Annotated in this window: 42 protein-coding genes (2 of these 42 cut by a window edge); 28 read left to right on the top strand and 14 right to left on the bottom strand. The window is 47.2% G+C overall.

Annotated features, from left to right (window positions below; translation table 11 throughout):
• The 3 genes in view from miaA to mutL are tightly spaced (at most 2 nt apart) and all read right to left on the bottom strand, a layout consistent with a single transcriptional unit that may run on beyond the window.
• On the bottom strand, positions 1-6 hold the 5' portion of the coding sequence (miaA, locus tag GM173_RS04905) for a tRNA (adenosine(37)-N6)-dimethylallyltransferase MiaA (protein WP_203570188.1). Its footprint begins 936 nt before the window's first position; the window shows 6 of its 942 coding nt (coding positions 1-6); it begins with the start codon at positions 4-6; the stop codon falls past the left edge of the window.
• 2 nt (positions 7-8) lie between these two features.
• Positions 9-791 (bottom strand): DUF3147 family protein, encoded by a 783-nt coding sequence (locus tag GM173_RS04900; RefSeq protein WP_203570187.1) that lies wholly within the window; start codon positions 789-791, stop codon positions 9-11.
• Positions 791-2,806: a DNA mismatch repair endonuclease MutL gene (gene mutL, locus GM173_RS04895; protein WP_203570186.1), complete on the bottom strand. Its 2,016-nt coding sequence runs from the start codon at positions 2,804-2,806 to the stop codon at positions 791-793. Before mutL ends, GM173_RS04900 begins: the two co-directional genes overlap by 1 nt.
• A 69-nt stretch (positions 2,807-2,875) precedes the next feature.
• Between mutL and GM173_RS04890 the strand changes: the two genes are divergently transcribed.
• Positions 2,876-3,253: a response regulator gene (locus GM173_RS04890; protein WP_203570185.1), complete on the top strand. Its 378-nt coding sequence runs from the start codon at positions 2,876-2,878 to the stop codon at positions 3,251-3,253.
• A 4-nt stretch (positions 3,254-3,257) separates the two neighbouring features.
• Here the strand turns inward: GM173_RS04890 and GM173_RS04885 are convergent, their stop codons facing one another.
• Both GM173_RS04885 and tsaE read right to left on the bottom strand, forming a co-directional pair.
• On the bottom strand, positions 3,258-4,613 hold the full coding sequence (locus tag GM173_RS04885; RefSeq protein ID WP_203570184.1) for an N-acetylmuramoyl-L-alanine amidase: 1,356 nt from the start codon (positions 4,611-4,613) through the stop codon (positions 3,258-3,260).
• Positions 4,580-5,095, bottom strand: coding sequence for a tRNA (adenosine(37)-N6)-threonylcarbamoyltransferase complex ATPase subunit type 1 TsaE (gene tsaE / locus GM173_RS04880; protein ID WP_203570183.1), 516 nt, complete (start codon positions 5,093-5,095; stop codon positions 4,580-4,582). The genes GM173_RS04885 and tsaE overlap by 34 nt, the downstream gene beginning before the upstream one ends.
• Here tsaE and queG point away from each other — a divergent pair.
• Entirely contained in the window at positions 5,078-6,163 is a 1,086-nt protein-coding gene (gene queG / locus GM173_RS04875; RefSeq protein WP_203570182.1) for a tRNA epoxyqueuosine(34) reductase QueG, read from the top strand. The two genes, tsaE and queG, sit on opposite strands and share 18 nt — an antisense overlap.
• Here queG and GM173_RS04870 read toward each other — a convergent pair.
• Both GM173_RS04870 and GM173_RS04865 read right to left on the bottom strand, forming a co-directional pair.
• Complete coding sequence (locus tag GM173_RS04870) at positions 6,160-8,067, bottom strand: PAS domain-containing hybrid sensor histidine kinase/response regulator (protein WP_203570181.1); 1,908 nt, start codon at positions 8,065-8,067, stop codon at positions 6,160-6,162. The genes queG and GM173_RS04870 overlap by 4 nt on opposite strands.
• Entirely contained in the window at positions 8,067-9,368 is a 1,302-nt protein-coding gene (locus GM173_RS04865; protein WP_203570180.1) for a cyclic di-GMP phosphodiesterase, read from the bottom strand. Before GM173_RS04865 ends, GM173_RS04870 begins: the two co-directional genes overlap by 1 nt.
• On the opposite strand from GM173_RS04865, the gene pxpB reads away from it, so the two are divergent.
• The 4 genes from pxpB to GM173_RS04845 all read left to right on the top strand — a co-directional run bounded on the left by pxpB (position 9,367) and on the right by GM173_RS04845 (position 13,141).
• Complete coding sequence (pxpB, locus tag GM173_RS04860) at positions 9,367-10,086, top strand: 5-oxoprolinase subunit PxpB (RefSeq protein ID WP_239078248.1); 720 nt, start codon at positions 9,367-9,369, stop codon at positions 10,084-10,086. The two genes, GM173_RS04865 and pxpB, sit on opposite strands and share 2 nt — an antisense overlap.
• On the top strand, positions 10,083-11,024 hold the full coding sequence (locus GM173_RS04855; RefSeq protein ID WP_203570179.1) for a 5-oxoprolinase subunit C family protein: 942 nt from the start codon (positions 10,083-10,085) through the stop codon (positions 11,022-11,024). Before pxpB ends, GM173_RS04855 begins: the two co-directional genes overlap by 4 nt.
• Positions 11,009-11,701 (top strand): 5-oxoprolinase subunit PxpA, encoded by a 693-nt coding sequence (gene pxpA, locus GM173_RS04850; RefSeq protein WP_203570178.1) that lies wholly within the window; start codon positions 11,009-11,011, stop codon positions 11,699-11,701. The genes GM173_RS04855 and pxpA overlap by 16 nt, the downstream gene beginning before the upstream one ends.
• 63 nt (positions 11,702-11,764) lie before the next feature.
• Positions 11,765-13,141: a peptide MFS transporter gene (locus GM173_RS04845; RefSeq protein ID WP_203570177.1), complete on the top strand. Its 1,377-nt coding sequence runs from the start codon at positions 11,765-11,767 to the stop codon at positions 13,139-13,141.
• Between the two features lie 71 nt (positions 13,142-13,212).
• Here GM173_RS04845 and GM173_RS04840 read toward each other — a convergent pair whose 3' ends face one another.
• Positions 13,213-14,049, bottom strand: a complete 837-nt coding sequence (locus GM173_RS04840) for a fused MFS/spermidine synthase (protein ID WP_203570176.1) — start codon at positions 14,047-14,049, stop codon at positions 13,213-13,215.
• Between the two features lie 219 nt (positions 14,050-14,268).
• On the opposite strand from GM173_RS04840, the gene GM173_RS04835 reads away from it, so the two are divergent.
• Both GM173_RS04835 and murI read left to right on the top strand, forming a co-directional pair.
• Positions 14,269-15,918 (top strand): SulP family inorganic anion transporter, encoded by a 1,650-nt coding sequence (locus tag GM173_RS04835; RefSeq protein WP_203570175.1) that lies wholly within the window; start codon positions 14,269-14,271, stop codon positions 15,916-15,918.
• Positions 15,919-16,010: 92 nt separating this feature from the next.
• Positions 16,011-16,817, top strand: coding sequence for a glutamate racemase (gene murI / locus GM173_RS04830; protein ID WP_203570174.1), 807 nt, complete (start codon positions 16,011-16,013; stop codon positions 16,815-16,817).
• Between the two features lie 72 nt (positions 16,818-16,889).
• Here the strand turns inward: murI and GM173_RS04825 are convergent, their stop codons facing one another.
• Both GM173_RS04825 and GM173_RS04820 read right to left on the bottom strand, forming a co-directional pair.
• A complete protein-coding gene (locus tag GM173_RS04825) occupies positions 16,890-19,160 on the bottom strand; it encodes an alkaline phosphatase D family protein (protein WP_203570173.1) in 2,271 nt (756 codons plus the stop codon).
• A 221-nt stretch (positions 19,161-19,381) separates the two neighbouring features.
• Entirely contained in the window at positions 19,382-20,113 is a 732-nt protein-coding gene (locus GM173_RS04820; RefSeq protein WP_203570172.1) for a DedA family protein, read from the bottom strand.
• A 331-nt stretch (positions 20,114-20,444) separates the two neighbouring features.
• On the opposite strand from GM173_RS04820, the gene GM173_RS04815 reads away from it, so the two are divergent.
• The gene (locus GM173_RS04815) at positions 20,445-25,781 is read left to right on the top strand and encodes a M10 family metallopeptidase (protein ID WP_203570171.1); all 5,337 of its coding nucleotides are present in this window, start codon (positions 20,445-20,447) and stop codon (positions 25,779-25,781) included.
• Between the two features lie 113 nt (positions 25,782-25,894).
• Here the strand turns inward: GM173_RS04815 and GM173_RS04810 are convergent, their stop codons facing one another.
• Both GM173_RS04810 and GM173_RS04805 read right to left on the bottom strand, forming a co-directional pair.
• On the bottom strand, positions 25,895-27,151 hold the full coding sequence (locus GM173_RS04810; RefSeq protein ID WP_203570170.1) for a hypothetical protein: 1,257 nt from the start codon (positions 27,149-27,151) through the stop codon (positions 25,895-25,897).
• 117 nt (positions 27,152-27,268) lie between these two features.
• Positions 27,269-28,060: a ParA family protein gene (locus tag GM173_RS04805; RefSeq protein ID WP_203570169.1), complete on the bottom strand. Its 792-nt coding sequence runs from the start codon at positions 28,058-28,060 to the stop codon at positions 27,269-27,271.
• Between the two features lie 216 nt (positions 28,061-28,276).
• On the opposite strand from GM173_RS04805, the gene GM173_RS04800 reads away from it, so the two are divergent.
• Positions 28,277-30,607: a Tex family protein gene (locus GM173_RS04800; protein ID WP_203570168.1), complete on the top strand. Its 2,331-nt coding sequence runs from the start codon at positions 28,277-28,279 to the stop codon at positions 30,605-30,607.
• Between the two features lie 155 nt (positions 30,608-30,762).
• On the opposite strand, the gene GM173_RS04795 is transcribed toward GM173_RS04800, so the two are convergent.
• Both GM173_RS04795 and GM173_RS04790 read right to left on the bottom strand, forming a co-directional pair.
• A complete protein-coding gene (locus tag GM173_RS04795; RefSeq protein ID WP_203570167.1) occupies positions 30,763-31,002 on the bottom strand; it encodes a hypothetical protein in 240 nt (79 codons plus the stop codon).
• Positions 31,003-31,181: 179 nt separating this feature from the next.
• Positions 31,182-31,847, bottom strand: a complete 666-nt coding sequence (locus GM173_RS04790; RefSeq protein ID WP_203570166.1) for a glycerophosphodiester phosphodiesterase — start codon at positions 31,845-31,847, stop codon at positions 31,182-31,184.
• A gap of 48 nt (positions 31,848-31,895) precedes the next feature.
• On the opposite strand from GM173_RS04790, the gene GM173_RS04785 reads away from it, so the two are divergent.
• The 18 genes from GM173_RS04785 to GM173_RS16175 form a co-directional block, all read left to right on the top strand.
• Positions 31,896-34,085, top strand: coding sequence for a patatin-like phospholipase family protein (locus GM173_RS04785; protein ID WP_203570165.1), 2,190 nt, complete (start codon positions 31,896-31,898; stop codon positions 34,083-34,085).
• 4 nt (positions 34,086-34,089) lie between these two features.
• Entirely contained in the window at positions 34,090-35,796 is a 1,707-nt protein-coding gene (locus tag GM173_RS04780; protein ID WP_203570164.1) for a SulP family inorganic anion transporter, read from the top strand.
• A 71-nt stretch (positions 35,797-35,867) separates the two neighbouring features.
• Positions 35,868-37,025 (top strand): iron-sulfur cluster carrier protein ApbC, encoded by a 1,158-nt coding sequence (apbC, locus tag GM173_RS04775; RefSeq protein WP_203570163.1) that lies wholly within the window; start codon positions 35,868-35,870, stop codon positions 37,023-37,025.
• A 190-nt stretch (positions 37,026-37,215) separates the two neighbouring features.
• The gene (gene aas, locus GM173_RS04770; protein WP_203570162.1) at positions 37,216-39,387 is read left to right on the top strand and encodes a bifunctional acyl-ACP--phospholipid O-acyltransferase/long-chain-fatty-acid--ACP ligase; all 2,172 of its coding nucleotides are present in this window, start codon (positions 37,216-37,218) and stop codon (positions 39,385-39,387) included.
• A gap of 81 nt (positions 39,388-39,468) precedes the next feature.
• Positions 39,469-42,957, top strand: coding sequence for a chromosome segregation protein SMC (gene smc / locus GM173_RS04765; RefSeq protein ID WP_203570161.1), 3,489 nt, complete (start codon positions 39,469-39,471; stop codon positions 42,955-42,957).
• Positions 42,958-43,108: 151 nt separating this feature from the next.
• Positions 43,109-44,407: a cell division protein ZipA C-terminal FtsZ-binding domain-containing protein gene (locus GM173_RS04760; RefSeq protein ID WP_203570160.1), complete on the top strand. Its 1,299-nt coding sequence runs from the start codon at positions 43,109-43,111 to the stop codon at positions 44,405-44,407.
• Between the two features lie 69 nt (positions 44,408-44,476).
• A complete protein-coding gene (gene ligA, locus GM173_RS04755; protein ID WP_203570159.1) occupies positions 44,477-46,885 on the top strand; it encodes an NAD-dependent DNA ligase LigA in 2,409 nt (802 codons plus the stop codon).
• A 396-nt stretch (positions 46,886-47,281) separates the two neighbouring features.
• Positions 47,282-48,157, top strand: a complete 876-nt coding sequence (gene galU, locus GM173_RS04750; protein WP_203570379.1) for a UTP--glucose-1-phosphate uridylyltransferase GalU — start codon at positions 47,282-47,284, stop codon at positions 48,155-48,157.
• Between the two features lie 241 nt (positions 48,158-48,398).
• Entirely contained in the window at positions 48,399-49,394 is a 996-nt protein-coding gene (gene pseB, locus GM173_RS04745) for a UDP-N-acetylglucosamine 4,6-dehydratase (inverting) (RefSeq protein ID WP_203570158.1), read from the top strand.
• Positions 49,391-50,542, top strand: coding sequence for a UDP-4-amino-4,6-dideoxy-N-acetyl-beta-L-altrosamine transaminase (gene pseC, locus GM173_RS04740; RefSeq protein ID WP_203570157.1), 1,152 nt, complete (start codon positions 49,391-49,393; stop codon positions 50,540-50,542). Before pseB ends, pseC begins: the two co-directional genes overlap by 4 nt.
• Before the next feature lie 8 nt (positions 50,543-50,550).
• Complete coding sequence (locus GM173_RS04735) at positions 50,551-51,168, top strand: pseudaminic acid biosynthesis-associated methylase (RefSeq protein WP_203570156.1); 618 nt, start codon at positions 50,551-50,553, stop codon at positions 51,166-51,168.
• Positions 51,165-51,857 carry a pseudaminic acid cytidylyltransferase gene (pseF, locus tag GM173_RS04730; RefSeq protein ID WP_203570155.1) on the top strand — a complete coding sequence of 231 codons (693 nt, stop codon included), beginning with the start codon at positions 51,165-51,167 and terminating at the stop codon, positions 51,855-51,857. Before GM173_RS04735 ends, pseF begins: the two co-directional genes overlap by 4 nt.
• Entirely contained in the window at positions 51,854-52,843 is a 990-nt protein-coding gene (locus GM173_RS04725) for a hypothetical protein (protein WP_203570154.1), read from the top strand. The genes pseF and GM173_RS04725 overlap by 4 nt, the downstream gene beginning before the upstream one ends.
• Positions 52,834-53,610, top strand: coding sequence for a methyltransferase domain-containing protein (locus tag GM173_RS04720; protein WP_203570153.1), 777 nt, complete (start codon positions 52,834-52,836; stop codon positions 53,608-53,610). Before GM173_RS04725 ends, GM173_RS04720 begins: the two co-directional genes overlap by 10 nt.
• A gap of 2 nt (positions 53,611-53,612) precedes the next feature.
• Entirely contained in the window at positions 53,613-54,299 is a 687-nt protein-coding gene (locus GM173_RS04715; protein ID WP_203570152.1) for a WbqC family protein, read from the top strand.
• 9 nt (positions 54,300-54,308) lie between these two features.
• A complete protein-coding gene (pseI, locus tag GM173_RS04710; protein ID WP_203570151.1) occupies positions 54,309-55,349 on the top strand; it encodes a pseudaminic acid synthase in 1,041 nt (346 codons plus the stop codon).
• Positions 55,350-55,363: 14 nt separating this feature from the next.
• On the top strand, positions 55,364-57,283 hold the full coding sequence (locus GM173_RS04705; RefSeq protein ID WP_203570150.1) for a tetratricopeptide repeat protein: 1,920 nt from the start codon (positions 55,364-55,366) through the stop codon (positions 57,281-57,283).
• 92 nt (positions 57,284-57,375) lie between these two features.
• Positions 57,376-57,671 carry the start of a flagellin N-terminal helical domain-containing protein gene (locus GM173_RS16175; RefSeq protein WP_203570149.1) on the top strand. It continues 1,183 nt past the right edge of the window, so only the first 296 of its 1,479 coding nucleotides appear in the window; its start codon is at positions 57,376-57,378; the stop codon falls past the right edge of the window.

The raw sequence follows: 57,671 nt of genomic DNA, 5'->3' as shown, positions 1-57,671 counted from the left end.
ATTCATGTTTAGGCCGCACTTGTTAGTAAGTTGCAATTCAATAAGTAATTAAGACTAGCGGTACAAATGACTGCGAGCATTAGTGCAGGAATTATTGCAGCAAAGCCATAAGCTGAAATCCAAATCGGCCAAATTAAAAAGCAAATGGCAAAGCCGAATAAACCCAACATAAATCCTTTCAGTTGTTTGAGTAATGCATCCCGTCCCAAGAGCGCTAATGTAAAGGCTGGAAGAACAGCTCCTGCAATCGGAAAACCAGTTAATATGCCGATGCAATCACCCCCAAATAAAGGTGCGATTAGGCTTATGCTAAGAATCAATAACGCAGAGATACCCATTCGGATGAATAATTCACTATTGGGTAATTTCTTAGAGATACTTGTAGTTGTGTGCTTGGGTATTGCTAGATAAGTAATGAAAAGAATAGCTAAAGTGTATATACCCATGTAATTTATTTTTGTTAACTCCAATACGCTAATCAAATTAGCAACTAAAAAATAGCAGATGGTCGCAATCAGCATTGTGATTGGCCAACGGAAATGCTGACTAGTAAAAGCTAAAGCAAGCATATACAGTGAGTTGGCAATCAGACCGATTGGTGCGGCGTGAATCATTACTCGTGCAAATTGTTCTCCTTGTTCTAACCAAATAACTGCGACAAGAGCGAGTGCGACACTGGGTAAGCCTGCCAGTATTCCAGCGATTCTTTGTCCCCAACGCTGCCCAGCTAAACTAGTTGCGGCAATTAAGCTTGGACCAATGAGTAATTTAATGAGTAAGATGCTACCCATTACTGTCCCCGCATAAACATTTTATCCAAATCATTGAGTGTCAGCCGGAACCACGTTGGGCGGCCGTGGTTGCATTGACCGCTGCGTTCGGTGACTTCCATTTCGCGCAGTAGGGCGTTCATCTCAGGAATGGTGAGCGCGCGGTTGGCGCGCACTGAGCCATGGCAGGCCATCGTCGCCAGTAACTCATTGCGGCGGCCGGATAACACTTGCGAAACACCAACTTGGCGGATGTCGCGTAGCATCGCTTGCGCGAGTTCAACGGGATTGCTGCCTTGCAATAACATCGGTACGGCGCGTACCGAGAGCTGGGTCGGTGAGGTGACTGAAATTTCTAGGCCGAGTTCAGCCAACTGTTCACCAAAATCTTCGACCGTCGCCACATCAAATTTATCGGCACTGAATACGTGTGGGATGAGTAGCGGTTGCATCGGCATTTCGGCCAAATCAAGTGCAGTTTTGAGCTTTTCGTACACGACGCGTTCATGCGCGGCGTGCATATCAACGACGATCAGGCCTTCAACGGTTTGGCTGAGAATGTAAATCCCGTGCAATTGCCCCAGCGCAAAACCGAGCGGTGGAATACCATTTTCGTCGGCTGCAGGTAGCTCTGGCGTGCTGGCGCGTTGAATATGGCTGCTTGCCATCGTCCATGGCACGGTTTCACGGCTTGCTTGTGCGGTGGGACTCGCGTTGGTGAAAGCACCTGCGCCGCCAATGCTGGCCGCAGTTTGCCGCTGGGCGGGTGCAGCGCTAAAAGAGTAAGTCGTCTCTGTCGAGTTGGCTTCTGGCTCAGATTCGCTATTTTTGCTCGCCCGTAAATCACCAAACATCGTTTCGTAGACTTTGAGCCCTTCGCCCACTGCCGGGGCGAGTGGAATATGCTGTTGGCGGTAGGCCATTTGCGCATAGTCTTTGGGTTGATAGTTGTTACTCTCGGTGCTTTTGTTGGGTATAGCCGCAGGGGTAATGATTTCTCCTGTTTCGGTATCAATACCCTCGGGTGCTATCCCGGCTTTGGTTTTGGCTAACGCTTTGGAGAGGCTGGTAATTAAAAAACGATAAATCGCTTGGCTTTCACGGAAACGGACTTCGATTTTAGTTGGATGAACGTTTACGTCGACCCCTTCAGGATCCATTTCTAAAAATAGGCAAAATGAGGCATGTAGATTGTGATGCAGTACGTCGCGGTACGCTTCACGCAGCGCGTGCATGACCACTTTATCTCGCACAAAACGCCCATTAACAAAGAAATACTGTGCTTCACGGCTGGTTTTTCCCAAAGTCGGCGAGCCAGTGATGCCGTGTAAGCGCAAACTACCAAAGCCTTCGTCAACGGCAATGCCAGAGTTGACGAAATCATCGCCAATAATCGCAGCCGCACGCTTGGCCATGTCACCTGCCTGCCAGCGCTGTTGGGCTTTGCCATTATGGATGACGGTAAATGATACGTGCGGATTAGCCAATGCCAAGCGTTCAATCATCGCCGCGCAGTGTGCATATTCGGTGCTATCGGATTTCAGGAATTTCTTGCGCGCCGGTACTTGATGGTAAAGATCATGTACTTCAACCGTGGTGCCAACGGCTAAAGCGGCGGGTTCTGGTTCAAGCAGTCGGCCATGATCAGCGTCGACCCGCCAAGCGTGTGCTGCGGCTTGGCCATTTTCGGTGTAGCGACTGGTTAGGCTTAGGCGCGAGATCGAGGCGATCGATGCCAAGCCTTCACCGCGAAAACCGAGCGTGGCGACTTGGGCTAAATCGTCCATGCTAGCGATTTTGCTGGTGGCGTGACGATGCAATGCCAGCTCTAAATCGTCTTTGGCGATGCCGCAGCCATCATCAATCACTTTGATGAGTTTGGTGCCGCCGGCCTGCAATTCAATTTGCAGATTGCGGCTACCGGCATCAATACTGTTTTCTAATAGTTCTTTGAGTGCTGAAGCAGGGCGCTCGACCACTTCGCCTGCAGCGATTTGATTCACTAAATGATCGGAAAGTCGTTGAATACGCGGCATGAATATAGACTATGCTTAGAAAACAGTGAGGCGGAAGTATACCAGCCACTTCTATTAAGGATTGAAGTAATGAGTAAAAAACTAAGTTGCGTGGTGATTGACGACGATGGCATTTTGCGCAATTTAATGGCAAGTTTAATGCGTCGATTAGAGTTTAATGTGTTGGGTGAAACCGGTCATGCGCATGATGGATTGAAGTTTTGCATGGATCTACATCCATCTTTAGTTTTATTGGATATTAATTTACCGGAAGCGAATGGCATTGATCTGTTGCCACAGATTTTAAAGCTGGATCCAGCACCAAAAGTGATTATGGTTACTGGGGAGCCCACTTTGGATCGAGTCAAAGAAGCTTTGACTTTGGGTGCCTCTGGCTTAATTGTGAAGCCATTTACCCCCGCCAAATTAATCGCAGCAGTTAATGCGGCATTAGGAACACAACTGTAAGCGATTAATTTTGTGCGATGCGGGTGCGCGCCAATGGTGGGTTTTTGGCAAAGTAGCGTTTGATGCCCTTATGCAAGGCAAGGGCCATTTTTTGTTGGTAATCCTCGGAAATTAATTTCTGCTCTTCCGCCGGATTAGAAATAAATGCGGTTTCTACCAAAATTGATGGGATATCAGGCGCTTTGAGTACGGCAAAGCTTGCTTGCTCGACATTCGGTTTGTGCAATCGATTAATACCACTAATCTCGCCTAGCATGGCTTTACCCAGTTTCAGGCTGTCGTTAATTGTCGCGGTGGTCGTTAGATCCATCAGGGTTTTGGCGAGGTAAGGGTCGCTTGATTTGAGTTTGATGCCACCAATTAAATCGGCGTTATTTTGTGTTTGTGCCAACCAGCGTGCATGGGCGCTGGTGGCGCCACCTTCAGATAAAGCAAATACCGAAGAGCCATTAGCATCGGCACGAACAAAGGCATCGGCATGGATGGAGACAAATAAATCAGCATTCACTGCACGGGCTTTTTTAACGCGCACCCCAAGCGGCACAAAATAATCGCCATCCCGCGTTAATACTACCCGTACATTCGGGTCGTCGCTGAGTAGGTCTTTGAGTCTTTTGGCAATTTGCAGTACCACCGTTTTTTCGTGTGTACCGGATGGGCCGACTGCGCCGGGGTCTTCGCCACCGTGGCCCGGATCGAGTACGACTGTAATCAGTCGATCGACCTTGAGTTTGCTGCGATCAACTGACGCTGTCTCTGCGGGCTTGGGTTCAATGGGTTTGGCTTGGTCGATTTTTGACTCAGAAGCTTTTGATTCTGTGGGTTTATTCGCGACTTGATTGCTGACGCTGGGCTTGGCCGTTTCATTCAGTAGTGCCAATAAGGGGTCGTTTTGTACTGTGGGGTACAAATCAATCACTAGGCGATGTTTGTATTCGCCAAACGGCTCAAGAGTAAATACTTGCGGGCTGACTTGAGTTTTTAAGTCGAGCACCAAACGTACGGTGCCGGGTTTGTTACGACCTGCACGCAATAGTTTGATATACGGATCATCGCTGCCAACTTTGCTGGCTAAACTTTGCAATTCGTTGTTTAAATCAATCCCATTTAAATCAACCACAAGTCGTTCTGGGTCTTTGATTAAAAATTGATTAAAGGTCAGCGGCTCTGAGGATTCGATGGTTACGCGGGTGTAGGCTTCAGCAGGCCAAACGCGTACCGCAACGATACTGGCTGCCGCGGCTAAACTGACTGGGCTGACTGAGAGTAGTAGTGTGGCTGCAGCGGCGCGCAGCACATCGCGGCGCTTCAGTGGAAAAGCGGGATTTAATTCGCTGCTAAGGTCAAAGCGTTCTGGCATGTTTGGCCTAACTCACTGGTGGCGCTTAATAAAATTCTTCGGCCTGTGCTTTCTGGCTGAAGTTGAATAATCCAATCGGGACTTGGTAATTGACCGCTGGCTTTGTCTGCCCATTCAATGAGGCAAATCGATTCAGAGTTGAAATAGTCTCTAAATCCAGCATCTTCCCATTCACTTGGATCATTAAACCGATATAAATCAAAGTGATAAAAGTATAATTTAGAATTAGCTTCAAGTCCAAGTAATGTGTAGGGCTCGACCAAGGTATATGTTGGACTTTTGACACGACCGGTAAAATTAAAGCCGCGCAAAATACCGCGCGTCAGTGTTGTTTTACCTGCGCCCAAGTCACCTTCGAGAAATACCACCATGCCCGGTTGGAGCGCGTGGGCTAAGCGGTGGCCCAATTCGATGGTGGCGTTTTCATCACTTAAAAATGCGCTGAACGCGGTATCATTTGCGATATGACTGAATTTATACATCCATCACTCGATTCATTAAATTATGCGGATTTAGCGCAATCGATTAAAGATTGGGCGCTAGAGCTGGGTTTTGCCCGTGCTGCGATTGCGAGTATTGATTTAAGCCACGCCGAAGCGGGTTTAACACAGTGGCTCGCGGCAGGTTTTCACGGCGAAATGGATTATATGGCAAGGCATGGCTTAAAACGCGCCCGACCAGCAGAATTAGTGCCCGGTTCGTTGACGGCCGTTACCGTTTTTATGCCGTATCTGACTGGAGGCTTTGATTCTGAAGCGGTTCTAGCCGATACCAATAAAGCTTATATTTCGCGTTATGCTTTGGGGCGTGATTATCACAAAGTTTTGCGCGCTCGTCTGCAGCAGTTGGCCGATAAAATTACCGCTGCGATTGGCCAGCACGGGCATCGTGTTTTTGTTGACTCTGCGCCGATTCTTGAGGTTGAGCTGGCTAAGCAAGGCGGTAATGGTTGGCGCGGAAAACATAGCCTGTTGATTAATCGTGACTATGGCTCGTTTTTCTTTTTGGGTGAATTGCTGCTTGATATCCCACTCCCCGTTGATCCGCCCACGCCTAAAGAGCATTGTGGTAAATGCACCGCCTGTATCGACGCGTGCCCAACGCAGGCGATTGTTGCGCCGTACATCGTTGATGCGCGGCGCTGTATTTCATATTTGACGATTGAATTGAAGGGCGCGATTCCGGTCGAATTTCGTTCGATGATCGGCAATCGTGTGTATGGTTGCGATGATTGCCAACTGGTTTGCCCGTGGAATCGTTTTGCTGCTAGCAGCCCTGAAACTGATTTTGCGATTCGGCATGGCTTGGATGATGTCACTTTATTGGCGTTGTTTGCTTGGAGTGAAAACGATTTCACTCAAAAAATGGCGGGTAGCCCAATTTATCGGATTGGTTATGCTGCGTGGTTGCGTAATTTAGCGGTGGGTTTGGGCAATGCCGATACGTCGCCAGCGATTATTCAAGCGCTGCAGTCGCGGCGCTCATTTCCGAATGAGATGGTGCGTGAACATATTGATTGGGCTTTACATCAACACGGGGTATTTGACTAAAGGCTTTTATTTTTATTGTTTTTGAGTTGATACCCTTCAATTGTGTTGCCGAGTATTTTGTCGATTAGGGGGAGTGCTGTTTTCACCTCTAATGGTTTGGTGATGTAGGCGTCAAAGCCCATGTGTAGTGCTTTCTGAATGTCGTCTTCTAAAGCATCACCTGATAATGCAATAACGGGAATCGATCTGGTTTGATCGTTGCTACGTAATTGCTCCAAGATCGCAAACCCACTGGCGTCGGGTAAGTGTTGGTCGAGCACAATCAGATCGGGGTGTTGATGTTGCGCCAAGTTCAGCCCGTCTTTGCCTGTGCCAGCCAGCAATACGTTGTAATTGGGGCGTTGTTGTTTGAAAATCGCTTGCAATAATTTTTGTGAAAGTAGATCGTCTTCGATATATAAAATATTTCTTTGACCGCTCGCGCACGTTGTTGTGCTTTTAATTGCTTGAGTCAGGCCTTTTGCGCAAGGCAGGTCTATCCAAAAACGACTGCCGACATTCACTGTGCTAGTAAAGCCAACTTGACCTTTCATCAATTCTGCGAGGCGCTGAGTGAATGCCAAGCCAATCCCTGTGCCCTCGATACTGTCGTTATTGTTTCCTACACGGCTAAAAGGTTGGAATAACTTGGCTTGGTCTTCTACGCTGATGCCACGCCCAGTGTCACTCACCATCAGCCGCCATGTGTGCTTGGTTGAATGAGTGACCGTCATTTCGACTGTGCCTTGCGGGCGATTGTATTTAATTGCATTGCTGACAAAATTCAGCAAAATTTGTTTGATGCGGCGGGCATCTCCTTGCACCATAAATCGTGCCGTAGGCATTTGGGTTTGTAGTAGTGTTACGTTTTTTTCTGTCGCCAAGTTTTGGGTCAACTCAAGACAGTCTTGAATAATCAGCGCTAAATCGACGGCTTCATCGCGTAATGCTAATTTGCCAGCTTCAATACTGGCGAGGTCTAGTACTTCATTAATCAGGTCAAGTAAATGCCGCCCCGCTTTGGAAATATAGCTGCCTAGCTCCCGCTGGTTATAGTCTTGATCGGCGCTAATAATTTGTGCAAACCCGAGAATGGCATTGAGTGGTGTTCGTAACTCGTGGCTCATGTGCGATAGAAAGTCGGATTTGGCTTTGCTGGCGGCTTGGGCACCATCACGCGCAATTCGCAGTTCGTTTTCATGGTGCTTGATCGCACTAATGTCGTGCATCCCAAACAAGCGACCGACCGGGGTGTCGCCCAACCGTTGTGGGCGGCTGCTTAAGTCAAAAAAACGACCATCCCGTAATGCGCAGGAATGTTGGGAGGCAAGGTAGGGATCGCTGTAGAGTTCGTCTAGCCAAGCTCGAAATTGAGCGGGATCGAGTAATTGACTTTCGATGTGTAAAAATAAATCGTCACCTGAGACGGTTTGTTCTGCTGACCACTGCCAAATTTGAGGCACTTGATGGTTGAAGTTACGAATATTGCCGTCTAGATCGGTCACTAAAATACCGTCGGCAGTGGATTCGAGTGTTGCTGCTAATAAAGAGGCCGCTAGTGCGGACTCCATTTCCATTTGTTTGGCGCGGCTGATGTCATGCACCGAAATGACACACAACAATTGCCCTTGATCTTCAATGCATCGCACCGATTTACGAACTTGAAGAAAATGACCATTTTCATGGCGATATTCGCCTTCGACGTTGCTAGTATTGCTGCAGCCTCCTTCGCGAATTTCTTCCCAAAAAAATAAGTCTTGTAAGCCTACCTCGATATCTGTAATCGGTCGCCCGATTAAATTATGGGTAGCGTAACCCAGTAATTCTTCACAGGCCTGATTGGCTGCGACTATCAGGCCGTCATCAGGGGTTACCGCCAATACCGCAGTGGCGCAGGCATCAAGTAGATTTTGAGCAGAGAGCATCACTTTGTTTCACTCTGGCTAAAAAAGTAAGTCATGCGTTTTTTGGGGCTTAAGAAAAAAGCAGCTTCGCGCGGTAGTTGTGCCACTTTGATGGATTTGCTGATGTTCAGTCCTTTTTCAAATTCTAAATCCAGCACAATCGATTCATTGGGTGTGTTTTCGGGATCAAAGACCAGTACTTGGGGCTTTAATGGCCGTGACGCGTTGACTGAAACAACGAGGCCGTAGCACTCATTGGACAGTATCACCAAAGTACCGGGAGGGTAGACGCCTAGACACTTGATAAAATGGTTTAATGGAATGGGATCAAATTTGGCTTTTTGGTGCGCAAACATCAGCGCCAATCCTTCGTGTGGTGTTAACGATTGCGCGGCATTAATTTTATTGCAGTAATTATCGTAAGTATTCACCAGCGCTAAAATTCGCGCCAATGGGTCAATTTTGTCGATATTTAGTTTGTGGGGATAGCCTGATCCATCGCACATCTCATGATGTTGGGCGATCACTTTCAACACAGGAACTGGTAGACCGGCTCGGTGCCCAGCTTCGACGCCCCATTGGCAGTGTTGTTCGACAATCGCTTGCTCAGCGCGGTTAAGCCCCTCTGTTTTGAGTAAAATGCGATCGGGGACTTCGTTTTTGCCAATATCGTGAAACAATGAGGCTAATCCCAAAATATGGATTTGTTCGCGCGATAGCTTCATTTCTCGGCCTAGCATTAATGCTAATACCGATACATTTAATGAGTGAAAGTAAAGTTCATCGCCCGCAGATTTGCCATTCATCAGATGAATCGCAATGTCGCTATCTGAAAGTAGCGAGTCCAGCATTTGTTCGACCAAATGATCTGCTGCCGCAACGGTTTCTTTGGGCTGAGTATGAATTTGTGCGTTGATATTGCGTACTACTTTGGCGGCTTGCCCAAAGGCTTTTTCGCAGGCATCAAGCTGCGCTTGGCGTTGTTCGTGCTGCTTGAGTCGCTCTCGCTTCGCGTGCAAAAGTGCCTGTAGTGCAGGGTCGGGAGCGATTGGGGGCACAGGGGTTGACTCGGCCGCTTGTGTGCTTGTTGGCGCGTCTTCAGTGGTCGGTGTTAAGGCTAGCGGTGAGACATCACTTTTGATGGGTGAATAACGAATTTGTTTTAGACCGAGTTTTTTTAGGGTGTCGATTTGATCAGCTGACTTGATTTTGAAACTGCCAAACGTGAACGGGTGCTCCATCCAATGTAAATCTAATTGGATAAACAAACCGATTTGTAATTGCTCGGGATGAATGAAGTGTTCGGAGTCGGCGTTGGGCATGAATGCACGTGTCAGAAATAATCATTTTATTATGGCTAATAAATTGCAAAATACAGTAGAAACGATTGAGTTATTGGATCAAATACAACTTTATCCATTGGGTGAGGCAGCCTTGGTATTGGCTGCGGGTGAGGCTGCGCAATTGCGCTTGCAGGCGGTACATAGTGCGGCTTTGCAGCGAGAGGATGTTGTGGCTGCGATTTTGGGGGTTGGTAATCTGACGGTTCGATTTGATCCATTACAGACCAATTCAGATCAACTGGCTTTTGACTTAAAACGCTTATTTTTATCTAGCGAGCAGACACGGCCTTGTACCTCACGTGTGCATGAATTGCCTGTTCGTTATGGTGGTCGATATGGGCCTGATTTAGCGCTGGTCGCTGCGCACGCAAAGTTAAGTATCAGCGAAGTTGCGCAGCGGCATAGTTCGATTATTTATGATGTTTTGTGTCTTGGTTTTTTACCCGGCTTTCCTTATTTAGCAGGATTGCCTGTTGATTTAGCTTGCCCGCGACGCGCAAGTCCACGGCTGCAAGTGCCCGCAGGGAGTGTTGGCATCGGTGGTCGGCAGACGGGGATTTATCCATGTGCTAGCCCTGGTGGTTGGCAGATCATTGGTCATTGTGACGTGTCTTTGTTTGATGAAAAACAATCTCCGCCTAGCTTAATGCAAGCCGGGGATCGTATTCGATTTATTGCGGTGAGTGTGGAGTCATGAACGGTGGTTTGGTGGTAATTCGCGCTGGCGTGCAAAGTACAGTGCAAGACCTAGGCCGTCGTCAGGCTGCGCAATGGGGCGTGCCGCAGGCTGGGGCAGCGGATCCGCTTTCTTTGGCATTGGCCAATCTGCTATTGGGTAACGCGCCCGATGCTGCTGCGGTGGAAGTGACCTTGGGTGGTGCGCAATTTCGTTTTGTGGCGGCAACCGATTTTGCTTTGGCTGGGGCCGATTGCGCAGCCCACTTGGATGGTAAACCGTTGCTGCCGTATTCGCGTCAGCGCGCTCAGGCAGGGCAATTACTACAGTTGAGTCCTCCTGCGCATGGGGCTCGCACTTATCTTGCGCTTTTAGGTGGTATCGATGTGCCACTGGTGTTGGGCAGTCGCTCCACTTTGCTGGCGGCACAGTTGGGTGGTGTCGCTGGACGCGCTTTGCAGGCGGGCGATGTGTTGCATGCCAAGGCAAATTCAACTATCGGTTTGCCGTCGTTGGCGATTGTCCCGCCAAGTTGGCGACCCGTGTTGCGCCTGATGCGAGGCCCTCAGTGGGGCAATTTATCGACCGAGGCGCAAAGTAGATTGCAAAAGCAGACCTGGCAAGTGAGTCACCAGAGTGACCGTATGGGGCTCAAGCTATTGGGTGATAAGTTACAGATGGCCATACCCATTGAAATGGCATCGCAGGCCGTATTTTTCGGTACGATGCAGTTGCCGCCCAGTGGCTTACCGATCTTATTACTAGCCGATGCGCAAACTACCGGAGGTTATCCGATTGTGGGGCAGCTTATTCAGGCTGATTTATGGCGGGCAGGGCAATACCGTGCGAACGATCAAATCCAATTTCAGATAGTCGATGCCGATAAAGCTGTGCTAGCCTTACGCGCTCAGCAAAATTGGCTGAGAAAAATACAAAGGATAGTATGTTCATCGATTTAAATGCTGATTTGGGCGAGGGCGGCGACTTTGATTCTCTGCTGATGCCTTTGATTAGCTCGGCCAATATCGCTTGTGGTGGTCATGCCGGCGATGTGGATTCGATGCGTAATGCAGTGCGTTTGGCGCACGCGCACGGCGTACGAATTGGAGCGCATCCGAGCTACCCCGATAGAGCGCACTTTGGTCGTCGCTCGATGCAGATTGAACCGGCAAAACTGGTGTTTAGTATTACGGCGCAATTGTGGGCTTTAAAAGCGGTGTGTATTGAAGACGGTATTTCGGTGGCTTACGTGAAACCGCATGGCGCTTTGTATAACGATGCAGCGCTTAATCCTGAATTGGCCGATCAAATCGCTCAGTTGATTTTTGAAATCGATCCCGATTTAGCGGTGATGGCTTTGGCGGGAAGTTGCTTGATTCAGGCCGCTGCCGCGCGTGGTTTAACGACAATTGCCGAGGGCTTTGCCGATCGGGCGTATTTAGCCAATGGCACTTTAATGCCACGTGAACAAGCGGGTGCTATTTTGACTGATTTGGCGCAAGTGCAAGCGCAGGCTTTGAGTTTGGTCGGGCAAGTGCAATCGATTTGTATTCATGGGGATAACCCTAATGCGGTGGCGCAAACTATTGCGATTCGTCAGGCTTTGCTCAAAAACGGCGTGAGTATTCACGCTTAGACTTTCCAAACAGCACCAAATTCAATTAAGTTCTATGCTGTTTGATTTAAAAGCGATCACCTAATGCCTGCCACATCCGCTCACCCGAAAGGGCTTTATCTCTTATTCGCGACCGAAATGTGGGAGCGATTTTCTTATTATGGCAATCGTGCCTTACTCGCTTTGTTTATGATTTCGGCCTTGGCCTTTGATAAGCAATTTACCTCGGCTTTGTATGGGCAATATACCGGGTTGGTTTTTCTGACGCCATTGATTGGTGGCTTTATTGCTGATCGTTACTGGGGCAATAGTCGTTCAATTTTAGTCGGCGGTTTATTGATGGCAGCAGGGCAGTTTATGCTGTTTTTTGCTGGCTCGTTTTACACCAATTTATCGTTAGCATTGCCTTTCTTTTATTCTGGTTTGGGTTTGATTTGTATTGGGAATGGCTTTTTTAAACCGAATATCTCAATCATGGTCGGTCAGTTGTACGAGCCCAATGACACCCGTAAAGATGCCGCGTATACAATTTTTTATATGGGGATTAATTTGGGCTCGTTTGCTGCGCCATTGATTTGCGGCACTTTGGGCGATACGGGCAATCCGGCTGATTTTCGCTGGGGGTTTTTAGCTGCTGGTAGTGGGATGTTAATGTCTCTGCTTGTGTTTCAAAGCTTTAAAAACAAATACCTGCGCTCTCCTGCGGGTGAATTACTCGGCTTGCCACCCAAACGTTTGACGGCGATAGAAAAGGCACAAGTGGATACATCGCTATCGACTGTTGATCTGCAGCGAATGGCGGTGATTGGCGTGCTGTCGTTCTTTGTGATTTTCTTTTGGTCGGCTTTTGAACAAGCTGGGGTATCGCTGACTTTTTTTGCGCGCGAATCGACTGATCGAATGATTATGGGTTTTGAAGTACCGGCCTCTTGGTTTCAATCACTCAATCCCGTGTTTGTGTTGATTTTTGCGCCGATGATGGCGCGCTTGTGGATGAGTTTGTCGGCCAAAGGGAAAGAACCCGCCTCGCCAACCAAGATGGCGTGGGGTTTGATTTTGCTCGGTTTGGGCTATGTGGTGATTGCGCTCGGCGTCGATGGCATTGAAGATGGGATGAAAGTGTCAATGCTGTGGCTGATTACGATGTATTGGCTGCATACGATGGGTGAACTGTGCTTGTCGCCGATTGGGCTTTCTTTGGTCAATAAACTCGCACCAGCGCGCTTGGCCTCGCTCTTAATGGCGGTGTGGTTCTTGGCGAATGCGGCGGCAAATTGGTTTGCTGGTATTTTGGCAGGATTTTATCCAGAAACTGGCCGACCATTACCGACCTTCTTGGGCTTTACGATCAGCAATCTGCATGAATTCTTTATGTTGTTTGTCGCGATGTCTTTAACGGCGGGTGGTCTTTTACTGCTAGCAAGTAAACCACTGCAGAAAATGATGCATGGCGTGAGGTAATGCTCTGTAGCTATTATAATTAAATGACTATAGAGCAATACATCGTTTGATGAGCTTGTGCATGAATCAGCTTAGCCACGCCCGCTAATGTGCCGATTGGCTGGCTCTAGCCCATCCGGATTGCGTAGTGCCCGCTCGATACGGCGCGCGAGTGCGGGCATGTCGACGCTGTGGCTGGCTGCAATCTGTTGGGCTCGGTTCATGATCGGGCGAATTGCGGGTGGGAAGTTGCGGCTATTGACCGCCAACACCAAACGATTGGCGCAACCATCGGCACCGATGGCAATCGCTGCGTCATCAAATACGGTACGGATACGCTGATAATAACTATCAAAGCGCGCGTCGCTCCCCCAGAGATTGACCACCAATACGCCATTCGGAGTGAGCGCAGCGCGGCAATCGTCAAAGAATTGCGCCGTCGCTAAACTATCCGGCATGCCTTCTTTGCCGTAGGCATCGACCAATAAGGCGTCCATTGGTTGTTGGCTTTGCTTGAGCTGTTGTTTCAACCAGAGCGCACCATCGATACATTCAATATTTAGTCGCGCATCATTGGCGGGAATCGCAAAGCGATCGCGCAGCGCCAGTACCCCCGCATCGATTTCGGCAACGTGAATGGTCGCCTTTGGCAAGTAGTGATAGCAGTACTTGGCTAGCGAGCCACCACCCAAGCCGATCATGCCGATGTGCTGAGTATTGCTGTGTAGCAATTCAAAAGCAAGCATGCTACGCGTATACCCTAGTAGCAAATCATTTGGTGCGCTGCGGTTCATTCGGCTTTGCACCGTGGTCAGGTCAAACATCAGCGAGACTTCGTCACCTTCTTCGTAGACAAACGGTTTGCCACTGAGTGTTTCAGCAAATAAATCAGCAAATGAGGAAGAAGAGGGGGTTTCAGTAGAGGTCACGCTAGATCGCATAGCAGGGTTGAGCAAGGGGCACATCATCGCATGTTCGGGGCGAATTAGTCAGTAGGCTTGTTGCTTGCCCCGATTCGCTTACATTGCTACGAGCGTTTTATGCGCATTAGCTTGCAAAGGGTTTGTCAATTTAGTGATTTAGCGCAGAAAACTTTTGCGGCGCTGGACTAAACTGCACTATTCCGTTTGCATTGCGTAGGACTTATTGTGATTGCGCTCTTTGCGGCTCATAAAGCCGGTTTTTTGACCAAAAAACATTGGCTACCAAATATCATCGCCGGTTTAATTGTTGGCGTGGTGGCCTTGCCTTTAGGGATGGCGTTTGCGATTGCTTCAGGGGTCAAGCCAGAGCAGGGCATTTATACCGCGATTATTGCTGGTTTTTTGGTGTCGGTGTTTGGCGGTAGTCGCCTGCAAATTGCAGGGCCAACGGGCGCATTTATTGTTATTTTGTCGGGAATTACTGCGCAATACGGCGTGGTTGGCCTGCAAATTGCCACGATGATGGCAGGGGTGATTTTACTACTGCTGGGTTTGGCCAAGCTTGGTGGCGTAATTAAATTCATCCCTGCGCCAGTGATTGTCGGCTTTACCGCAGGGATTGGCGTCATTATCTGGATTGGTCAGTGGGGCGCGTTTTTTGGCTTGCCCAAAGTAGTCGGCGAGCACTTTCACGAGAAATTTTGGCATACCTTGCAAGTGTTGCCCGAGTTGCATTGGGCGACGAGTTTATTGGGTATTTTAAGTTTGCTGCTGGTGCTGGTGACGCCAAAAATCCCATACTTAAAGAAAATTCCTGGCCCCTTAGTGGCGATGGTTGTGGCGACCAGCTTGCAAGCGCTGTTTCATTTTGACGGTGTGGCGACGATAGGCTCGGCTTTTGGCGGGATACCGCAAGGCTTGCCAGAATTTGCCGTGCCGCAATTCACCGCCAGTCAATTGATTAGCTTAATTGGCCCGGCGTTCACGATTGCGATGCTAGGGGCAATTGAGTCGCTACTCTCTGCGGTTGTCGCCGATGGGATGGCTGGCACGCGACATGATTCCAATCAAGAGCTGGTCGGGCAAGGGATCGCTAATATAATTACCCCTCTTTTTGGTGGCTTTGCCGCGACGGGCGCGATTGCACGTACGGCGACCAATATTCGTAATGGGGGTAATAGCCCACTTGCTGGCATTTTTCATGCGATAACTTTGCTACTGATTATTTTGTTTCTTGCCCCGCTGGCCGCGTCGATTCCGCTCGCTGCATTGGCGGCGATTTTGTTTGTGGTGGCGTGGAATATGAGCGAGGTGAAGCATTTTATCCATATGCTCACGCATGCACCGCGTGCCGATGTGGCGATTTTACTGATTACCTTTGTGTTGACGGTGTTTGCCGATTTGGTCGTCGCTGTGAATATCGGTGTGATTCTGGCGACGTTGCATTTCTTGCGTCGGATGTCGATGTCGGTGGAAGTCTTGCCGCAAGATGAGCGGCAAATCGGTGTGGAGTTGATTCAGCAAGGGTTGATGAAATTACCAGAAGGTGTGTTGGTGTATGCGATTGAGGGGCCATTTTTCTTTGGGGCCGTAGAAAATTTTGAGCGGGTGTTGGCGGAAACGCACTCTGATCCGAAAGTCTTGGTGATTCGTTTATTACGCGTACCATTTGTTGATATGACCGGTTTGCAGGCCTTGCAGGAAGCTATTGGTGAATTGCAGCAACGCGGTGTCAAAGTTTTGTTGTGCGAGGCCAATGCGGCGGTGATGGCCAAAATGGAGCGTGCTGGATTGTTGGCGACGCTGGGGCGAGTTAATTATTGCCCCGATTTAGCTAGCGCAGTGACACGCGCTGATGCTCTGAGCAGCGTTTGATTGCGGGCTTTTTGGCTTTGCGCAGTGTTTTCTCTTGCGCATCAGGGTAGAATCCGGCCATTGTGAATTTGTGTTGTTAGGCTGTGTAAATTATGACTTCTTTGCCGTCGCATCCGATTGGGGTTTTTGATTCTGGCGTCGGCGGTCTGACCGTCGTGCGGGCGCTGATGGATAGACTGCCGTTTGAAAATATCATTTATTTTGGTGACACGGCACGAGTTCCTTACGGTGTGAAGTCCGTCGCGACGATTGAGCATTATACGCAGCAAATTGCCGATTTTTTGCAGCAGCAAGAAGTCAAAATGCTGATTATTGCCTGTAATACGATGGCAGCGGTGGCTGCGGACAAGGTGCGTGCTACGGCCAAAGTGCCAGTGCTCGATGTTATTGAGGCTGGCGCAAAAAATGCCGTTGCACATACTAAAACCGGCGGCATTGGCGTGATCGGCACGCCGACGACGATTAATTCCAATGCCTACGCCCGCGCGATTCATCAACTGAACCCCGCGTTTCGCGTCTATTCGCAAGCCTGCCCGTTGTTTGTGCCGCTGGTGGAAGAGGGCTGGCTTGATCACGCCGTGACCCGCCTCACTGCGCAAGAATATCTGAAACCTGTTTTCGTTGAATCGATTGATACGTTGGTGCTGGGTTGCACGCACTATCCGCTAATTAAACCGCTGTTGATGGATATTTGTGGTGACCGCATGCAACTGGTTGATTCTGCGCTATCAATTGCTGATCAAACCGCCGAAATTTTACAATCGCGTGGCTTGGCTAATCCTGCGCATACGATTCCAGAATATCGTTTTGTGGTGACGGATTTGCCGGTGAAATTCCAAACGATAGGTGAGCGTTTCTTGGGGCGCAGTTTGGGCAAGATCGAATTAACGCAGCTTTAAATATTCTGCTCGCATAGTAAAAAACCAGAGCATTAGCTCTGGTTTTTTACTTTTAACACTTAGATTGCTGGCCTAGCTTAGCTTCACATCCACAATCCCCGCTTGCACTGTGAGCTTGGTGTCTTTGCCAATGATATTGCTCGGCACTTGCCCTTGGCTGAGTGGGTTAATCTTGCGGAATGTGCATTGCAAATCGGTCGGCGTTAATGTGACGACAGCGTAGCCTTGCGCATCCGTATCGGCATATTTGATCCACGGATTATTGACTGGCGCGACGCCCGTGTTTGAGTTGGCAAAAGGGTTTAAGAACGGCGTGACTTGGCTAGCTGGGATTTGCGCAGCAGTAATTCCTTCGCCGAGTTGTGCTGCAATTTTTTGCGCAATAAAACCATATAGCGTTTGTGCTGCAACTGATTTTTTCGTTGCTGCCAGCGTCGCAATCAAGGTTGCAATGGTTTTGCCCAGCTCACCACCGAGCAAATCATTAAAGGTATTGATTTCCGTTTTACTCAATCCAGTAGTTGTTTTAAAAGCAGCCGCAGGCACCATATTGGCTTGAATCGCTGCAGCTACTGCCGCTTGCACTTGTGCACTATTGCTGGGGTCGGGCACATTTGCTTGTATTGCAATGCCAACGCTAAGCATTTGAATTGCAATTTGTTCCGCCCCGGCTTCACTGCTAAAGACCAAAGCCTGTGCGCTGTTGAGTGATGGATCGCGCACTGCTGCGGCAAAATATTGGTAGAAAGAGTCGCTGCTGATGCCTGCAGTCACCAAATCCACCAAAGCAGGCGTGTTCGGCGGTGTGGCGTTGTAATCGGCGTGTGCGACGCCAGCATAAAAACTATGAATATCACCAGTGATGGCGACGACATTATTGATTTTGTTTTGGCGAATAAAATTGAGCAAGTCGCTGCGCTCGGCGTTGTAGCCATCCCATTGATCGGCATTGAGCACAAAGTCTTGCTGTAGCGTGGTCGGTACGGCAGCGAGCTTTCTGGCATCCAAGCGCATCTTGAGTAAAGAGACTTCATTACCCCAAATTTTCCACTGAGCAGGCGAAGTTTGTAGCGTTTTTTTCCACCATTCACGCTGGGTTTTCCCCAGGATCGAAACCAGTGCCAGCTCATCGCCTTGTGCTTTACCAATCGCCATTTTCTGCGCTTCAGCAGTCGCTAGTACACTGCTCGGCGCTAAATAACGGCTGCCATTGGCGCTACCCACTGCGGCTTCGGGCAAAATATGATCGGCGCGATAGAGGCGTTGATCGGTCATCACTAAGTGCATTAATTTGCCAAATTGGAAATCGCGATAAAGTTGAATGGTCTGAAAACCGCTGACTTTATTGTCAAAGCGAATATCGGCTGGCATAAACTCATACCACGCCTGATTGGCAGAGCGGCGGCGTTCAGTTTCATGTTTATTATCGCCACCTTTGTTGGCGTCGTAGCTGCCATTATCGTAAGTCGTGGCATCGCCCCAGCAGTCATCCGAAAACTCATGGTCATCCCAAACTGCAATCATCGCAAAGCGAGCATGAACTTGCTGTAAGCGCGGGTCGCTGCGGTATTGTTTGTAGAGTGATCGATAGTCAGCTAAAGAATTGGCGTAACGCGCGCCGGATTTGCCATTTTTGAAGGGGCCGTCAGGCAGTTTAAGTGCGGTATGGCTGGCTTCAACTTGTCCGGATTGAAAGCCTTCACCGATGGTTTCATAAATGTAATCGCCTAAATGAACGATGAAATCGAGGTCTTCTTTGGCGAGTTGGCTAAAACCACCCCAGTGATTGATGCTCCAATCTTGGCACGATAAGAATGCAAATTTGAGCTGTGACACATCCGCGGTGGCGGCTGGCGCAGTTTTAAAGCGACCAATCATCGAGCGATTGCCATTGACGATAAATTGATACCCATAGTAGGTATTGCTCTGCAAGCCAGTTAATTTATGGCGTACGCTGTGATCCCATTCACTGCTGGCTGCTAGCATTACATTGGCCACTAATTTTCCCGTTAGCTGATTGGTGTTGCCAACATCAGATGGATTACCCTCAAACACCATTAGCTGGATTTGGCTATCCATGGCTTTACTTTGGCTCATAATCGGATCGGCGTCGCTAGGTAAAACGCGAGTCCAGAGCACGATGCTGTCGGCGCGTGGGTCGCCTGAGGCGATACCTTGCGGAAATTGGTATTTTAGCGATGACGGAATAGGGCTTGGGGTCGGGCTTGGGCCGGGGGTGGTGTTTGGATTTTCTGAACTACCGCCACAAGCAGTAATCAATAATGGGCTGGCTGCGCTGGCGGTCATAAAACCTGCCAGGCGAATAAATTGGCGGCGATCCATGAATAACTCTCCTAGAAAGCGCGCCATCATCCTGACTTTGTGTTACGGATATTTAAACGATCGTTTAATTGTTTGTGACGTCAGTTTGCTAGGGTGTGGTTCATTGTTTGGCTGTACGACTAAAATCCATTATCAAATCAAAGTGCTAACTAAAAGTGGCTCAAGGTTTTTGAGAGAAAAGCCTGCGCTAGTCAGGCTGTGTAGTAAATCATCGATGTGATTTAGGCGATAACTTTCCATAAACGTTCGCCGTAATTGTCGGCATGGGGATGAGAAATCAGCAAATAGACCGCAGCGGCGCTCGCAAGGCTCGTGATCGGCGTGCCTACGGTGAGGAGGCGTGAATTCCAATTGGTTTTTAAACTGTGTGAGATCATCCAAATTGCCGCAATTGAGAGGATCGCCGAAATGAAGAGTAATGTAGGGAAATGTGTCGCATGAGTTTCACCTAAACCATAAGCTGCGCCAGCTAAAATTCCAGGCAAAAAATAGGTTGGTGACCATAAAAGACAAGCGAGTATACAGGCAGGCATAAAGCGTTGCGGACTCATGGAAAGCATACCCGCCACCATGGGTAAAACAGGGCGAGTCGGCCCTAGAAAGCGGCCCACAAAAATACCGATCGGTCCATGATGACGCAACACATGCCTTGCCTGTAGCAATAAACGACGATGCTGGCGAATTAATTGCAGTCGATGTAGTTTTCGTCGGTAACGGAAACCTAGCCAATAGGACAACACATCTCCAATCAGCGCAGCAACAAAGCCAACGCCGCAAGCCAGCCAGAAGTCCATTTTGCCGCTGCCAATCAAAGTGCCCATCGTGATCATAAGCACGGTACCGGGAATGATTAAACCGATTAATGCCGTTGACTCAGCTAAAACAATTGCAAATAAAAGCAGTAGGGCAAGTTCTGCGGAGTGATTTAACGCGTTGTGAAGCAATTCTTCCATGATATCGATTGAATATGCAAAATGGTTTGTTTTAAATTTTGGTATTTAGTTCAATCAAACAATCAAATTATTCCAAATGAATATTGCTTGGCTGCTTCTTCGTGTATTTGTTTAGTTTTCTTTCGTGAATATGGAAGTTAACAGTGGTGTTTAATTGCTTGTGCTTACTCTTCGATCTAGTGATTTTATTGAGCGGACTGTTGATTGTGTCGTTTGCGGTGTTGTAAAAATCTCAAAAATTATTTTTAGTTAATTTCTATGGTCGAAAAGTGATCAAAAAATCATGAAAAGCTAATATACTAGCCGAAATATTTTTGTATAGGTTTTTGCGATGTCTTCTTACTATGGTGTAGATATAAGTCTAAGTGCTGTAAGTAATTTTTTCCCAACTCAAAACACATCTACGCCGTGGTTGATGGGCGGTACTAAATGGGGGGCTGGTGCTGTAGGTACACCTCATACATTGACTTACAGTTTTGTTTCGTCGTGGTTGGCTGTGAATTATGGCGATCCTTTCAATGATGTTGGGTGGTCATTCTCGGCGAACCAACAGCAAGCAGCGCGTTCAGCATTGGGTGCTTGGTCTGCTGTGTCGGGGTTGAAATTTAATGAAGTGAATGATTCATTTTATTCAGCTGGTGATATTCGCTGGGGGAATTCTTGGAGTGCAGTAGAAAACCCAACTGCTTATGCTTACTATCCAAGCTCATCCGCTAAAGGTGGTGATATTTGGTTGGGCCCAGCCTATCCCTCGTTTAAAAATCCAGTAGTTGGCACTTATGCTTATGCTACTTATCTTCATGAGCTTGGGCATGCATTGGGTTTGAAACATCCACACGAAGGCGCAAATCTAGCCGATGATCTTCACGACCAGTTGAAATACTCTGTCATGTCTTATCGCGCGTATGAGGGTGATGTTTCTAATGAATATTCGACAGAATATTATCCTACAACACCAATGCTGGATGACATTCGGGCAATTCAATTTTTATATGGCAAAAATATAACTCATCGTGCAGGCAGTGATGTTTATAGCTGGGCTGGCACTAGTAAAGTGTTTGAGACGATTTGGGATACGAATGGGATTGATGTGATTGATGCTTCTTCGCAATTGAAGGCCGTGTTAATTAATCTAAATCCAGGAACATTTAGCCAGATTGGAGTGAAGTTTTACAACGGCAAAGAATATGTAAATGATTGTTTAGCGATTGCCGATGATTGCATTATTGAAAATGCAATTGGCTCTAATTATGATGATCAATTGCTGGGTAATAGTGTAGGGAATTCACTTTCGGGTGGAGCGGGGGTCGACACGTTAATTGGTGGTTTAGGAAACGATACCTTGAATGGTGGCGCGGGAATTGATTCGCTAGTTGGTGGACTGGGTGATGATGCTTACGTGATCGATAGCGTCAGCGATATTATTGTTGAATTAAGTAATGAAGGTGTTGATGAAGTTCGTGCGTCAGCGGCATTATCTTTTGCTAGCTACACATTACAAACGAATTTTGAAAATTTAACTGTACTTGGTACTGCTGCATTTGAAGCAATAGGTAATGAGTATGCTAATAAAATAGTCGGTAATTCAGGTGCTAATAAATTAATTGGTAATGCCGGGGTAGATACTTTAATTGGTGGATTAGGTAATGATACTTTAATCGGTGATAATGGCGATGCCGATTTGCTTGATGGTGGAGCAGGTAATGATGTCTATCAGCTGAATAGTGTCAATAATATTGTAAATGAAACAATAGTGGGTTCTACTGGTGGATTTGATGAAGTACAAGTTGCTTTCGATTATACCTTGGGAAGTAATTTGGAAAAATTAAAACTACTCGGCTCCGCGATAATGGGCTCAGGTAATTTACTTAACAATGAGTTGAATGGCAATGATAGTAACAATTCATTAAACGGCGCGGCGGGTGATGATTCATTGAATGGTGGCTCAGGCAACGATACCTTAGATGGCGGCGTTGGCATCGATAGCATGAGCGGCGGTATAGGCGATGATGTGTATCTTGTTGACAATGTGGGCGATAAAGTCGTTGAGCTTGCCGAGCAAGGATTGGATCGCGTTCAAGCTAGTATCACTTATGCGTTGACGGCCAATGTAGAGCAGCTAACCTTGCTTGGCGCGTTAGCTATTAACGGAACAGGTAATGCGCTTAACAATACCCTAGTGGGGAATAGTGCTGCAAATATTCTAGATGGTGGCTTAGGTATTGATACCTTGCAGGGCGGCGCAGGTAATGATGTTTATCTGGTTGATCAGAGCGGCGATGTCGTTCAGGAAGACGCTACCGATGGCGCAGGTATCGATGAAGTTCGCGCGACAGCAAGCCTGAGTTTTATGAACTACACGCTCAGCAATAATGTTGAAAATTTAACGATTTTGGGTACGACAGTATTCCACGGCACTGGCAATGGGTTGGCTAATAAATTGATTGGTAATGCCGCCGCAAATCGACTTGATGGGCTTGCTGGGGTTGATACCTTGGTCGGAGGACTAGGAAATGACACGCTGTTGGGTAGTGCAGGGGATGCAGATTTACTCGATGGCGGTGCAGGCAATGATCGTTATGAGTTAGCTAGCGCACATAATGTAGTGAATGAATCGATTGTCGGTGCCGCTGGCGGTGTTGATGTAGTAATTGCTGGCTTTGATTATGCTTTGGGTAATAACCTTGAAAATCTAAGCTTAATTGGTACGGCTATCCAAGGCACTGGTAATGGATTGGATAATCAACTCACTGGTAATGCAAATAATAATCTGCTGAGCGGCGGAGCTGGAAACGATACGCTTGTTGGTGACCTTGGTAATGATACGTTAGACGGTGGCGTTGGTATCGATAGCATGAGCGGCGGCGCTGGCGATGATGTGTATATTGTTGATAATGCCGGTGATAAAGTCGTTGAAATTGCTAATGAAGGTATTGATGTTGTTCAGTCAGCAATTTCTTATGGATTAACCGCGAATGTAGAGAAGCTGACTTTACTTGGGGCTTTAGCCATAAATGGTACAGGTAATTTGCTTGATAATACCCTGGTGGGGAATAGCGCTGCAAATATTCTAGATGGTGGATTAGGCATTGATACCCTACAAGGTGGTAATGGAAATGATATTTATCTGGTAGATCATTCCAGCGATGTTGTGGTGGAAGATTCGATTGTCGGAGCGGGTATCGATGAGGTTCGTGCCACAGCGAGTGTGAGTTTTACTAGTTATTCTTTAAGCAGCAATGTTGAAAATTTAACAGTGTTAGGTGTTACAGCATTTCAAGGATTCGGTAATTCGCTCGCGAATAAGATAGTCGGTAATGCTGCGGCTAATTTACTTGATGGACTTGCTGGTGTTGATACTTTGCTTGGTGGTTCGGGCAATGACACGCTCGTCGGTAGTCTAGGTGATGCAGATTTACTGGACGGTGGTGCCGGTGATGATCGTTATATTCTCGCCAGCATAGAAAATATTGTGAATGAATCAATTACTGGCGCTTTAGGTGGAATTGATGAAATCGTCGTTAGTTTTGATTATGAGTTGGGCAACAATATTGAAAATTTAATATTGGAAGGTAATGCAATTCAAGGGATTGGTAATATTTTAAATAATGTCATTACTGGTAATTCAGAGAATAATGTACTGGATGGGCAAGCGGGTAATGACAGTCTTGTTGGTGCTGCGGGTAATGATGTACTTAGTGGTGGATTAGGGAATGACACCTTAGATGGCGGCACAGGGCTGGATGTATTAATTGGTGATGTCGGCAATGATGTTTACGTCGTTGATAGCTTGGGAGATATCATTTTAGAAGTAAACTCGCTTGCAGGCGGTATTGATGAAGTTCGCAGCACAATTAATTATACAATTAAATCCGGTTTGGAGAATCTTACTCTATTAGGTTCTGCTATTAGTGGAACTGGTAATGCAGTTAATAATATTTTACGCGGTAATGATGTCTCGAATTTACTGAGCGGCGCTGCTGGTGATGACACGCTAAATGGCGGGGCTGGGGATGATACGCTAGATGGCGGTCAGGGCGTGGATAGCATGAGTGGCGGTATAGGCGATGATGTGTATCTTGTTGACAATGTGGGCGATAAAGTCGTTGAGCTTGCCGAGCAAGGATTGGACCGCGTTCAAGCTAGTATCACTTATGCGTTGACGGCCAATGTAGAAAACCTAACCTTAAACGGGATGGCAGCGATTAACGGTACCGGTAATGCGCTTAACAATACCCTAGTGGGGAATAGTGCTGCGAATATTCTAGATGGTGGATTAGGTGTTGATACCTTGCAGGGCGGCGCAGGTAATGATGTTTATCTGGTTGATCATAGTGGCGATGTTGTGCAAGAAGACTCGACTGATGGAGCGGGGTTGGATGAAGTTCGCGCGACAGCAAGCCTGACTTTTATGAACTACACGCTCAGCAATAATGTTGAAAATTTAACGATTTTGGGTACGACAGTATTCCACGGCACTGGCAATGGGTTGGCGAATAAATTGATTGGTAATGCCGCCGCAAATCGACTTGATGGGCTTGCTGGGGCTGATACCTTGGTCGGAGGACTAGGAAATGACACGCTGATAGGTAGTGCAGGGGATGCAGATTTACTCGATGGCGGAGCAGGCAATGATCGTTATGAGTTAGCTAGCGCACATAATGTAGTGAATGAATCGATTGTCGGTGCCGCTGGCGGAATTGATGAAGTCGTTGCTGGCTTTGATTATGTTTTGGGTAATAACCTTGAAAATCTAAGCTTAAATGGCACGGCTATCCAAGGTACTGGTAATGGATTGGATAATCAACTCACTGGTAATGCAAATAATAATTTGCTGAGCGGCGGAGCTGGAAACGATACGCTTGTTAGTGACCTTGGTAATGATACCTTAGACGGTGGCGTTGGTATCGATAGCATGAGCGGCGGCGCTGGCGATGATGTGTATATTGTTGATAATGTTGGCGATAAAGTGATTGAGCTGCTTGATCAGGGTGTTGACTTAGTTCAAAGCAATTTCAGTTTTAGCTTGTTGAATTGTGGACAGGTTGAAAACCTTACACTTACTGGTGTCGGTGCTATCAATGCTACGGGTAATCTTTTAGCAAACAATTTAGTCGGAAATTCGGCAAATAACTTTATTGATGGTGGCCTAGGAAACGATTCTCTATATGGATATGCAGGTAATGACACTTTAGTTGGAGGCGCTGGAAGCGATCAACTTTACGGTGGCGTTGGGGCGGATCAATTCCGTTTTACATTAAAGGAAGCCGCTGTTGATCAAGTAATGGATTTTTCTCGTTTAGATGGAGATAAGCTGGCTTTTTCGATGGCGGGTTTTAAAACTGGCAATGCTGATTTAGTGGTGAATCTACCGACAGTTGCTAGCGCATCGGGATTTAGTAAAGCTGCCGAATTGATTGTTTTTACCTCTGCACTTTCAAGTGATGCAAGTACTACTGATGTGGCAAATTTACTGGGTTATGCAAGTGCGAATTATTCATTAGGAGAACAACGCCTTTTTGTTTTGAATAATAGTCATGATAGCTTGATCTATAATTTTAATGCGGCTAATGCAGATTCACAAATTACTGCTAATGAGTTAACTTTAATTGGCTCGGTGCATGGGGTGAGTAATTTGGGGGCAAACGATTTTGTTTTTATTGCGTAGTTGTAGTTTAGATTGATTTTATTTTGCCTAATTAAAAGTGCCGTTCATGGTGACCATGAGCGGCATTCTTTATCTAAAAAGGAAAATTTGGATTGGGGCTTGCTTGTCTCGTGCTAAAACCACGTCCCAAAATTAAATTTGTAGCTTTCGACGTTTTCACCTTTGGTAAAGCTAAATCCGCCACGGAAGTCGGATTCTTTGCTGTGCGCTGGGCGACGAGTGCCGAAGGTGACGCCGACTTCGTCTTGATAATTGCTAAATAAATCGGTGCCGGTAAAGCGGGTATCGACTAAATAAATTTCCCAAGATAACGGATCGCCAGCCAATTGCCATGCGCTGTCGAGCGAGTAGAGTAATCCGTTTCTAAATACGGTATTGGCGATGTTTGGGTTAATCGAAGTGTTGTCAATTTTTAGCCGTAACGCACTGTAATACCCAATCATATTGCCTAGTGTAAGCCCCCAGTTTTCACCACTCCACACATAACTTGAGGCGATGGCACCCGAAGCCATTAAAGAGCCGCCAGCTAAGTCGGTTGAGCCTGTTCCGCGGCCAGATGCTGTGAAACTAAGGACCCAATTATCCCAAATCGGGCGACGATAAAATATGCTTAGACTGCCGTCATAGGTTTTTGCCCCTTCAGTATCAATGTAGGCCAGCGGCATATTGATAATGAGCTCATGATTCGGCTCTGCAAATTGGTGTGAGTAGCTCAGCGGCAGCGTAAACGCATCGCTACTCATTTCTTTGGCGTTGCCGGTCGCTTCGGACAACATGTGGGCATAATTGATGCCAATACCGAATTTGTTATTGCTGCTATTTTCGGTGGAATTATTGTTGTTTGAGTTTTGTAGTTGATTGCCAAAAACATGATTGGAGCCGTACCACATCATTTGCGCATCGCTTTGCACTGCGCGACTCATCATACTATTCGGGTTGCCGGCGATGGGGTCGACTGGTGAGACTTTAACTAAATGCTCAGCAACTTTATTTAAAAAGTCGGCATTGTTTTTGAGGTATTTTTTAAATAATTCTTGGCTTTCATCTCGTGTGGCGCCCTGAAAGCTCTGTTTGATGCCTAGCTCTGGAATATCGAATGTTAGCAAAGAGCCAGCATCGACTGGGAAAGCAATATTCATCGGCAAACCACGAAAATTCAGTGTGCTTTTAACGATTTGCGTGCCGTTGTATGTATTGAAAATACTTGTTAATTTATTTTTCTCGAAAATATCAATACCTTCTTCGGCCGTGGTGAAAGTGGCATTTTCTGTTTGCCCGTTCATCGTTGCGGAAAGATCGAATACACCGGCGTGACCATAAGTACTAAGGGCGAGCGCCAATAAGGGAAGGATAGATTTGATGCTTGGCATGTGAGTCTCCGCAGGTGATCCTCATCTTTTTTTAGATGCTGCATTGCGGAAAGCAAGTGATGTTTGGCGCTCGCTTCTGAGTGGTCGTTGTTGCGTCGTTTTAATGCATCAGATGGTTTAGTCTATGCCAAATGGTAAATCGCGCGACAGCGAGATGAGATTATTTTCTATCAGCTCATCGAGTAAAAAGGTGAAGTCAGCCGCCGCGTTCGAAGCAGGGGCAAAATCAAAAATATTACTACCGCAGCCGACCGCCGCAGCAAGGGCTTCTTGCTCACGAATCCGCGTTTTGAGTACTTCACCCGGAAAATGGCGCATGAGTTGCCCTGCTACCGTTTCGGCGGTGATTTGATTCGGAACATAACGATTCACTAAGTAACGGCGCGGTTTGCGTGACTGAAATTTTTCTAAGCCAAACAGTGTTTGTGAGAGCTGCATCGCGCCATTCAGTGCCAAATATTCTGCCGCGACAGGCACCAAAATAATATCTGCCGCAAATAGTGCAGAAAAGGCCACCACGCCCAACATCGGTGTGCAATCGATAATAATCGGTAAGCCGCTGCCCGACAGCATTTCGGCATTGAGCCCTAATTTGAGTCGCCAAATATTGTCGCGATGGCGTGTGACTTGTGCGTCGACTTTACCCAACTCAAGGTGCGATGGGACAAATTGAATGCCAGATTCAAGTGGAATGACCAAGTCGGAAAGTGGGCTGAGTCCTTGATAAAAACGGTAGATGCTTTTGCTGCTCGGCGTTTTGATGCCGTACATCGAGGTCAGATGCGCTTGCGGGTCTAGGTCGATCAGCAAGGGATCGACGCCGTTTTTCGCAATCGCGGCCGCTAAATTGGCAGCCACTGTGGTTTTGCCTACGCCACCTTTCATATTGAACACGGCAATTACAGTCATTGAACTCTTCCCGTTATGGTCATTACTGATGCGGAACTCGGATTGGCTGAGTTGTTGATCAGTGATGACGACTGTCATCGATCTGGCTTTAAATAGAATTGTATTCTACCTGAAGCCACTTTAACTACCCCGATCAGTGACTTGCAGTGTGCAACGTCACGCGCGGCTTGGATTACAATGGGCGACTTGATTGTTTGTTTTTAGGTTGCTGCACTGATGAATTCTATTTCCCAATCGATTACCCAACGTCTTGCGGCTGAACTTGCATGCCGTGAGCCGCAAGTTGCTGCTGCTGTCGCTTTATTGGACGAAGGCGCGACGGTGCCGTTTATTTCGCGCTACCGTAAAGAAGCGACGGGTGGTTTGGATGACACGCAAATGCGGCAGTTGGAAGAGCGTTTGCGCTATTTGCGTGAATTGGAAGAACGGCGTGTAGCGGTTATGAGTGCAATTCGTGAGCAAAATAAGCTAACGCCAGAATTAGAGAGGGTATTGCTTGAAGCCGATAATAAACAAAGGCTCGAAGACTTATACCTTCCTTTTAAACAAAAACGTCGCACTAAAGCACAAATTGCGCGCGAGGCAGGTTTGGCGCCCTTAGCGGATTTATTACTGAGTGACCCGCTGCAAAATCCAGAATCTGCCGCGCAAGCTTTTGTCGACGAAGCCAAAGGCGTGTTGGATACGAAGGCGGCGCTCGATGGTGCTAGAGCCATTTTGCTAGAAAACTGGAGCGAAGATGCAGCGCTGATTGGCGCGCTGCGAACACACGTGCAGCGCGAAGGTCAACTTAAAACGACGGTGATCGCCGGGCAGGAAACTGTTGGTGCGAAATTTAGTGATTATTTTGATTTTGCCGAGAGTTTAGCGGCAATGCCATCGCACCGCGTGCTGGCCGTGCTGCGCGGTCGTAATGAAGGGATTTTGTCGCTCAATTTGATGCTACCTGAAGAAATTGCAGCAGGTGGTAAAATGAGCACGCCCAATCGATGTGAGTTGATCATTGCTAAACACGTTGGTATTAGTCAGCAAAATCGGCCGGCGGATAAATGGCTGAACGATACGGTGCGCTTGGCGTGGCGAGCAAAGATTGCGGTTTCGCTGGAAAGCGAATTGCTCAGTGCCGCGCGTGAGCGCGCAGATCTTGAAGCAATTCGTGTATTTGCTTTGAATTTGAAGGATTTGTTGCTGGCTGCGCCAGCGGGACCACGGGCAACCTTGGGTCTTGATCCCGGACTGCGTACCGGTGTCAAAGTGGCGGTTGTTGATGCCACAGGCAAGTTTGTTGCGCACGAAACGATTTATCCACATGAGCCACGCCGCGATTGGGATCAAGCCTTAGCGGTGTTAGCATGTTTGTGTAAAACCCATCATGTGGAGTTGATTGCGATCGGTAATGGCACCGCAAGCAGGGAAACTGATAAATTAGCGGCGGAATTGATTGAGCAATTGGGCAAAGCGGGCATAAAAAAGCCAGCTAAAATTGTTGTTTCGGAGGCAGGCGCATCGGTGTATTCAGCGTCGGAGTTGGCCGCAAAAGAATTTCCGGACTTGGATGTGTCGATTCGTGGTGCGGTGTCGATTGCGCGGCGCTTGCAAGATCCACTGGCCGAGCTGGTCAAGATTGACCCGAAAGCAATTGGCGTTGGTCAATATCAGCACGACGTGAATCAAAGCGAGTTAGCGCGAATGCTTGATGCGGTGGTCGAGGATTGCGTGAACGCCGTTGGTGTTGATGTCAATATTGCTTCGGCGGCATTGCTTGCGAGGGTATCGGGTTTAAGCCAAACCATGGCAAATAATGTAGTCACATACCGTGATACCCATGGTGCATTTGCTAATCGAAAAGCCATTTTGAAAGTGCCGCGTTTAGGCGAAAAAGCGTTTGAACTGGCTGCGGGTTTTTTACGTATAAGCAACGGCGACAACCCGCTTGACGCGTCAGCCGTACATCCAGAAGCATATCCAGTGGTGGAAAAAATCATCACCAAACTGAATAAAAATATTCGCAGCATAATTGGCGATAAAGCGCTATTGCAACAGCTCAACCCTGCTGAACTGGTTGATCAGCAGTTTGGCTTACCAACGGTTAAAGACATTTTGGCTGAACTCGAAAAACCGGGGCGTGATCCGCGCCCTGAATTTAAAACGGCGAACTTTGCTGACGGGATCGAAGACATCAAAGATCTGCGTGTTGATATGGTGCTCGAAGGCGTCGTCAGCAATGTGACGAACTTTGGTGCATTTGTCGATATCGGCGTACATCAGGATGGCTTAGTGCATATTTCGTGTTTGGCCGCGCGTTTCGTTAAAGATCCTCGTGAAGTGGTGAAGGCGGGTGATGTGGTGAAAGTGAAGGTGACTGAAATTGATGTGCCGCGTAAACGGATTGCGTTGACGATGCGTTTAAATGAAGCCGCACGTGAGCCAAATCGAGATGTGAAAGCGCAGGCAATGTCTTCGCGTGAACGGCAAATCGTTGCGCCACCCGCGGCAAAAATGGGTGCGATGGCCGATCAATTGGCTGCTTTGAAATTAAAGCGCTAAATTGATGAATAACAAAAAAGCCAATCATTTCGATTGGCTTTTTTTATGTATAAAGAATTGATTATTTATGATTTTTAAATGAAAACTGGTGATTCATTAAGTGTTTTTGATGTAATCCACAAAGCGCGGCAACCAGACCAATTGCTGTTTGTTCGCTATTTTTTTGTGATAGCTGACTCATTGCCGATGCTGTGCTGGATTGTTGAACCGATGTGGTAGCGTAAATAGACATAATCATCAATCTTTAATGGATTGATTGATTTATCGGGCGAATATTTTTTTTCTTTAATGTTAACTGCATAAAATATTGATGTGCATGGATTTTTTTCTACAGTAGTGCGTATTGTGAGCGGTGAGCATGCTTGATTGCGGCTGCCGTTTAGTTTATGAGTCACGTTTGTGTCGCTCGTTTATTTTGAATCGGCGTTTTGTATGAGTCTGAGAGCTTTTGTATAAAATTCTGTAGGCTATTTTATGGCGATTTTGCGTTGTAGCCCACCGATATAGCATGCCGTCGTATTGCTAATTACGCCTTCGTGATGAGGTCCATTTCGGTGTAGTCGTAAATTCCGCATCAGTCGCCCCGAGCTAATCCAACCATGTTGGGATAATCAGTGATGAGACCATCTATACCAAATTCGCTACACCAATCGTGTTCATTTTGATTCTTAGCGCCATACACATAATGTGAAAATCCAAGCTGGCTGGCGGCTAGTAAAAAATCTGGGTCGAGAAAGTCGTAATCCCAGACTAAAGTACGTAAGCGCGGATTATGAATTGCGCCTTCTATGAGGGTATTGAGTGAGGCGGGTCGGTGTGAAAGGAGTAGCGCGCAATACACATCAAGGGTATTTGCTGCTTCATGAATGAGATGATGGCAAAATGACGATAGTAAAATGGGCGTTTTGTATTGAATATCCCGAATGGTGGCCGTTACATTCGGCATGCAGGCTGGCGTTTTGAGTTCAATATTCCAGAAAGCGGCAGGAAAGGCATCAAGCGCTTCATTTAAGGTCGGAACGATGTAACCTGCTTGATGCGATAATTCCGTGCGAGTTAATCTTGCCACGGCTTGCCCAGTGGGGCTTAGGCGGTCGTGATACAAAATTGCTTCGCCATCTGCCGAAAGCCTCACATCGGTTTCTAGCCCGTCAAAGCCAAGGGCTAATGCAGCGGCAAACGCTGCGATGGTGTTTTCAGGGTGTTGATTCGATAAGCCGCGATGAGAGAGTAACCGCATCAGATGTGCTCCAAACATAGCGTGATGTTTAAATTGTAGGATGAAAAAGTGAAGAAACTGAAACGTTTGAGCTTGCTGAAGTGTGTCATGCTGGCTGTGCCGTGTTTGTTATTGTCCGCACAAGCAATTGCTGAACGGCCACGAATTGGCTTGGTTTTGGGTGGCGGTGGCGCACGTGGTTTTGCACATGTGGGCGTATTAAAAGTGATGGAAGAAAACCGTATTCCTGTCGATTGCGTGATTGGTACCAGTATTGGTTCTTTGGTTGGTGCCGCTTATGCAACGGGGCGTACGCCGGCAGAAATGGAAGAACGCATTCAAATCGCAAATTGGGATGAATTGCTGAGTTTGTCTTTGCCGCGAGAAAAAAATACCTTTCGGCAAAAGCAAGATGATCCGTTTTCTCTTTTAGTTGAGATGGGTTTGACTGATAGCGGTCAGATTAAACTGCCGACCGCGGCGATTAGTACGCAAAAAATCGGTTTCTTTTTGCGTGAGCTCACCTTTGGCGGCACTGTGAAGAATTTTGATGAGCTGGGTATTCCTTATCGTGCAATCGCGACCGATTTTGAAACTGGCGAAATGATTGTCAAAAAAGATGGCGATATTGTGACTGCGATGCGCGCCAGTATGGCTGTTCCCGGTGTGTTTCCTGTGGTAGAGAGTCAAGGTCGAACTTTAGTCGATGGTGGCTTGGTTAGAAATTTGCCGGTTGATGTTGCACGTCAAACGTGCGCCGATGTGGTGATTGCTGTTGATGTCGGCTCTGCACCACTCAAGGCCTCGCAGATTAGCAATGTATTTTCGGTGGCCGATCAGTACACACGCTTAATGATGATTCAAAACGTCCAACCGCAAATTAAAAGTTTGGGGGGAAAGGATCTATTAATTAGCCCCGTATTTGGCGATTTATCATCTAGTGATTTTGCTAAAGGCGAGGCTTTAATTGCCATCGGTCGTCAAGCGGCTTTAGATGTATTGCCCAAGCTACAAAGGTATGCTGTATCGCCCGAGGCCTATCAGCAATGGCAACAGCATCGAGCGGATGCGCGCTTGAAACCGAAATTGGTTAAAGAAGTGAGTGTGGCTGCAGGGAAGGTAGTGAATCCAAAAGTATTAGAAAAACTGCTTGATATTAATATTGATGAGCCATTGCAAGCCACAGAATTTCACGAGAATTTATTGCATGTTTATGCGCGTGGAGACCATAGCCAAATTAATTATGAGTTAGATGCACATCAGCAAGGTGATTCGGTTGCCATTATGCCGATTGAAAAAAGTTGGGGGCCGAATTATTTGCGCTTTGGCTTGAGCTTTGCGACTGATTTTTCTAATTCGAGCCCCTGGAATATTACGGCTCAATATCGCCGAACTTGGCTCAATGACTTAGGTGCTGAGTGGAAAACAACATTGCAATTGGGTAGTTCATCTTTGGTGCAAACTGAATTTTATCAACCCATTACTTTAGATGAAACCGCGTTTATTTCAGCTTATTATAAATATACTCGTGGTCCTTTATCGATTTGGATTGATGATACTGATGTCGCTGAATACACCTATACTAAACATTCAGTAGGAATAGACTTTGGTTCAATCTTATCGAATCACAGCGAATTGCGTGTCGGCCCAGTGTTTAATGACTACAAAGGTGCACGCACGATTGGTCAGCCGCAATTTCCTGATGTGTCGAATCATGACTATGGGATTCGAGTGAATGCTTTTTATGACAGCTTAGATAATTATTTCTTTCCAAAAAACGGGCATTTTATTAATGCCTACGGTTATTACGCTGCGGGTGTTGGCGGTGAGTATGATAGCTACGGTGTTTTTGGTGTGAATTATCGCAAGGCTATTCCGCTTGGTGATGATGCATTGCAATTTAAGCTTAAAGCACAAGGGGTTTATAAACATGTGCCTTATTTTGCTGATGTAAAATGGTTAGGTGGTTTTATGAATTTATCGAGCTACAATTATCAGGAATTAGTGGCCGATGAATTTATTTATGGCTCAATGCAGTATTTGTACTCGATTGAATTCTTATCGGGAAGTTATTTAGGTTTTGCCTTAGAAACTGGCCGTGTTTTAAATAGTTTAAATTCGACAGTGGATGATGACTGGCGTTACTCTGGCTCAGTTTACTTGGCGTATGACAGCCTGTTTGGTCCTTTGTACTTGGGGGCTGCTTATGGCGACAATCGCCAAGCGCGTGTTTATATGATGCTAGGTAAACAGTTCTAACTCAGTGGAGGCGACTATTCTCAATTCTATCGTCGCTGGATGGCATGAACTGAGTCGAAATTGGCGAGCTGATGGTGTGGCGGCGTTGTCGGTCGCCATATTATCAATTCCGGCTGTGATTGCGTATGCCGAGTTGATTGGTTTGCCTGCCCATGCGGGTTTGTTGGCTGCCATTGCAGGGATGTTCGCCTATGGCTTGATGCGGGCATCTAAGCAAATTATTGTCGGGCCAGATGCTGCGATTGCATTGTTAATTGCAGGTGGGATTGCGCCATTGGCCGGTGGCGATATTGTGTTGGCACTGTCTTTAGCGGCCTTGCTGGCTATTTTGGTTGGCCTAGTTTTAGTGTTGGCTGCAGTGGCAAAACTGGGGGTGTTAGCAGACTTTTTATCAAAACCGGTTTTGATTGGATTTTTGCAAGGTGCCTCGGTGATCTTGATTGGTACGCAAATCGGTAAGATGTTTGGTATCAAATTAAGCGAAGAAAGTTTTTTGCCGCGGATGTTGGAATTGTTGCAGCAATTGGCTCACCTGCACTGGGCGACTTTGGGCTTGGGCGTCTTGTTTTTGCTATTGTATGCGGTGCTCAATCATTGGCGTGCACGATGGCCAATTACGGTCATTTTGTTTGCTTTGGTTATTGGCGCTGACTTTTTGTTCGATTTTCAACGGTTTGGTGTCGTGATGGTTGGCGCCCCTAGTACGGATGCTTTGTCCTTGCATTGGCCAGCGCTAAGTCTGACGGCCGTCGCCGCATTACTGCCTACTGCGGTGGGGATTACGATGTTGGCGATGCCGGAGGGCATCTTGCTCGCTCGTGCTTTTGCGCAGCGGCATGGTGAACAAATTGACGCAAACCGTGAAATCATGGCACTAGGCGTTGCCAATATCGCCGCTGGATTTGCGGGTGGCTTTGCGATTGGGGCTAGTCAATCAAGAACCACAATTAATGATGCTTCTGGTGCACAAGGCCGTTTGGCTGGATTGTTAGCGGCGCTACTTTTACTGTTGTTTTTATTTGTTCTTTCCGATTTGTTAAATCATCTTCCCTCTGTGATTGTTGCGGCGCTATTGATTCGCGCCGGTGCGCAGTTGATTGATTTGCCCGCTTTGCGCGATTTGTGGCGTTTAGATGCGCTGTCGGGTTGGTTTGCGATTGCGACCGCCGCTGGTGTGGTATTGGTTGGGGTTTTGCCGGGTATTTTGCTGGGTATTTTGCTGTCTTTACTGCATTTGATTCGGATGTTTTCCAATCCGGCTGATGCCATTTTGCAAAGAACAAAGACTGGGTATCATGATGTAGGTGATGATGATAAAGGGTTGCAAGACTATACCCATCAAGACGTGCTGGTTTATCGTTTTTATGCGCCCTTGATGTTTGTAAATGCAAGCTTTTTTGTTAGCCGAATTCGGCAATTGTTGCAGCAATGTCCGAATTTGAAGTGCTTGATTATTGATGCACAAGCGATCGTTAAACTCGACGTCAGCGCGGCTGAGCAATTGCAAGTGCTGATGAGTGAGCTCGAATGGCAGCAAATTTGTATCAAGTGGGCGCGTTGCAATCGGCCTCTGCGGCATGATTTGGCTCGTTTTGGCATTACTGAGCTCATGGGGGAAGATGCAATTTATGCGCATTTAGACGATGCACTGGCTTCGTATCATTGGCGCAGCGCGGCGCATTTGAATCGTGGCGCTGATTCTGCAGCTTGAAAAAAAGCAATTAAGTCGCATATCAGTAAAGCTTTGCAGTTATGCCAAGCCGCTACAGAGAGCCCGTCCCTATGAAATTCATCGATCGTTTGCTCGGCCGTGATGCCGCAGCGCCTAGCCAAGGAAATCCTGCCGTGAGTGAATCCCAACTTGATTTGTTACGCCAAACCCTAGCGACCTTAATTGACCCCGATACGGGCAAAGATTATATCGCTGCGAAATGCGTAAAGAATTTGCAGTGGCAAGATGGTGCTGTTAGCTTGGATTTGGTCTTGGGTTATCCTGCGCAAAGTCAGTTTGCCGCGCGTCAAGCGCAAATCGTCAGTGCCTTGTCTGCGCTGGACGGCGTTAGCTCAGTTGCAGTGAATGTGAGTAGTCAGATCACGGCGCATTCCGTTGCTCGTGGTTTACCTTTGCAAAATGGCATTAAAAACATCATTGCAGTGGCATCAGGCAAAGGCGGTGTCGGTAAGTCGACAACATCCGTTAATTTAGCTTTGGCTTTAGCCGCAGAAGGCGCGCGTGTTGGTTTGCTGGATGCCGATATTTACGGCCCGAGCTTACCGACGATGATGGGTGTGGCTGAGCAGCAGCCCGAAACGAGCGACAATAAATACATTAAACCGATTGAGCATTACGGTGTGCAGGTGATGTCGATTGGCTTTTTGATCGACCCAGAGCAGCCGATGGTGTGGCGTGGCCCGATGGTAACGCAAGCGCTAACGCAACTCTTAAATGATACCAAGTGGGATAATTTGGATTATTTGGTGATTGATTTACCGCCAGGCACTGGCGATATTCAGCTAACGCTGTCACAAAAAGTGCCAGTAACCGGTGCGGTCATTGTGACGACACCGCAAGATATTGCGCTGCTTGATGCACGTAAAGGTCTAAAAATGTTCGAAAAAGTCGGCGTGCCGATTTTGGGTATTGTTGAGAATATGAGCATGCATGTGTGCAGCAATTGCGGCCATATCGAGCCAATTTTTGGCGAGGGCGGAGGCGACAAAATGAGTCAAGAATACGGCACCGAGTTGCTTGGTAAATTGCCGCTCGATTTATCGATTCGCCTGAATGCCGATGCCGGTAAGCCGACGGTCGCGGCTGAACCTGAGGCAGAAATTGCCGGGCTGTATAAAGCAATCGCACGCAAAGTCGCGGTGAAAATCGCCGCAAAATCGCAAGATTTTTCGAGTAAATTTCCTAAAATTGTTATCCAGAATACATAATCGAGCGTATTCATTGAGCGAAAAAACCCAAGCCAGCTTGGGTTTTTTTATCGGCGATACAATCGACGGATTTTTGTGCCGATTGCTTGTTCTGCTGTTGAGCGTGGTATTCATATTCGGCTTGGAAGGGAATGCTTTGCTTGTTGTCACGTGAGTGTCAGACTACGCAAAATAATGAAAAGGGTGTCGCATGATAAAAATAGTATTGCGTTTGCTGATGCGGATTTTATTTCGGGTTGAAGTTCAAGGTGATCAAAGCGTATTCGGTCCACCTAAAACTTTGATTGTGGCGAATCATGAATCATTTTTAGACGGTTTATTGCTCGGCTTGTTTTTACCCGTACGCGCGACATTTGTCGTGCATACCCAGATTCTGCGTAGTCGTTGGGTGCGACTGGCGCTGTCACAAGTGCCGTATCTTGCGGTAGATGCGTCGTGCCCGCTGGGGATGAAAGAAGTGATTCGTTTGCTGGAGGCGGGTGAAAATGTGGTGATTTTCCCCGAAGGGCGACTTACTGATACTGGCTCTTTAATGAAGGTCTATGAAGGCGCAGCCTTTGTCGCCGCGAAAACTGCGGCGCGTATTGTGCCTGTGCGAATCCAAGGCGCATCGCGCAGCTATTTTGGCCGCTTAGCGGGATTGTTTCCCCTGCAAGTTTTTCCCAAGATCCAGCTTTTTGTTCGCCCCGTCACTGAAATTGCGATGCCAATCGGCGGGAGTGCGAAAGATCGTCATCGACGCGCAGCAGAAGCGATGCGTGGGATTTTATTAGAAATGCTGATTCATACGCGGCCACAAAACACCTTGTGGCAAGCGTTTAACGATGCACGCAGTATCTTTGGGCGTCATTTCCGTTTGGCCGAAGACATTAATTTAGAAGAAGAAACCTACGGTACCTTAACGCGTAAAGCGGCAGCACTGGCGCGTTTGACGGATCGACATACGCAAAAAGGCAGCAAAGTTGGTGTAATGATGCCTAATGCGGTGGCTACAATTGCTTTGATTTTGGCGCTGTCGGCACGGCAGCGGATTCCGGCCTTGCTCAATTTTACCGCTGGGCAAGATGGAATTATATCGGCGTGTACCGCCGCACAAGTGAAGGTCATCATCACATCGCGTGCTTTTATCGATAAAGGCCAATTGCATGAGTTGCTGCAGAATTTGCCCGATATTCAGGTCGTTTATTTAGAAGATTTAAAGCACGAACTGACGCTGCAAGATAAATTAGCGGTGTTGTTTTATAGCTTTTTCCCAAGCGCTCTGGCTTTGCCGCAGTCGCCATGGGATCCTGCCGTCGTGCTATTTACTTCAGGTTCAGAAGGCAAGCCCAAAGGCGTAGTGCACAGCCACGATAGCCTGCTGGCTAATATCGCGCAGATTAAAGCTGTGGGTGATTTTACGCCGCACGATAAATTTATGGTGGCTTTACCTTTATTTCATTCGTTTGGCTTGACGGCGGGGGCCTTGTTTCCGCTGATGACCGGCTGCAAAGTGTTTTTCTACCCAACGCCATTGCATTATCGACTCATTCCAGAGCTGATTTACGACCGCAATTGCACAGTGCTGTTTGGTACCAGTACCTTTTTGGATAATTACGGAAAGTACGCGCATCCTTATGATTTTGGTCGCTTGCGTTACGTAGTCGCCGGCGCAGAAAAATTGGCTGAAGACGTGCGTAAAACCTGGATTGAGCGCTTTGGCGTGCGTATTTTAGAAGGTTACGGTGTGACAGAGTGCGCGCCGGTCGTTGCTGTTAATGTGCCAATGGCCTATCAATCGGGCACGGTGGGGAAATTATTGCCTGCCATGCAGTATCGTTTGCTACCCGTTCCAGGCATTGAGCAGGGCGGTATTTTAGAAGTGCGTGGGCCGAATGTGATGTTGGGCTACTTGCGTTATGAGCGACCAGGCGTGCTGGAAGCGCCTGAGGCGGAGAGTGGCTTAGGCTGGTATTCTACGGGCGATGTGGTGGACGTAGATGCCGATGGCTTTTTGCGAATTATTGGCCGTGTAAAACGCTTTGCTAAACTGGCGGGTGAAATGGTCTCATTGGAAGTCGCGGAAAAAATCGCTGTAGCGAGTAGCCCTGATTATGCTCACGCAGCCAGCAGTCGCATGGATGTTCAGAAGGGTGAAGCGATTGTTCTGTTTACAACCGATCCAAATTTAAAGCGTGACGCATTATCTACGGCGGCAAAAGAGCTAGGGCAAATTGAATTGGCCGTAGCGCGAGATATTCGCTATGTCGAGGCGATTCCTTTGCTCGGCACGGGTAAAACCGATTATGTGACGCTAAAAAAAATGGCGGCACAGCGAGGTGCTGAATCAGCTGCTGTGACAGAGACTGAGGTTGCTGACTGAGGGTATTGTGTTGAAGCTTTTGTTAAACAATGCTTCTGTTTAAATACCTGTGGTTAATGTAAATTTTAAATAGACACCGTAGTGCGCTTAACTCATATCAAACTAGCCGGGTTTAAATCGTTTGTTGATCCAACGACGATTCCCGTGCCGGGCAATCTTGTTGCTGTGTGCGGCCCCAATGGTTGCGGCAAATCGAATGTGATCGACGCCGTGCGCTGGGTGCTGGGCGAATCTTCTGCTAAGCAATTGCGCGGCGAATCGATGCAGGATGTCATTTTTAATGGCTCAACGACGCGCAAAGCGGTCAGCCGTGCAGCGGTGGAATTGGTATTTGATAATCAAGCGGGTTTGGCGGCTGGCGCGTGGAGTAGTTACGCCGAGATCAGCATCAAGCGTGTGCTGACTCGGCAAGGCGATTCATCCTACTTCATAAATAATCAGGCGGTGCGCCGTCGCGATATCACTGATTTATTTCTCGGTACTGGCGTCGGGAAATCCGGTTACGCGATTATCGAGCAAGGCATGATTAGCCGCATTATCGAGGCTAAACCCGAAGAATTACGTCACTTTCTTGAAGAAGCCGCTGGCGTTTCAAAATATAAAGAACGTCGCCGTGAAACGGAGCATCGGATTGCTGATACGCGCGACAATCTTTCGCGTGTCGCAGATATTCAGCTTGAGCTGCAAACCCAAATCGACAAGCTCAGCAGTCAAGCCGGAGTCGCACAGCATTATCAAGCCTTACAGCAGCAAATCAGTGAAAAAGAGCGGATCTTGGCATTGCAGCGCAAGCTCGATGCGAATCAAGCTTTTGAGTCTGCTAAGCTCAATTTGCTTCAAGCACAAACCGCGCTGGACGCCGCTTTAGCAGGCGTTCGCGAGTCAGAAGCGCAGTTAGAGCTGTTACGTGAAACGCATTTTATTGCGAGCGATGCGCTGCATGCTGCGCAAGGCGAGCTATACGCGGCTAACGCCGAAGTGGCGCGGATGGAGCAAATGCTGCTGCATTTAAAGCAAAGCCGTGAGCGATTGTCAGCACAAATCACGCAGTGTGAACAAGACGGGCAAAAGATAAGCGCTGCGCTCAGTCAAATCGCCCTTGATTTAGAACTCAGTTTGTCGCAGTTGGAAGAGTTAAAACTGGCGGTTGAAGAAACACATCTGCAGGTTGAAGAGGCCAGCTTGGCACTGCCGGAGCAAGAGCAGGCGCTCCATCAAGCCGAAACTGCGTGGCAAACTTTGCGTGAACAACTCAGTGAACTCAATAACAGCCAAAAATTACTTGAACAAGAAATGCAGTTCGTGTCGCGCAATCGGCAGTCTTTGCTTAATCGTCAAACGCAACTTATTGCCGAGCGGGAACGACTAGTTCCTGTCGCACAGGATGCAGATTTAGCCGAGCAAATTGCAGATCTGCAGTTTGAGCTGGCTGAGTTGGAGTTGCAGCACGAGGATTGCGCGTTTGATGTGTTAGAGGTTCAGCAAGAACTCGAAGTGACTCGGCAGGCTGCACAATTGTTGCACACTGAGCTTGTTCAACTTGCTGCGCGCGAAAGTGCTGTGCTTGATGTTTTGTCGAGTAATGAAAATCCTGATGCATTACAGGCATGGTTGCAGGCAGAAGGTTTGATGCAAACGCCGAAAATGATTGACAGTATTGTTGTAGAAGCAGGGTGGGAATTGGCTGTCGAGGCAATACTAGGTCATCGCTTGCAAGGGCGCTTGGCCAAAGCTCCTGCATCCATTCCGCCTAGCCAATTTTTTATCGCCGATGCTTGTGTCAGTGTATCAACTGAACCGCGCGCGCCGGCTAAAAATAGCCTGTTGGCAAAAATCACCAGTAATAGCCCTGAGTTGCAGCGCTGCTTAGCTGATTTATTGGGTGCGGTGCTTTGTGTTGCCGATGTGGCGCAGTTTGAATTGATGCGCAGTAAGTTGGCTGAAGGTATGTGCTTGGTAAGCCAGCAGGGTCATATTGCCACGCGACATACCCTGTATTATTTTGCCGGGCAAAGCAGCGAGAGCGGTCGTTTGGCACGGCAAGCGGAATTGCGCAGTATTCAAGCTCAGTTGCTTGAGTTGCGGCCTCGTTACGCCCAAACGCAAGCGGCGCAGCTTGCGCAAGAGCAGCGGCATGGCGATATTTCCCAGCAGTTACGCGTGTTGCAAGATCAAATGCAGCAACGCAAGCAGGCTGCGCAGCAAGCAGAGCAACGACACTTGCATCAAAAAGAGATGGCGCAGCAAACAGCATCGCGTCATGCCGCAATTGCGACTGAGCTGGCGGACATTGAACAGCAATGTGCGGCAGAAGCACAGTTGCTCGAGCAATTGAGTCTGCAGTTGGCTGAAGTTGAGCAAAGCGTAGCGGCTTTGCGGACGGACGAAGCAAGTCAGCGTGCGGCGCGGGAAGGTTTGCAACAATCGCAGAGTCAACGTAGCTTGCAAGTGCGGCAAATGGAGCGCGCCGCACAGGCTGCCGCATTCGCGTTGCAAAGTATGGAGCAGAAGATTCGTGGTTTGCAGCAACGTCAGCAGGAAAATCAGGGCTTGCTGAGTCAACAAGCAGAACGAATGGCGCTGTTGCTGCAAGAGCGCGAAGCTTTAGTAGAACCTGATTTTGACGACCAATTTCAGGCGGCGATTGCTGTGCGGGCTGATAAAGAGCGACAATTAGCCACAAAGCGCGACGAACTGAATCAATTTGCGCAAACCTTGCGTGAACAAGAGGCTAGCAAGCATGCCGCAGAGTTGAGTTTAGAGGCGCAGCGTGAAAACGTTAATCAAATGCGTTTGTTGGAGCAAGAGGCGAGATTGAATGTCGAACGATTTACCGCTGAACTGCACGAATTGGCAGTGGATGAGGCGGTAATTTTGCCATTATTGGGACGCAGCGTGAAAACGCTAGCGGCCGAGATCGCCCGTTTGAATCAGCAGCTCGCGAGTTTGGGGCCAGTGAATTTAGCTGCAATGCAAGAACTGGCCGCCAGCCAAGAGCGGCAAGCCTATTTGACTGAGCAGGCGGCGGATTTAGAACAAGCCATTACGACATTGACCGCCGCGATTGCGCGGATTGATAAGGAAACGCGGCATTTATTGCAAACGACCTACGATACGGTGAATGCCAACCTACAAGAACTGTTTCCTGCGCTGTTTGGTGGTGGTCATGCTGAGTTGATTTTGACGGGTGATGAGATTCTGGATGCGGGAATGAGCATTATGGCGCAGCCACCGGGCAAGAAAAATGCAACCATTCACCTTTTGTCAGGTGGCGAAAAAGCACTGACAGCATTAAGTCTGGTATTCTCTCTCTTTAAGCTCAACCCTGCGCCGTTTTGCCTATTGGACGAGGTAGACGCGCCGCTCGATGATGCCAATACGCTGCGGTTTTGTGAGCTAGTGAAGAAAATGGCGCAATTTACGCAATTTTTGTACATTAGTCACAATAAGCTCACGATGGAAATGGCGCAGCAATTGGTCGGTGTCACGATGCAAGAGCAGGGGGTTTCGCGGATTGTCGCGGTAGATATCGAGCAAGCGCTGAAAATGCGTGAGCCAGAATTGATTTAAGGTGCTTTGCTTTTTGATAAATCATGATGCAAAAGTTGTCACGCAAGGCGCGGCAACGAAGTGTGGGTGCTTTTGGCTTACTTTTTTAGCATGGTGCAAAATATAATTAACGCGTAAATGATTACGCTTTTGTCGAGACATAGATAAAACAATGACTGAACTTCAGATTTATTCTTTAGTCGGTGCAGGTGGCTTTGTTGCTGCCGTGTATGGATTCAATTGGTGGCAAGAATATCGCTATCGTCAGCAAGCCAATAAAGCTTTTGCACGCAATCAGCCTGATGCCTTGCTCAATACCCCTAAAAACATGGTACGCAAAGGTGACGGTCAGCGCTTAGAGCCGATTTTAGAGCCTCTTGCTACACCAGAAGTGACGCCGCAATACGATGAAGCTCGCCTAGATCGTGCCGAATATGATGTGCCAGAACTGAGCGAGGCGCATTTGCAGGCGGCTCAGCATCATTCGTATAGCGACAATATGCCGGATGATATTCCTGATATGCCACCGGCCTATCGTTCGACGTATACGTCTACAGTCGTTGAAGATAAAGATCCTGCACTTGATACCCAGTCTGAGTTTGTCGCATCCTTGGAGCAGGCTGAGCCAAGTTTCAAGGCTGTGCCACCGGCTAGCACTGAGATTGCGGATGAGGTTGTTTTGGCTGGCAGTTTGCTGGATCCGTCCTTGGATTTTATTGCCGAACTGCATGCGCCAGAGCCGATTTCAGCAGCTGATATTCCACCGTTTCCTGCCAATAAGCGCGTACAAGTGCTGGGCTTAAATCAAAACAAGCAGTGGGAAATGCTCAATAGCACGACCCGTGGTCGTTTTAAAGAGTTGCGAATTGGTTTGCAAATGGCTGATCGGCAGGGGGCTTTAACGCCAGAAAGCTTAAATGCGTTTTGTATGGGTGTGCAGCAGTTTAGCGATGATTTGGATGCATCGGTCACATTCCCGCAAAAGTCGGCCAAGCTCAGTTTAGCCAAAGAATTGGACGAATTTTGTGCGTCTGTCGATGTGCTGATCGGTTTAAATATTCCCGCCGGTGCACGTCCGATTCCGATGGAAAAAGTCCGCGTTTTATCCGAGCAAGCGGGTTTGGTGCGTAATCATGCAGATGGTACCTTCCAATATCGTAGTGATTCTGGCAAAACCTTGTTTGTATTGGCCAATCAAGATCAAAGCCCTTTGATGTCGACATCGCAAGGTTTGACCTTGTTGTTTGATGTGCCGCGCGTCGCAGGTGGTTTGGCGGTGTTTGATTATTTGGCCGATTTCGCACAAAACTTGGCGACCGCATTGCATTGCGAACTGGTTGATGACAATTACAAACCGTTGAATGCAGCTAGCTTGGCCAATATTCGCAAGCAATTGGCGGGTTTGTATGCTGATATGGATGATCGTGGTATTGCGCCGGGCTCGGTCGCTGCGCTACGTTTATTTGCCTAAATATCATTGCACGATTAAAAACAAGTAGCGCCGCTCAGATGAAGCGGCGTTTCTTATTGGGAAAAGTGAATGTCTGATTTGAGCCAACGCGCAGATGAATTACGCCGCACATTAAACCGCTATGCACATGAATACTATGTGCTCGATGCGCCTACTGTGCCGGATGCGGAATATGATCGGCTGTTTCAGGAATTGCAGGCGATTGAATTGGCGCATCCTGAGCTGCGCACCGTTGATTCGCCGACCTTGCGCGTCGGTGGCCAGCCTTTGCCGCAGTTTGAGCCCGTCACGCACCAAATTCCTATGCTGTCGATTCGTACAGAAACCGATGTCAGTGAGCAAGGGGCGTTGGCGTTTGATGCCAGTGTGCGTAAAGAGTTGGAATTAAGCGCAAGTGACGCTGCGATTGAATATGCCGCAGAATTAAAGTTTGATGGTTTGGCGATCAGTTTACGTTACGAAGACGGTGTGCTGGTACAGGCGGCGACGCGCGGCGACGGTGCGACGGGTGAGGATGTCACGCAAAATATCCGTACTATTAAGCAAATTCCGCTGCGTTTGCGTGAATCAGCGGGTGGTGCGGTATTAGTGCCTAAAGTACTCGAAGTGCGCGGTGAAGTGTATATGCGCCGCGATGATTTCGAACAACTTAATGCTCGACAGCGCGAGTTAGGTGAAAAAACTTTTGTGAATCCACGCAACACCGCTGCAGGCGCAGTGCGGCAGCTTGATCCTAAAATCACAGCTGCGCGACCACTCTCTTTTTATGGGTATGGACTTGGTGTGGTTGAAGGTTGGGATTTACAGCCTGATACCCATAGTGGGATTTTGGCTGCTTTGGCTGAATTTGGTTTTCCTGTCTGCGATATTCGTGAGGTGGTGCAGGGAGGGGTAGGTTTAGTAGCCTATCACGCGCGTGTTGCCGCTTTACGCGATGATCTTCCATTTGATATCGATGGTGTGGTGTACAAGGTGAACTCAATCGCCTTGCAGCGTCAGCTTGGTTTTCGCACGCGCGAGCCGCGCTGGGCGGTGGCGCATAAATATCCAGCACAAGAAGCGTTGACCGTCGTCGAGGCGATTGATATTCAAGTTGGTCGTACCGGCGCTCTTACGCCAGTGGCGCGGCTTGCTCCGGTGTTTGTCGGCGGGGTGACGGTGACCAATGCCACGCTGCACAATCAAGATGAGATTGAGCGCAAAGATATTCGCTTGGGCGATACCGTCGTTGTGCGTCGGGCTGGCGATGTGATTCCCGAAGTGGTGTCAGTGGTGTTCGATAAGCGGCCGATGGTCGAGGTATCGGGGGCTGATTTATTTGATGTAAGGCTTACCGAGCAATACCCGCCTTATCGTTTGCCGGGGCAATGTCCCGTTTGTGGCTCACACGCGGTGCGTGAAGCCGGCGAGGCGGTGACACGCTGTACGGGTGGTTTGATTTGTGCTGCGCAACGTAAAGAAGCGGTACGGCATTTTGCGTCGCGCCGCATGATGGATATTGATGGCTTGGGTGAGCGCTATATTGATAACTTGGTTGACCTCGGTTATGTGAATAGCTTGGCTGATTTGTACCGACTGACACTGGACGATTTTCTGGAAATGAAGCGCAGGGGGGATGAACGCGACGGCGCGACACCTGAAAGTGTGAAAGCTGGGCAAGTGACGACCAAGTGGGCGGAAAATCTGTTGGAAGGTATTGCGGCGAGCAAGCAGCCGCCCTTGGCGCGATTTTTGTTTGCGCTGGGGATTCGTCATGTGGGGGAATCAACGGCAAAGACGTTGGCTGATTGGTTGGGTAGTTTAGCGATGATTCGTCGCGCCCCTGCGCCGCTGCTGCGTTTATTGCCCGATATTGGCAGTACGGTCGCTACCTCTTTGGCCGAGTTTCTGACTGAGCCACATAACCAGCAAGTGATTGATGACTTTTTGGCTTTGGGTGTTGTGCCGCAAGGTGAGCATGCGCCACATCCAGCTTTGCGCGAAAAACTGACGCCAGCGGCGCTGTTGGCGGCGTTGGAAATTCCAAAGCTCAGCGCTGCGCGTTGCGCTGCCGTAGTAACGTCGGTCACCAATTTAGCGGATTTGGCGTCGTTTAGCTTGGGGCGTTTGCAAGATGCGGGTTTGCCAAAAGATGTCGCGCAGGCGTTTTTGGACTGGCTGGCTACGCCTGCGGCGCAAATCTTGCCGCAATTGGACGTGCTGCGTGCGGAGTTGCTGGCTGAGCTACCCGCAGCAGATGCTGTGCCGCAAGGCGTGCTGTCTGGAAAAACACTGGTGTTAACTGGCACCTTGCCGACACTGAGTCGCGATGACGCCAAGGCAATGATTGAGGCGGCGGGCGGTAAAGTGTCCGGCAGCGTATCGAAGAAAACCGATTATGTTGTTGCGGGCGAGGCGGCTGGTTCGAAATTGCAAAAGGCTGAGGAGTTGGGGATAAAGGTATTGAGTGAGGTGGATTTGATTCAATTGCTGGCTTGATGGTTTCTCAATATTTGATAAGCGATTGGTTCACGAAAACACACGGAAAACCTGCATATCACAGAGGTGTCTGGCCTTTGTTTGTGTTTCTGAGTCTTTCGCAGGCTTTGTTGATGACCTGCATCGGTATTGGTCGTGTTTGAAAATTTAAACAATGTTGCAGTTAAATTAATTATTGACATTGCTGTTTAAATGATTAAACATAACATCATGCGTAAGTCTGAAGCCCTACAAATCTTTGGTTCACAAATTCGTCTTGCTGATGCGCTCGGTCTTGGTCGTTCGGCGGTGTCGCAATGGCCAGATCAATTGAGCCTGAAACAATCCGATCAAGTGCTGGGCGCTGCCCTGCGCCTTGGTTTGCTCGCATCTATTCAAACTCAATCAGGAAATTCCATGCAAAAAATTCGCAAAGCCGTTTTCCCTGTCGCTGGTATGGGGACACGTTTCTTGCCTGCAACGAAGGCCAGCCCGAAAGAAATGATGTCGGTGGTTGATAAACCGCTGATTCAGTACGCCGTTGAAGAGGCGTTGGCCGCAGGAATTACCGAGATGATCTTCATTACTGGCCGTCATAAACGCAGTATTGAAGACCACTTTGATAAAGCGGGCGAGTTGGAAGCCGATTTGGAGGCGAAGCAAAAAACCAAATTGCTGGAAATTTTACGCGGAATTATCCCAAAATCAGTGACGTGCATTTATATTCGCCAACCTGAAGCCTTGGGTTTGGGTCATGCGGTGTTATGCGCTAAGCCAGTCGTGGGTGATGAGCCGTTTGCGGTAATTTTGGCGGACGACTTGATCGATGGAAATGGCGTTTCAGAAATGAAACGCATGGTCGATGTGTTTGACGATACGCATTGCTCGGTGCTGGGTGTGGAAGAAGTGGCGCATGAAGAAACAGGCAGCTACGGCATTGTGGAAGTGTCTGAAAACGCACAACGCTTGCGTGTTGGTAATATTGTTGAGAAGCCAAAGCCAGAAGAAGCTCCGTCCAATCTGGCTGTGGTGGGGCGTTATATTTTAACGCCACGCATTTTCCATCATCTGCAGCATGTGCAACCGGGCAAAGGCGGTGAAATCCAGCTTACTGATGGTATTTTCGCGCTGATGCAAGAGCAACATATCCTTGCGCACAAGCTGCAAGGTACGCGCTACGACTGCGGTAGTAAGATTGGTTTCTTAAAAGCAACGGTTGAACTGGGTATGAAGCACCACGAAGTGGGTGCAGAATTCTCGGCGTATTTGAAAGAGTTTTGCCAAGATAAATAATCGGCTCGTTAAATAAAGATGTTGGAATGAAACAGAAGGGCGTTACCGCTGGTAGCGCCCTTTTAATTTTTATAAGATATAGCTTATATTTTGCTGACGGAATTAGGCGTTTCTTTGGCTGTATTGAGTGTTTGTTTTGCTAGCAGCTTATCTTGATTATTTTCAATCAACGAAACTGAGCAGTTATGCAAAATTTAATTGCCGTTTACAGTGCAGTGCACTGATTTATAAGTGATATTTTATGTTTGATAATAAATCAATATTGATTACGGGCGGTACTGGATCATTTGGTAAGCAATTTATTCGCACCATTTTGGCTAGTTATCAGCCCAATCGGGTGGTGGTTTTTTCGCGTGATGAGCTCAAACAATTTGAAATGCAACAGGAATTTAATGCCCCATGCATGCGTTATTTTTTGGGCGATGTTCGCGATGCAGAGCGCTTAAAACAAGCTATGCGCGGTATTGACTTTGTCGTGCATGCTGCGGCACTCAAGCAAGTGCCAGCTGCCGAATATAATCCAACTGAATGTATTCGTACCAATGTGAATGGTGCTGAGAATGTAATCAATGCTGCGATAGAAAATGGCGTGCAAAAAGTGATTGCGCTATCGACTGATAAAGCGTCTAGCCCCGTCAATTTGTATGGCGCAACTAAATTACTGTCTGATAAGTTGTTTGTGGCCGCCAATAATATGACCGGCAGTCATCCAACCCGATTTGCGGTCGTGCGCTATGGCAATGTCGTTGGCTCACGTGGTTCGGTCGTGCCTTTTTTTCGCAAGCTGATTGCCGAGGGTGCAACGTCCTTGCCCGTGACCGACGAATTAATGACCCGATTTTGGATTACCTTGGATCAAGGCGTCGATTTCGTGCTGCAAGGCTTTTCACGCATGCACGGCGGCGAACTATTTGTTCCTAAAATTCCATCGGTTCGAATTGTTGATTTGGTTAGCGCGATGGCACCGGGGGTAGCGCGGCATATCATTGGAATTCGTCCGGGTGAAAAATTACATGAAATGATGATTTCACGTGATGATAGCTTGCATACAATTGAATTTGCCGATCACTATGTGATTACGCCGTCAATTCAATTTAATTCGCAGGGGGATTATTTTAAAAATGGCAAAGGCGAGGTGGGCTGTCCTGCAATTGCTGGATTTAAATATACATCAGACACCAATAGCGATTTTTTATCTATTGCGCAATTGCAGGCCTTGGATAGTCAAGTTAAATGAGCTCGGTGATTCCTTATGGCCGTCAAGACATTAATGCTGCTGACATCGCTACAGTATTGGAAGTGTTGCAGTCCGATTTCTTGACGCAAGGGCCTGCGATTGAGCGCTTTGAAAATGCCATTTGCCAAATCACCGGCGCGCGTTATGCCGTGGCATTGTCGAGCGCTACGGCGGGTTTGCATTTGGCCTGTCTTGCGCTGGATGTTGGTGTTGGAGATTGGGTTTGGACTAGCCCAAATACCTTTGTTGCGAGTGCTAACTGCGCAAGGTATTGTGGCGCGAATGTTGATTTTATTGATATTGAGCCAGATACTGGCAATATTAATTTGGCGGTGTTGACTGAAAAATTAGCGCTGGCAGCTCAGAATGGATGTCTGCCAAAGTTGCTTATCCCAGTGCATTTTTCTGGCCGAAGTTGTGAAATGCAAGCCTTAGATCAGTTGGCAAAGCAATATAGTTTTGTTGTGTTGGAAGACGCGGCACATGCAATTGGTGCATCTTATCAAGGAACGCCTGTTGGCGCCTGCCAATACAGTCGAGCAAGCGTATTTAGCTTTCATCCGGTCAAGATTGTAACGACCGGTGAGGGTGGTGTGATCACGACCAATGATGAGGCGCTGTATCAACGATTGTTGCGCTTACGCAGCCACGGGATTAGCCGCGACCCACAGCAAATGACCCGTGAGAGCGATGGCGCTTGGTACTACCAGCAGCTTGAATTGGGTTTTAACTATCGCATGACTGACATACAAGCCGCGCTAGGTTGTTCGCAGTTGCAGCGGCTTTCTGAATTTATTGCGAGGCGGCGCGCTCTGGTTGCACGTTATCGAACTGCCTTAGCTGAGTTGCCAATTCAATTACCGCGTGCAGATGCCGATAATGAGTCAGCGTGGCATTTATTTGTGGTTCGTGTGCCGGCAGCTAAGCGAAAAACGATTTTTGATTTTCTACGTAGCGAAAACATTGCTGTGAATGTGCATTACATTCCGGTGTATTTACAACCGTATTATCAGGCTTTTGGCTTTACTACAGGTTACTGCATGGCAAGTGAGGCTTATTATCAACAAGCCATTACATTGCCTTTGTATCCAGCTTTAACTGATGCGCAGCAAGATCAAATAATTGAATTAATAAAATCTATGATTTAAGGCCAACAATGCGTGAATTAACTGAGCAAGAACAGTTTTGGCGGGGCAAATTTGGCAATGATTATGTCGAACGCAATCAAAGCGATACTTTATTAGCGGCCAATGTCGCCTTGTTTGTTAAAGTGCTAGGTCACTGCCAGCCTGTGCAGAGTATTCTAGAGTTTGGTACTAATTGCGGCATGAATTTACGCGCTTTGTATCAACTAATCCCCACAGCTAAATTATTAGGCGTTGAATTGAATCAAAAGGCGTGTGAGCAAGCCAATCAATTGGGTATTGCTGAGGTATGGCAGGGTTCTTTATTTGATTATCCGATTGCTGAAAAGGTCGATTTGAGTTTTACCAAGGGTGTGCTAATTCATTTGGCGCCAGATTTACTGCATAAAGCCTATGACCAACTGTATCACAGCAGTCAGCGATATATTTTAATTGCCGAGTATTACAATCCATCACCGGTTGAAGTGAATTATCGCGGTAATCAAGGTAAATTATTTAAACGTGATTTTGCTGGGGAAATGCTCGATTTCTATCCTGATTTGCAATTACGTGCTTATGGTTTTGCATATCATCGTGATCCTTTGTTTCCTCAAGATGACATTAATTGGTTTTTACTGGAGAAAAGATGACTCAGCGAGTGGCAATTATTCCTGCTCGGGGGGGGAGTAAGCGTATTCCACGTAAAAATATACGTGATTTTTGTGGTGCACCAATTATTTCTTATCCTATTAAACTTGCTTTGACTTGTGGCTTATTTGAAAAGGTCATCGTTTCTACGGATGATGAGGAAATTGCATCGATTGCTATTCAATATGGTGCAGTAGTTCCATTTCTCCGTCCTGCTCGATTGGCGGACGACTTTACTGGAACCGATGAGGTTGTAGCGCATGCGCTATCTGAGCTTCATTTGGCCAATTTTTATCCTGAAGAAGTTTGTTGTATTTATCCGACCACTCCATTGTTAACTCCGGAGGTGGTTCGAGACAGTCATGCGTTGTTAACTAAAAATGTTGGTTTGGTGATGACTGGTACTACATTTCCATCGCCAATACAGAGAGCTTTTCTTTATTCGAATGAATTCGGCGCTAGATCTTTTTTTCCAGAACATGCGATGAGTAGAACACAGGATCTTGAAAAATCATGGTACGACGCAGGTCAATTGTATTGGGCAAGGCCTGATTATTTTTTAGGAAGATTACCTATTGGTTCGAGAGTGGAAATTTTTCCCCTTACGCGGCTACAAAGTCAGGATATAGACACTAGCGACGATTGGCTTTTTTCAGAGCATCTATATCGCTTTGTGAATCAGAAAGTATGAACTATTTAATCCTCACTGAAGGAGGAAGTACTCTAGGCTGGGGGCATTTAATCAGATGCGCTGCATTGGCTTTGGAGCTGAATCGTCTATCATTACAGGGGCAGATGTTGATAGATTGGTGTGGCGAAGTTTCTACTCTTCCTGACCTGAACGTTTCCTCGCATTTTTGTGCCTGGCGGTCTGATTTATCTGCTGTACGTTCATTGATTGTTGCTGTTGATGTGGTGGTTTTGGATAGCTATCAATGCACATCCTTCATGATTGATAATTTACTTCTGCTGAATAGGAATGTGGTTTTTTTTGATGATTATCTTCATAGGACTTACCCTTGCGGCATGGTTGTTGATCCAACGCCATTAGCTGAGCAAACCGCTTATCCTATACGTAACCCCTTGGTTACCTATTGTCTTGGCCTGAGTTGGACGTGTATACGTAGTGAGTTTTCTGAGAGAAGGCTTTGTCGTATCAATCGAGATACTAGTCATATTTTTCTTGCTCTGGGAGCCGGTGAGGCTTTCCTGCCCGAATGCATAGAAGCAATTTCTGGAGCTTATCCAAAAGCACATATTCATTTGATTGTTCGTGAGACTCCTTCCGTTGTTTTATCTAGCGAAAAATTGCATATCTACAGAAATATAAATGCAAATACTTTGTGTCAGATGATTGATTTTTGTGATTTCGGGATTGTAGCTGGTGGACAAACACTTTATGAGGTTCTGGCGAGATGTTTACCTGTGATTGCCTTTCCCGTTGTTGATAATCAAGTATTAGATGTTTCTTACTTTAACAGACTAAGCGCAGTCCATATGGTTGAGCAGGTGGGGAGCTGGCGACTAAATCTAGAGAAGGCGCTTCTTGAGATGACTTCGCTTGAAGACGTAATTGAGCGTTCTTTAATGACCAATTTGATTGATGGTCTTGGTGCTCAGCGTTTGGCTAATGCGATAGTTGATGTTTTTGATATTCATGGTGTGATATGGCAATAATCAAATTCGATCAGTATCTTGATGTTAGTAAGTATTGGGCTCGGCATGTTGATGTGAATGCTCTAACAGGGCGAGGTGAAGAGTCAAGCCTTACCTCGGTTGCAAATCAGTTGATTGCGGAAAAGCTGAAAATTGCCGCAGATTCTGTTGTGGTGGATGTTGGGTGTGGTGGTGGGCATTTTTTGCTATCGATAAACAACGTGGCACGACGTATCGGAATACTCCCTTTGCAGGAAGAAGTGCAGATGCTTTCTTCATTTTATGAAAATGAAAAAATCGAGTTCTTGAAAGGCTACTCTCATAGTATTCCATTGCCTTCTGGTCTTGCTGACCGTATTGTGATTAACGGTGTTTGTCTTTGTTTACCGGATCGTGAAAGCTTTGTTGCAACGGCGACAGAACTGGCTCGGCTAGCCAAGCCCGGTTGCAAGCTTTTCCTTGGTGAGCATCCTGAGTCAGATGAGTTTACTGGACGTCAGTATGACGATTCATTGGTACATTTTCTTTTATGGTCAGTCAAGAGTCGGGGTATTGGATATGCTTTGCGCCATGCATATCGGATGCTGCAAGCATTATTAGGCTTTTCCGATTATCTGATTTATCCGAAAAGAAATTACTTTACGGTTAGAAGTGAAGTTGCAGAAATTTTTGCTGCAGCTGGCTGGTCTCTTTTATGGGATGCTGATCGTTGCTTACCTAGAACCGAAGCAGGATCCAAGCAAGTCATGATACGGCATGACTACCTATTTGAAAGAAATACGGATTAATTATGCGTTGTGCAATTATGCAGCCGAGCTATTTGCCTTGGGCTGGTTATTTTAATTTGATGACTCAGGTAGAGTTTTTTGTATTTCTTGATGATGTTCAGTTTTGTCGTTCTTCATGGCATCAACGTAATCGAATATTGCGGCACGATCAGATCGAATTTATTACTTTACCGGTAAAGAAAAGTGGTGCTCGAAAAAAAATAACCGAGGTGGAGGTTGATTTTATAGATGTCAGATATTTTGATTTTTTAAAGGAGAAAATGCATTCTGCATACTCTGGCCGACCATTTTATACTGATGTTGTAGAGTTGATTGAGCTGGCTGTTCCTAAAGAATCTAGTGTTTTGTCAGAATTTAACATATTTTTACTTAATTATTGCGTCAGCAAGGTTGGCTTGGAATGCAAATTAATTAAGTCGTCAGATTTAAAGGTGTCTGGAATACGATCAGATCGTTTGGAGAATATTTGTATTCAACTTGGCTGTAATCGATATTTGACACCCGTTGGATCTTTGCCATATTTGCATCAAGATCATTTTGGTCAAAGGTCTGGAATAGCGTTGGATGTCCAAGACTTTATACCTTCCATTTATGATCAAGGTTGTGCTAATTTTGTTTCTCATCTCTCTGTTCTTGATGTGGTTGCAAATATCGGTTGGGGTTCTTTTTATTCGTATATTAAAAAGTAAGGTGCAATTATGGATATTGCTGGGCGAAAAATCGGTAGAGAATCTGCGCCATTTGTGATTGCTGAAATGTCAGGTAATCATAATCAATCACTTGAGCGAGCGTTGGCGATTGTCGACGCTGCGGCTGCGGCTGGGGCAGATGCAATCAAGTTACAAACTTACACTGCGGACACAATGACGATTGACTGTTCAGAAGGTGAATTCAGTATTTCTGATCCGAACAGTCTTTGGTCGGGGCGGACTTTACATAATTTGTACCGCGAAGCTCATACTCCATGGGAGTGGCATTCAGCTATTTTTTCACGAGCAGCAGAGAAAGGCATTTTAGCTTTCAGTACTCCTTTTGATGAAACCGCCGTTGATTTTCTTGAAACTCTAAATGTGCCAGCTTACAAAATTGCTTCCTTCGAAAATACCGATTTGCCTTTGTTGAGGAAGGTTGCTAAAACCGGTAAGCCTGTCATTGTATCGACAGGAATGGCTTCTGTTGCTGAGTTAGGTGAACTAGTTACTACCCTAAGGCAGAATGGTTGTCATGATATTGTTTTATTAAAATGCACGAGCACTTATCCTGCAAGTCCAGAAAATAGTAATGTTCGCACCTTGCCTCATTTGCGTGAGCTGTTCCAGTGTGAAGTCGGCCTGTCTGACCACACGATGGGTATTGGTGCTGCTATAGCTGCTGTGGCATTGGGGGCAAGTGTGATTGAGAAACATTTCACCTTGAGTCGTGCAGATGGGGGCGTGGATTCTGTATTTTCTATAGAGCCAGCAGAGTTGTCATCCTTGGTGATTGAGTCAAGAAGAGCATGGCTTTCTTTAGGTGGCGTTAGCTATGGGCCTACTGAAGCCGAAGCACCAAGTTTGCAATATCGAAGGTCACTGTACGCATGTAAAAATATTGCTAAGGGTGAGCTATTTACCGCAGAGAACATTAGAGCGATTCGGCCTGGTTTTGGTTTGCCGCCCAAATTTATTGATCAAATCATCGGGAGGCAAGCACGCGACGAAATTGCACGTGGGACACCGATCAGATTCGAGCATTTCTAGTAGAGGGGCGCAAATTGAGTAATTCAGCCGTTTTTAAAAAGGCGCTCTCTCTACTTGAGTCAGGCAAAATAGATCAGTCCCTTGATTTATTGAGTTCAGTGACGGTGCATCACCAAGATGGTGATTTACTTCATTTGAAAGGTGCAGCCCTTGCGCGCATGGAAAATTTTCAAGATGCTGAAGTTTTTTTTCGCGCGGCATTAAAAAAGCAACCTAATAATTTCCAGTTACGCTGCAACCTTGCAAAGTCACTAAAACTGTCTGGTCAAGCTGAAAATGCGGAACAGATGTATATACAGTTGCATTCGGATCAACCGCTGGATGCTTTGGTTACTAATGAACTGGCCTCGATGGCTTTACTGAGGAATGATTTAACTTCGGCCGAATTGTATTGCAATCGAGCTCTTGCTGTGCATCCCGGTTATACACCAAGCATTATCAACTTGGTTGCTGTATACACCTTGCGTGGTCAATTTGATCAAGCCATGGGTAAATTAAATGAGGCAGAAGATGCCGAGAGTCCGCTTCTGCTGTTGCAATATGGAGCAGTTCTGTTAAAAGCTTCACGGTTTTTTGAAGCTCGTGAAGTTTTTGAGAGGTTACAAGATAGCCCAAGATTTGAGCAATTAGATGGAGTTGATGTAAGTCGTTTTTATTCGAGTTATGGTGCAGCCTTGGTCGAGCTAGGTGAGTATGAGGACGGTCGAAAATTATATGAAAAAGCAGGTGCTGGCGATTGTGATGATTGGCTTTTATTGATAAATCAAGCTCATTTTAATAGCAAGGTAGCGGGTGATTATGACGCTGCCGAGTTGCTTTATAAAGAAGCTTTAGCAAAATACCCTGATATTCCAGAAGTAAATGATTTTTATGCTGTTTTTTTGCAGCACATGGGACGGTATGAAGAGGCTTTGGTTTATCACCAAAATGCTTTAATGCTTAGACCCGACTGTCAAGAGTTTTTGTATAACCAGTCGATGACTGAAATGGCGTTGGGGCAGTTAGAGAAGGCGTGGACGCATTACGAATCGCGCTGGTCACGACAAGAGCCTTGGTCATTAAATGACAGTACACCACACTGGCAGGGGGAGAGTGGCAAGGGCAAGTCGATTCTTGTTTATCGCGAACAGGGTTTGGGAGATGAGATTATGTGGGCTACTTGCCTGCCCGACTTGGCTGGTGAGTTTGCTACGGTTGTGTATGCCTGTCATCCTAAGCTCGTTACCTTGTTTAGTCGCTCTTATCCTGAGATTGTTGTCATACCAAATCGAGTACCTAGGCATGCCTTGATGGCACAAAAGTATGATTATCAGGTGGCAATTGGTTCATTGCCAAAATTTTTTAGACAATCATTGTCAGCATTTTCTGGCCAGTCTGTATTATTACAAGACGATATTATACGTACAAACCATTGGCGTTCTCGGTTGCAAGCCCTAGAACCTGGTTTATTGGTTGGATTGGCATGGCGAAGTGGGTATCGGGATGCGATACGTAATCATAATTACTTAGATTTGCTGGATCTTGCGCCATTGTTTGAATTATCAGGTGTGCATCTGATTAACTTACAGCATCAGCTGGCAACTGAGGAACAGAGGTGGTTGGATGAGCGATTTCCTGGGCGATTGCTTTGTGCGCATGAAATTGATTTGTTTGATGATCTTGATGCAGCAGCGTGCTTAATGAAGGCGTGTGATCTGATTGTAGCTCCAGGAACAGCAACTTATATGCAGGCCGCTGCATTAGGGGTGCCAACGATCTATTTGAGTAGTTGGGCAGTTGATTATTGGCAGCTTGGCTGCCAACCTGCTTCACCATGGTTTCCTGCAGTAACTACGCTGTCTAAAGGCCTTGAAAATAGTTGGGGTTCTTTGATAAATCAGTTGTGCCATATTGTTTCATCTCTGGTAGATGAAAAAAATCATTCTTCACTATAAAGTTTAATCGCGCATAGACGATAAACAAAATGTGGGGAGCGTCTCTCCCCGGTTTAACCGGTTTATCGGATATTTGAATCTAGGAGAAAATCATGGCTCAAGTCATTAATACCAACGTAGCCTCACTTAATTCACAACGTAATCTTGATAAGTCTCAAGGCATGTTGTCGACGTCGTTGCAGCGTCTGTCTTCTGGTCTGCGTATTAACTCTGCAAAAGATGATGCTGCTGGTCTGGCGATTTCTGAGCGCTTTAGCTCTCAAATCCGCGGTATGGATCAAGCTCGGCGTAATGCCAATGATGGCATCTCAATGGCGCAGACTGCTGAGGGCGCGCTGAGCTCGTCTGGTAGTATTCTGCAGCGTATTCGTGAATTGGCAGTCCAATC

This window comes from Deefgea chitinilytica (assembly GCF_016881405.1).
GTDB classification, from domain to species: domain Bacteria; phylum Pseudomonadota; class Gammaproteobacteria; order Burkholderiales; family Chitinibacteraceae; genus Deefgea; species Deefgea chitinilytica.
This window is presented reverse-complemented; position numbering and strand designations above follow the sequence as displayed.

What these genes read in the sequence shown, in the direction of transcription:
- GM173_RS04735 (WP_203570156.1), top strand. Translation starts at nt 50,551, where the DNA reads ATGCGTGAATTAACTGAGCAAGAACAGTTTTGGCGGGGCAAATTTGGC.
- GM173_RS04800 (WP_203570168.1), top strand. Translation starts at nt 28,277, where the DNA reads ATGAATTCTATTTCCCAATCGATTACCCAACGTCTTGCGGCTGAACTT.
- GM173_RS04820 (WP_203570172.1), bottom strand. Translation starts at nt 20,113, where the DNA reads ATGGAAGAATTGCTTCACAACGCGTTAAATCACTCCGCAGAACTTGCC.
- queG (WP_203570182.1), top strand. Translation starts at nt 5,078, where the DNA reads ATGACTGAATTTATACATCCATCACTCGATTCATTAAATTATGCGGAT.
- GM173_RS04760 (WP_203570160.1), top strand. Translation starts at nt 43,109, where the DNA reads ATGACTGAACTTCAGATTTATTCTTTAGTCGGTGCAGGTGGCTTTGTT.
- GM173_RS04720 (WP_203570153.1), top strand. Translation starts at nt 52,834, where the DNA reads ATGGCAATAATCAAATTCGATCAGTATCTTGATGTTAGTAAGTATTGG.
- pseB (WP_203570158.1), top strand. Translation starts at nt 48,399, where the DNA reads ATGTTTGATAATAAATCAATATTGATTACGGGCGGTACTGGATCATTT.
- apbC (WP_203570163.1), top strand. Translation starts at nt 35,868, where the DNA reads ATGAAATTCATCGATCGTTTGCTCGGCCGTGATGCCGCAGCGCCTAGC.
- murI (WP_203570174.1), top strand. Translation starts at nt 16,011, where the DNA reads ATGACTTCTTTGCCGTCGCATCCGATTGGGGTTTTTGATTCTGGCGTC.
- pxpA (WP_203570178.1), top strand. Translation starts at nt 11,009, where the DNA reads ATGTTCATCGATTTAAATGCTGATTTGGGCGAGGGCGGCGACTTTGAT.
- pxpB (WP_239078248.1), top strand. Translation starts at nt 9,367, where the DNA reads ATGAATGCACGTGTCAGAAATAATCATTTTATTATGGCTAATAAATTG.
- GM173_RS04855 (WP_203570179.1), top strand. Translation starts at nt 10,083, where the DNA reads ATGAACGGTGGTTTGGTGGTAATTCGCGCTGGCGTGCAAAGTACAGTG.
- mutL (WP_203570186.1), bottom strand. Translation starts at nt 2,806, where the DNA reads ATGCCGCGTATTCAACGACTTTCCGATCATTTAGTGAATCAAATCGCT.
- GM173_RS04815 (WP_203570171.1), top strand. Translation starts at nt 20,445, where the DNA reads ATGTCTTCTTACTATGGTGTAGATATAAGTCTAAGTGCTGTAAGTAAT.
- aas (WP_203570162.1), top strand. Translation starts at nt 37,216, where the DNA reads ATGATAAAAATAGTATTGCGTTTGCTGATGCGGATTTTATTTCGGGTT.
- ligA (WP_203570159.1), top strand. Translation starts at nt 44,477, where the DNA reads ATGTCTGATTTGAGCCAACGCGCAGATGAATTACGCCGCACATTAAAC.
- GM173_RS04885 (WP_203570184.1), bottom strand. Translation starts at nt 4,613, where the DNA reads ATGCCAGAACGCTTTGACCTTAGCAGCGAATTAAATCCCGCTTTTCCA.
- GM173_RS04865 (WP_203570180.1), bottom strand. Translation starts at nt 9,368, where the DNA reads ATGCCCAACGCCGACTCCGAACACTTCATTCATCCCGAGCAATTACAA.
- GM173_RS04845 (WP_203570177.1), top strand. Translation starts at nt 11,765, where the DNA reads ATGCCTGCCACATCCGCTCACCCGAAAGGGCTTTATCTCTTATTCGCG.
- GM173_RS04715 (WP_203570152.1), top strand. Translation starts at nt 53,613, where the DNA reads ATGCGTTGTGCAATTATGCAGCCGAGCTATTTGCCTTGGGCTGGTTAT.
- GM173_RS04825 (WP_203570173.1), bottom strand. Translation starts at nt 19,160, where the DNA reads ATGGATCGCCGCCAATTTATTCGCCTGGCAGGTTTTATGACCGCCAGC.
- GM173_RS04790 (WP_203570166.1), bottom strand. Translation starts at nt 31,847, where the DNA reads ATGCGGTTACTCTCTCATCGCGGCTTATCGAATCAACACCCTGAAAAC.
- pseC (WP_203570157.1), top strand. Translation starts at nt 49,391, where the DNA reads ATGAGCTCGGTGATTCCTTATGGCCGTCAAGACATTAATGCTGCTGAC.
- pseI (WP_203570151.1), top strand. Translation starts at nt 54,309, where the DNA reads ATGGATATTGCTGGGCGAAAAATCGGTAGAGAATCTGCGCCATTTGTG.
- galU (WP_203570379.1), top strand. Translation starts at nt 47,282, where the DNA reads ATGCAAAAAATTCGCAAAGCCGTTTTCCCTGTCGCTGGTATGGGGACA.
- GM173_RS04810 (WP_203570170.1), bottom strand. Translation starts at nt 27,151, where the DNA reads ATGCCAAGCATCAAATCTATCCTTCCCTTATTGGCGCTCGCCCTTAGT.
- GM173_RS04870 (WP_203570181.1), bottom strand. Translation starts at nt 8,067, where the DNA reads ATGCTCTCTGCTCAAAATCTACTTGATGCCTGCGCCACTGCGGTATTG.
- GM173_RS04900 (WP_203570187.1), bottom strand. Translation starts at nt 791, where the DNA reads ATGGGTAGCATCTTACTCATTAAATTACTCATTGGTCCAAGCTTAATT.
- GM173_RS04890 (WP_203570185.1), top strand. Translation starts at nt 2,876, where the DNA reads ATGAGTAAAAAACTAAGTTGCGTGGTGATTGACGACGATGGCATTTTG.
- GM173_RS04725 (WP_203570154.1), top strand. Translation starts at nt 51,854, where the DNA reads ATGAACTATTTAATCCTCACTGAAGGAGGAAGTACTCTAGGCTGGGGG.
- tsaE (WP_203570183.1), bottom strand. Translation starts at nt 5,095, where the DNA reads ATGTATAAATTCAGTCATATCGCAAATGATACCGCGTTCAGCGCATTT.
- GM173_RS04805 (WP_203570169.1), bottom strand. Translation starts at nt 28,060, where the DNA reads ATGACTGTAATTGCCGTGTTCAATATGAAAGGTGGCGTAGGCAAAACC.
- pseF (WP_203570155.1), top strand. Translation starts at nt 51,165, where the DNA reads ATGACTCAGCGAGTGGCAATTATTCCTGCTCGGGGGGGGAGTAAGCGT.